Annotated in this window: 57 protein-coding genes, 2 tRNA genes, 1 pseudogene and 1 riboswitch (1 of these 61 only partly in view); of the genes and pseudogenes, 22 read left to right on the top strand and 38 right to left on the bottom strand. The window is 74.5% G+C overall.

Features of this window, described 5'->3' with window-relative positions:
* Positions 1 to 577 carry the 3' end of a 3D-(3,5/4)-trihydroxycyclohexane-1,2-dione acylhydrolase (decyclizing) gene (iolD, locus tag IE217_RS10480; protein ID WP_190177506.1) on the top strand. It extends 1298 nt beyond the left edge of the window, so the window shows 577 of its 1875 coding nt (coding positions 1299-1875); the start codon falls outside the window, past its left edge; it ends in the stop codon at positions 575 to 577.
* Between the two features lie 61 nt (positions 578 to 638).
* Positions 639 to 1424 carry a GntR family transcriptional regulator gene (locus IE217_RS10475; RefSeq protein WP_308432711.1) on the top strand — a complete coding sequence of 262 codons (786 nt, stop codon included), beginning with the start codon at positions 639 to 641 and terminating at the stop codon, positions 1422 to 1424.
* A 53-nt stretch (positions 1425 to 1477) separates the two neighbouring features.
* Here IE217_RS10475 and IE217_RS10470 read toward each other — a convergent pair.
* Positions 1478 to 1551, bottom strand: a tRNA-Pro gene (locus IE217_RS10470).
* 101 nt (positions 1552 to 1652) lie between these two features.
* Between IE217_RS10470 and IE217_RS10465 the strand changes: the two genes are divergently transcribed.
* Positions 1653 to 2192 carry a DUF309 domain-containing protein gene (locus IE217_RS10465; protein ID WP_190177505.1) on the top strand — a complete coding sequence of 180 codons (540 nt, stop codon included), beginning with the start codon at positions 1653 to 1655 and terminating at the stop codon, positions 2190 to 2192.
* A gap of 70 nt (positions 2193 to 2262) precedes the next feature.
* Positions 2263 to 3036, top strand: coding sequence for a precorrin-6A synthase (deacetylating) (cobF, locus tag IE217_RS10460; protein ID WP_190177504.1), 774 nt, complete (start codon positions 2263 to 2265; stop codon positions 3034 to 3036).
* Positions 3037 to 3066: 30 nt separating this feature from the next.
* Here the strand turns inward: cobF and IE217_RS10455 are convergent, their stop codons facing one another.
* From IE217_RS10455 to IE217_RS10440, 4 genes are all read right to left on the bottom strand, one after another.
* Positions 3067 to 3813, bottom strand: a complete 747-nt coding sequence (locus IE217_RS10455) for a cobalt-precorrin-6A reductase (protein WP_190177503.1) — start codon at positions 3811 to 3813, stop codon at positions 3067 to 3069.
* 62 nt (positions 3814 to 3875) lie between these two features.
* Positions 3876 to 4763, bottom strand: coding sequence for a polysaccharide deacetylase family protein (locus IE217_RS10450; RefSeq protein ID WP_229865198.1), 888 nt, complete (start codon positions 4761 to 4763; stop codon positions 3876 to 3878).
* Entirely contained in the window at positions 4760 to 5656 is an 897-nt protein-coding gene (locus IE217_RS10445; RefSeq protein WP_190177502.1) for a DMT family transporter, read from the bottom strand. The genes IE217_RS10450 and IE217_RS10445 overlap by 4 nt, the downstream gene beginning before the upstream one ends.
* A 9-nt stretch (positions 5657 to 5665) precedes the next feature.
* Positions 5666 to 6514: an SDR family NAD(P)-dependent oxidoreductase gene (locus IE217_RS10440; protein WP_190177501.1), complete on the bottom strand. Its 849-nt coding sequence runs from the start codon at positions 6512 to 6514 to the stop codon at positions 5666 to 5668.
* A gap of 296 nt (positions 6515 to 6810) precedes the next feature.
* Between IE217_RS10440 and IE217_RS10435 the strand changes: the two genes are divergently transcribed.
* Complete coding sequence (locus IE217_RS10435; protein ID WP_190177844.1) at positions 6811 to 7866, top strand: MGDG synthase family glycosyltransferase; 1056 nt, start codon at positions 6811 to 6813, stop codon at positions 7864 to 7866.
* A 16-nt stretch (positions 7867 to 7882) separates the two neighbouring features.
* Here IE217_RS10435 and IE217_RS10430 read toward each other — a convergent pair whose 3' ends face one another.
* The 6 genes from IE217_RS10430 to IE217_RS10405 form a co-directional block, all read right to left on the bottom strand.
* Positions 7883 to 8335 carry an RpiB/LacA/LacB family sugar-phosphate isomerase gene (locus IE217_RS10430; protein WP_190177500.1) on the bottom strand — a complete coding sequence of 151 codons (453 nt, stop codon included), beginning with the start codon at positions 8333 to 8335 and terminating at the stop codon, positions 7883 to 7885.
* A gap of 168 nt (positions 8336 to 8503) precedes the next feature.
* Complete coding sequence (locus IE217_RS10425; RefSeq protein ID WP_190177499.1) at positions 8504 to 9763, bottom strand: serine/threonine-protein kinase; 1260 nt, start codon at positions 9761 to 9763, stop codon at positions 8504 to 8506.
* Between the two features lie 108 nt (positions 9764 to 9871).
* Entirely contained in the window at positions 9872 to 10333 is a 462-nt protein-coding gene (locus tag IE217_RS10420; RefSeq protein WP_190177498.1) for an NlpC/P60 family protein, read from the bottom strand.
* Between the two features lie 293 nt (positions 10334 to 10626).
* Entirely contained in the window at positions 10627 to 11409 is a 783-nt protein-coding gene (locus IE217_RS10415; RefSeq protein ID WP_190177497.1) for a sulfite exporter TauE/SafE family protein, read from the bottom strand.
* A gap of 95 nt (positions 11410 to 11504) precedes the next feature.
* Entirely contained in the window at positions 11505 to 13055 is a 1551-nt protein-coding gene (locus IE217_RS10410; protein WP_190177496.1) for a long-chain-fatty-acid--CoA ligase, read from the bottom strand.
* 122 nt (positions 13056 to 13177) lie between these two features.
* Positions 13178 to 14365: a thiolase family protein gene (locus IE217_RS10405; RefSeq protein ID WP_190177495.1), complete on the bottom strand. Its 1188-nt coding sequence runs from the start codon at positions 14363 to 14365 to the stop codon at positions 13178 to 13180.
* A 120-nt stretch (positions 14366 to 14485) separates the two neighbouring features.
* Here IE217_RS10405 and IE217_RS10400 point away from each other — a divergent pair, with 120 nt between their 5' ends.
* The 7 genes from IE217_RS10400 to IE217_RS10370 all read left to right on the top strand — a co-directional run bounded on the left by IE217_RS10400 (position 14486) and on the right by IE217_RS10370 (position 18957).
* Positions 14486 to 15325, top strand: a complete 840-nt coding sequence (locus IE217_RS10400; RefSeq protein ID WP_190177494.1) for an alpha/beta fold hydrolase — start codon at positions 14486 to 14488, stop codon at positions 15323 to 15325.
* Positions 15326 to 15703: 378 nt separating this feature from the next.
* Positions 15704 to 15961, top strand: a complete 258-nt coding sequence (locus tag IE217_RS10395) for a WhiB family transcriptional regulator (RefSeq protein WP_190177493.1) — start codon at positions 15704 to 15706, stop codon at positions 15959 to 15961.
* A complete protein-coding gene (locus IE217_RS10390) occupies positions 15958 to 16440 on the top strand; it encodes a Dps family protein (RefSeq protein WP_190177492.1) in 483 nt (160 codons plus the stop codon). Before IE217_RS10395 ends, IE217_RS10390 begins: the two co-directional genes overlap by 4 nt.
* Positions 16441 to 16489: 49 nt before the next feature.
* Positions 16490 to 16843 carry a DUF3140 domain-containing protein gene (locus IE217_RS10385; protein ID WP_190177491.1) on the top strand — a complete coding sequence of 118 codons (354 nt, stop codon included), beginning with the start codon at positions 16490 to 16492 and terminating at the stop codon, positions 16841 to 16843.
* Entirely contained in the window at positions 16840 to 17493 is a 654-nt protein-coding gene (locus IE217_RS10380) for an HhH-GDP family DNA glycosylase (protein WP_190177490.1), read from the top strand. Before IE217_RS10385 ends, IE217_RS10380 begins: the two co-directional genes overlap by 4 nt.
* 205 nt (positions 17494 to 17698) lie before the next feature.
* The gene (locus IE217_RS10375; RefSeq protein ID WP_190177489.1) at positions 17699 to 18250 is read left to right on the top strand and encodes a hypothetical protein; all 552 of its coding nucleotides are present in this window, start codon (positions 17699 to 17701) and stop codon (positions 18248 to 18250) included.
* Positions 18251 to 18294: 44 nt separating this feature from the next.
* Complete coding sequence (locus tag IE217_RS10370; protein ID WP_190177488.1) at positions 18295 to 18957, top strand: DUF3566 domain-containing protein; 663 nt, start codon at positions 18295 to 18297, stop codon at positions 18955 to 18957.
* Positions 18958 to 18982: 25 nt separating this feature from the next.
* Here the strand turns inward: IE217_RS10370 and IE217_RS10365 are convergent, their stop codons facing one another.
* Positions 18983 to 19864 carry a Cof-type HAD-IIB family hydrolase gene (locus IE217_RS10365; RefSeq protein WP_190177487.1) on the bottom strand — a complete coding sequence of 294 codons (882 nt, stop codon included), beginning with the start codon at positions 19862 to 19864 and terminating at the stop codon, positions 18983 to 18985.
* Between the two features lie 208 nt (positions 19865 to 20072).
* Here IE217_RS10365 and IE217_RS10360 point away from each other — a divergent pair, with 208 nt between their 5' ends.
* From IE217_RS10360 to IE217_RS10340, 5 genes are all read left to right on the top strand, one after another.
* Positions 20073 to 20885 (top strand): SAM-dependent methyltransferase, encoded by an 813-nt coding sequence (locus IE217_RS10360; RefSeq protein ID WP_190177486.1) that lies wholly within the window; start codon positions 20073 to 20075, stop codon positions 20883 to 20885.
* A 59-nt stretch (positions 20886 to 20944) separates the two neighbouring features.
* Positions 20945 to 22345 carry a type I glutamate--ammonia ligase gene (locus tag IE217_RS10355; protein WP_190177485.1) on the top strand — a complete coding sequence of 467 codons (1401 nt, stop codon included), beginning with the start codon at positions 20945 to 20947 and terminating at the stop codon, positions 22343 to 22345.
* Positions 22345 to 23562, top strand: a complete 1218-nt coding sequence (locus tag IE217_RS10350) for an amidohydrolase family protein (RefSeq protein ID WP_190177484.1) — start codon at positions 22345 to 22347, stop codon at positions 23560 to 23562. Before IE217_RS10355 ends, IE217_RS10350 begins: the two co-directional genes overlap by 1 nt.
* Positions 23563 to 23596: 34 nt before the next feature.
* A complete protein-coding gene (locus IE217_RS10345; RefSeq protein ID WP_190177843.1) occupies positions 23597 to 24124 on the top strand; it encodes an NUDIX hydrolase family protein in 528 nt (175 codons plus the stop codon).
* 103 nt (positions 24125 to 24227) lie between these two features.
* The gene (locus IE217_RS10340) at positions 24228 to 25070 is read left to right on the top strand and encodes a COG4705 family protein (RefSeq protein WP_190177483.1); all 843 of its coding nucleotides are present in this window, start codon (positions 24228 to 24230) and stop codon (positions 25068 to 25070) included.
* On the opposite strand, the gene IE217_RS10335 is transcribed toward IE217_RS10340, so the two are convergent.
* The 18 genes from IE217_RS10335 to IE217_RS10250 all read right to left on the bottom strand — a co-directional run bounded on the left by IE217_RS10335 (position 25013) and on the right by IE217_RS10250 (position 42278).
* Positions 25013 to 26479 carry a sialate:H+ symport family MFS transporter gene (locus IE217_RS10335; RefSeq protein WP_190177482.1) on the bottom strand — a complete coding sequence of 489 codons (1467 nt, stop codon included), beginning with the start codon at positions 26477 to 26479 and terminating at the stop codon, positions 25013 to 25015. The two genes, IE217_RS10340 and IE217_RS10335, sit on opposite strands and share 58 nt — an antisense overlap.
* 60 nt (positions 26480 to 26539) lie before the next feature.
* A complete protein-coding gene (locus IE217_RS10330; protein ID WP_190177481.1) occupies positions 26540 to 27217 on the bottom strand; it encodes an N-acetylmannosamine-6-phosphate 2-epimerase in 678 nt (225 codons plus the stop codon).
* Positions 27214 to 28200: an ROK family protein gene (locus IE217_RS10325; protein ID WP_190177480.1), complete on the bottom strand. Its 987-nt coding sequence runs from the start codon at positions 28198 to 28200 to the stop codon at positions 27214 to 27216. Before IE217_RS10325 ends, IE217_RS10330 begins: the two co-directional genes overlap by 4 nt.
* Complete coding sequence (locus IE217_RS10320; protein ID WP_190177479.1) at positions 28197 to 29156, bottom strand: dihydrodipicolinate synthase family protein; 960 nt, start codon at positions 29154 to 29156, stop codon at positions 28197 to 28199. Before IE217_RS10320 ends, IE217_RS10325 begins: the two co-directional genes overlap by 4 nt.
* Before the next feature lie 396 nt (positions 29157 to 29552).
* Positions 29553 to 30338 (bottom strand): FadR/GntR family transcriptional regulator, encoded by a 786-nt coding sequence (locus tag IE217_RS10315; protein WP_229865196.1) that lies wholly within the window; start codon positions 30336 to 30338, stop codon positions 29553 to 29555.
* Positions 30339 to 30500: 162 nt separating this feature from the next.
* A tRNA-Pro gene (locus tag IE217_RS10310) sits at positions 30501 to 30574 on the bottom strand.
* A gap of 103 nt (positions 30575 to 30677) precedes the next feature.
* Positions 30678 to 32090, bottom strand: coding sequence for an MFS transporter (locus tag IE217_RS10305; protein WP_229865195.1), 1413 nt, complete (start codon positions 32088 to 32090; stop codon positions 30678 to 30680).
* 93 nt (positions 32091 to 32183) lie between these two features.
* On the bottom strand, positions 32184 to 32543 hold the full coding sequence (locus IE217_RS10300) for an MmcQ/YjbR family DNA-binding protein (RefSeq protein WP_190177478.1): 360 nt from the start codon (positions 32541 to 32543) through the stop codon (positions 32184 to 32186).
* Positions 32544 to 32573: 30 nt separating this feature from the next.
* Positions 32574 to 33155, bottom strand: a complete 582-nt coding sequence (locus IE217_RS10295) for a GNAT family N-acetyltransferase (RefSeq protein ID WP_190177477.1) — start codon at positions 33153 to 33155, stop codon at positions 32574 to 32576.
* Positions 33156 to 33297: 142 nt separating this feature from the next.
* Entirely contained in the window at positions 33298 to 34200 is a 903-nt protein-coding gene (locus IE217_RS10290) for a LysR family transcriptional regulator (protein WP_190177476.1), read from the bottom strand.
* A gap of 65 nt (positions 34201 to 34265) precedes the next feature.
* Positions 34266 to 35459, bottom strand: a complete 1194-nt coding sequence (locus tag IE217_RS10285; RefSeq protein WP_190177475.1) for a glycine C-acetyltransferase — start codon at positions 35457 to 35459, stop codon at positions 34266 to 34268.
* 44 nt (positions 35460 to 35503) lie between these two features.
* On the bottom strand, positions 35504 to 36532 hold the full coding sequence (gene tdh / locus IE217_RS10280) for an L-threonine 3-dehydrogenase (protein ID WP_190177474.1): 1029 nt from the start codon (positions 36530 to 36532) through the stop codon (positions 35504 to 35506).
* Between the two features lie 230 nt (positions 36533 to 36762).
* The gene (locus IE217_RS10275) at positions 36763 to 37350 is read right to left on the bottom strand and encodes a GAF domain-containing protein (protein WP_190177473.1); all 588 of its coding nucleotides are present in this window, start codon (positions 37348 to 37350) and stop codon (positions 36763 to 36765) included.
* Between the two features lie 88 nt (positions 37351 to 37438).
* On the bottom strand, positions 37439 to 38068 hold the full coding sequence (locus IE217_RS10270; protein ID WP_190177472.1) for a GTP-binding protein: 630 nt from the start codon (positions 38066 to 38068) through the stop codon (positions 37439 to 37441).
* Positions 38046 to 38423, bottom strand: a complete 378-nt coding sequence (locus tag IE217_RS10265) for a DUF742 domain-containing protein (protein ID WP_189704528.1) — start codon at positions 38421 to 38423, stop codon at positions 38046 to 38048. Before IE217_RS10265 ends, IE217_RS10270 begins: the two co-directional genes overlap by 23 nt.
* Complete coding sequence (locus tag IE217_RS10260; protein WP_190177471.1) at positions 38420 to 38854, bottom strand: roadblock/LC7 domain-containing protein; 435 nt, start codon at positions 38852 to 38854, stop codon at positions 38420 to 38422. Before IE217_RS10260 ends, IE217_RS10265 begins: the two co-directional genes overlap by 4 nt.
* A gap of 87 nt (positions 38855 to 38941) precedes the next feature.
* A complete protein-coding gene (locus IE217_RS10255; protein ID WP_229865192.1) occupies positions 38942 to 40957 on the bottom strand; it encodes a sensor histidine kinase in 2016 nt (671 codons plus the stop codon).
* A 445-nt stretch (positions 40958 to 41402) separates the two neighbouring features.
* Positions 41403 to 42278, bottom strand: a complete 876-nt coding sequence (locus IE217_RS10250) for a universal stress protein (protein ID WP_190177470.1) — start codon at positions 42276 to 42278, stop codon at positions 41403 to 41405.
* A gap of 471 nt (positions 42279 to 42749) precedes the next feature.
* Between IE217_RS10250 and IE217_RS10245 the strand changes: the two genes are divergently transcribed.
* Positions 42750 to 42971 carry a hypothetical protein gene (locus IE217_RS10245; protein ID WP_189704531.1) on the top strand — a complete coding sequence of 74 codons (222 nt, stop codon included), beginning with the start codon at positions 42750 to 42752 and terminating at the stop codon, positions 42969 to 42971.
* A 24-nt stretch (positions 42972 to 42995) separates the two neighbouring features.
* Here the strand turns inward: IE217_RS10245 and IE217_RS10240 are convergent, their stop codons facing one another.
* Positions 42996 to 44177: an MBL fold metallo-hydrolase gene (locus IE217_RS10240; RefSeq protein WP_190177469.1), complete on the bottom strand. Its 1182-nt coding sequence runs from the start codon at positions 44175 to 44177 to the stop codon at positions 42996 to 42998.
* A gap of 135 nt (positions 44178 to 44312) precedes the next feature.
* Here IE217_RS10240 and IE217_RS10235 point away from each other — a divergent pair, with 135 nt between their 5' ends.
* From IE217_RS10235 to IE217_RS10225, 3 genes are all read left to right on the top strand, one after another.
* A complete protein-coding gene (locus IE217_RS10235) occupies positions 44313 to 44897 on the top strand; it encodes a carboxymuconolactone decarboxylase family protein (RefSeq protein ID WP_190177468.1) in 585 nt (194 codons plus the stop codon).
* A 96-nt stretch (positions 44898 to 44993) separates the two neighbouring features.
* Entirely contained in the window at positions 44994 to 46199 is a 1206-nt protein-coding gene (locus tag IE217_RS10230) for a Glu/Leu/Phe/Val dehydrogenase dimerization domain-containing protein (RefSeq protein ID WP_190177467.1), read from the top strand.
* Between the two features lie 77 nt (positions 46200 to 46276).
* On the top strand, positions 46277 to 46900 hold the full coding sequence (locus IE217_RS10225) for a TetR/AcrR family transcriptional regulator (protein WP_190177466.1): 624 nt from the start codon (positions 46277 to 46279) through the stop codon (positions 46898 to 46900).
* Between the two features lie 580 nt (positions 46901 to 47480).
* Here IE217_RS10225 and IE217_RS10220 read toward each other — a convergent pair.
* Both IE217_RS10220 and IE217_RS10215 read right to left on the bottom strand, forming a co-directional pair.
* Positions 47481 to 48266 carry an SGNH/GDSL hydrolase family protein gene (locus tag IE217_RS10220; protein ID WP_190177840.1) on the bottom strand — a complete coding sequence of 262 codons (786 nt, stop codon included), beginning with the start codon at positions 48264 to 48266 and terminating at the stop codon, positions 47481 to 47483.
* Between the two features lie 162 nt (positions 48267 to 48428).
* On the bottom strand, positions 48429 to 49331 hold the full coding sequence (locus IE217_RS10215) for a M23 family metallopeptidase (protein WP_190177465.1): 903 nt from the start codon (positions 49329 to 49331) through the stop codon (positions 48429 to 48431).
* Positions 49332 to 49335: 4 nt separating this feature from the next.
* Positions 49336 to 49489: riboswitch (cyclic di-AMP (ydaO/yuaA leader) on the bottom strand.
* A gap of 432 nt (positions 49490 to 49921) precedes the next feature.
* On the opposite strand from IE217_RS10215, the gene IE217_RS10210 reads away from it, so the two are divergent.
* Positions 49922 to 50719, top strand: a complete 798-nt coding sequence (locus IE217_RS10210; protein WP_190177464.1) for a tyrosine-protein phosphatase — start codon at positions 49922 to 49924, stop codon at positions 50717 to 50719.
* 27 nt (positions 50720 to 50746) lie between these two features.
* On the opposite strand, the gene IE217_RS10205 is transcribed toward IE217_RS10210, so the two are convergent.
* The 5 genes and pseudogenes from IE217_RS10205 to IE217_RS10185 form a co-directional block, all read right to left on the bottom strand.
* Positions 50747 to 50866, bottom strand: coding sequence for a DUF6126 family protein (locus tag IE217_RS10205; RefSeq protein ID WP_190177463.1), 120 nt, complete (start codon positions 50864 to 50866; stop codon positions 50747 to 50749).
* Positions 50863 to 51486 carry a helix-turn-helix domain-containing protein gene (locus tag IE217_RS10200; RefSeq protein ID WP_190177462.1) on the bottom strand — a complete coding sequence of 208 codons (624 nt, stop codon included), beginning with the start codon at positions 51484 to 51486 and terminating at the stop codon, positions 50863 to 50865. Before IE217_RS10200 ends, IE217_RS10205 begins: the two co-directional genes overlap by 4 nt.
* A gap of 108 nt (positions 51487 to 51594) precedes the next feature.
* The gene (locus tag IE217_RS10195) at positions 51595 to 52977 is read right to left on the bottom strand and encodes an aspartate aminotransferase family protein (protein WP_190177461.1); all 1383 of its coding nucleotides are present in this window, start codon (positions 52975 to 52977) and stop codon (positions 51595 to 51597) included.
* The gene (gene dxs, locus IE217_RS10190) at positions 52974 to 54938 is read right to left on the bottom strand and encodes a 1-deoxy-D-xylulose-5-phosphate synthase (protein ID WP_190177460.1); all 1965 of its coding nucleotides are present in this window, start codon (positions 54936 to 54938) and stop codon (positions 52974 to 52976) included. Before dxs ends, IE217_RS10195 begins: the two co-directional genes overlap by 4 nt.
* Positions 54939 to 54968: 30 nt before the next feature.
* Positions 54969 to 55104, bottom strand: a pseudogene (locus IE217_RS10185) (flavodoxin-dependent (E)-4-hydroxy-3-methylbut-2-enyl-diphosphate synthase); the annotation flags it as partial.

Genomic DNA, 55104 nt, shown 5'->3' with positions numbered 1-55104 from the left:
CCGCTCCCGGCGCCAGTACCACCTGGAGTACGGCTACTCGTGCATGGGCTACGAGATCCCGGCCGCCATCGGCGTGCAGCAGGCGGCGCCCGGGACGGTGGTGTGGTCCCTGGTCGGCGACGGCACGTACCTGATGATGCCGACGGAGATCGTCACGGCCGTCCAGGAGGGCCTGCCGGTCAACCTGGTCCTGGTCCAGAACCACGGGTACGCCTCCATCGGCGGGCTGTCGGAGTCGGTCGGCGCCGAGCGGTTCGGCACCGCCTACCGCCACCGCGCCGCCGACGGCACCTTCACCGGCGCCCCGCTCCCCGTCGACCTCGCCGCGAACGCGGGCAGCCTCGGCATGGAGGTGCTGCGTGCCAAGACAGTGGGCGAATTGCGCGAGGCGCTCGCCGCGGCCCGCGCCTCCACCCGCCCGACCTGCGTCTACGTCGAAACGGACCCGGCGTCCACCGCTCCCCCGGCCGAGGCATGGTGGGACGTGCCGGTCGCGGGGACGGCCTCCCGCGAGGCCGCGGTGAACGCACGCGCCGAGTACGACCGCCGGGTCACGACCCGCCGCCGTCACCTGTGAAGTCCCCCGCAGCTCATGCTTTCTGACCGACCATCACGCACGTGACCGAAGGGGGTGACCCGTGACGGTGACCGGTGACCGATCCCGTGCCGGGACAGGCTGTGCGCTCGACACCCTGGACTTCATGCTGGACCGCAGCAGTCCGGTGCCGCTCTACCACCAGCTGTCCCAGCAACTGGAGGCGGCGATCGAACGCGGGCGCCTGGCCCCGGGCGACCTGCTGGGCAACGAGATCGACCTGTCGGTGCGCCTGGGCCTGTCCCGCCCCACGGTCCGTCAGGCCATCCAGGCCCTCGTCGACAAGGGGCTCCTGGTCAGACGGCGCGGGGTGGGCACCCAGGTGGTGCACAGCCAGGTCAAGCGCCCCCTGGAACTGAGCAGCCTCTACGACGACCTGGAGGCGGCGGGCCAGGGACCGGGCACCCGGGTGCTGCGCAACGAACACGTCCCCGCCCCCGCCGACGTCGCGGCCGCGCTCTCGGTCGCGGAGGGCGCCGAGGTCGTACTGCTGGAACGGCTGCGGTTCACCCACGGCCGGCCGGTGGCGTTCCTGTGCAACTACCTGCCGGCGGGGCTCGTCGAGACCGGGACCGCCCGGCTGGAGACGACGGGGCTGTACCGGATGATGCGCGCGGCCGGCATCACCCTGCACAGCGCCCGGCAGACCATCGGCGCCCGCCGCGCCACCGCCGAGGAGGCCGCCCGCCTCGACGAGGAGGAGGGCGCCGCCCTGCTCACCATGCAGCGCACGGCCTACGACGACACCGGCCGCGCCGTCGAGTACGGCACCCACGTCTACCGCGCCTCGCGCTACGCCTTCGACTTCCGTCTGCTGGTGCGCCCCTGAGCACACGCGAAAGGGTCCCCGCGGGCTCTCGCCCGCGGGGACCCTTCGCACCGTCGGGACGACAGGATTTGAACCTGCGACCCCTTGACCCCCAGTCAAGTGCGCTACCAAGCTGCGCCACGTCCCGGTGCGCTCACGTGCGGTGACCCGCGTGATCGCGCGAACGCCACTTTACCGCACGCCGGGGCCGTGCCGAAGTGGGCACGTGGGCGGGGGGACAATCGGCGTATGAGCAGCACATCGTCACAGCGCCCGGACCGCTCGCGGGACCGGGACGGCGAGGGCCGGGCGCGCAACGCCCGGCCGCGGGACGGGCTCGGGCGGCCCCTGCCCCACGGGGCCCAGGGCGTGCCCCGGCAGCCCGAGGGGGTGGTGCGCACACCTGCCGAGACGGTCGAGGAGGCGCAGGCCCTGCTGGACGCGGGACGGCCGTTCCACGCGCACGAGGTCTTCGAGGACGCCTGGAAGTCGGGCCCGCGGGCGGAGCGCGGTCTGTGGCGGGGGCTGGCCCAGCTGGCGGTGGGGCTCACCCACGCCGCCCGCGGCAACGTCACCGGCGGCGCCCGGCTGCTGCGGCGGGGCGCCGGCGCGGTGGAGGAGTGGTCGGCGCTGACCGGGCAGGGCGGTCCCCACGGTCTGGATCTCGCCCGGGTCGTCGCGTGGGCGCGGGAGCTCGCGGACGCGGTGGAGGACGGCTCGGCCGGGATCGTGGACGCGGCCGGGCGGGCGCCCCGGTTGCGGGGCGAGGGGCTTTCGGCCCACGGGTGACCTGCGGGTGGTGGCGGTGGGTGCGGCACCGGTGCACGCGGTGTCAGTGCCGTACGGCAGACTCGGAGGCGTGCGAAAGATTCATGTCATCGGTATCGGGGCGGGCGACCCCGAGCAGCTCACCCTCCAGGCGGTCGGGGCGCTGCGCGGCACGGACGTGTTCTTCGTCCTGGACAAGGGCGAGGTGAAGTCGGACCTCGTCCGGTTGCGCCGGGACATCCTGGACGCCCACGTGCCGGAGGGGACGTACCGCGTGGTGGAGGCGCGCGACCCGGAGCGGGACCGGTCCGCGGGCGGCGCGGCCTACTCCCCCGCCGTCGGCGACTGGCGCAGCGCCCGCGCGGACGTCTACGAGCGGCTGATAGCCGAGGAGCTCGGCGAGGACGAGAGCGGCGCGTTCCTGGTGTGGGGCGACCCGGCGCTGTACGACAGCACGCTGGGCATCCTGGAGGAGGTGCTGGCGCGGGGTGCGGTGGACTTCACGTACGACGTCGTGCCCGGCATCAGCAGTGTCTCCGCCCTGGTGGCCAGGCACCGTACGGGACTCAACCGGGTCGGCCGCCCCGTGCAGATCACCACGGGCCGGCGGCTCGCCGAGGGCTTCCCCGAGGGGGTCGACGACGTGGTGGTCATGCTGGACGCCCACCAGACCTTCCGGCGGTACGCCGGCGAGGACATCGACATCTACTGGGGCGCCTACATAGGTACCCCGGACGAGATCCTCGCCTCGGGCCCCCTCGCCGAGACCGCCCCCCGCATCGAGCGCCTGCGCGCCGAGGCCCGCGAACGCAAGGGCTGGATCATGGACACGTACCTGCTGCGCCGCAGGCCCAGGGAGCAGTAGGCGCGGGCCGCCGGGGGGGGGAGGGCGCCGTCAGGCGGGCGGCAGGCGGAGGCGTTCCAGCGCGGCCGGCGCGTCCGGGGCGGTCGTCACCCCGTCCGGCAGCGGGGGGCGCCGTACGACGACGACGGGCAGGCCGAGTTCCCTGGCGGCCGTGAGTTTGGCCGCGGTCGCCTCGCCGCCGCTGTCCTTGGTGACCAGGACGTCGATGCGGTGGGCGCGCAGCAGCTCCGTCTCGCCGGGCACGGTGAACGGGCCGCGGGCCAGCAGTATCCGCGTGTCGGGCGGCATGGGCGGCTCGGGCGGCTCCACCGAGCGTACGAGGAAGTGCAGGCCGGTCAGCGGGGCGAAGGCGGCCAGGCCCAGCCGTCCGGTGGTCAGGAACACCCGGCTGCCCAGGCCCGGCAGCAGCCGCGCGGCCTCGTCCAGGGAACCGGCCGGGTGCCAGCGGTCGGCGGGGCCCGGACGCCAGCCGGGCCGGCGCAGGACCACGACGGGAACGCCCGTCTCAGCGGCGGCCTCGGCCGCGTTGCGTGTGATCGCCTCGGCGAAGGGGTGGGTGGCGTCGACGACCGCGTCCACGCGGTGCTCGCGCAGCCACGCGGCGAGCCCCTGCGCGCCGCCGAAGCCGCCGGTGCGCACCTCCCCGGCCTGCGGGCCGGGCCGGGACACGCGTCCCGCGAGCGAGGTCGTCACCCGCAGGCCGGGGCGCGCGGCGAGCAGGGCGGCCAGTTCGCGTGCCTCGGTGGTGCCGCCGAGGACCAGGACGTGCGTGGGCATGGCCCGAGCGTACGGGGCGCGCCCGCCGGGCCGGACGGCGCCGTACGCCCGCGCGGACCGCGTCACGTGGGGAGCGTGCCGTGCTCCGCGAGCGGGCCCACCTCCCAGCCGGCGTCCCGGCAGGCGGTGACCAGGCCGGGCAGCGCGCCGAGGGCCGCCTGCCAGCAGCCCGGGGACGCGGCGTGGTCGGTGTCGTGCAGGAGGACGGTGCCGCCGCCGCGCAGGTTCGCGCCGACGGTGGCCCGCACGGAGCCGGGCGTGGCCCGCGCCGTCCAGTCCCTGCCCCACGCGGTCCACAGCACGGGGCGCAGTCCGGTGCGCCGGGCGGCGGCCCAGCGGCCCCCGGTGAGGATGCCGTAGGGCGGCCGGTACCACTGGGGCCGCCGGCCCGTGGTGTCGTGCAGGACGCGGGCCGCCCGCGCGGTCTCCGCCAGGTCCCGGCCCGGCGCGGGCAGCCAGGGGCGGCTGTGGGTCCAGCCGTGCACGGCGAGTTCGTGGCCGCGCTCGGCGATGTGCCGGGCGAGCGCGGGGTGGCGGGCGACGTTCTCGCCGAGGACGAAGAAGGTGGCCCGTACGGCGAGTTCGTCGAGCGCGGTCAGGAAGTGCGGGGTGCTGTCGGGGTCGGGGCCGTCGTCGAAGGTGAGCGCGATGTGGTCCGGGCGGCCGATGCCGGCCAGGCCCGGCAGGAAGGCGGTGCGCAGGCGCGGCAGCCAGGTGGCGGCCGGGACGATGTGCGCGGCCGCGACGGCGGCGAGCGCGGCGGCCGGCACGAGGGCCGCCGCCGCGGGCCGTGCGGCGCCGGTGAGCGGTGTCCGGCCGGATCCGCGGCCCGCCCGGCCGCGCGAGCCGCGGCCGGGCGTCTCCGCACTCCTCGTCCCGATGCCCGCCCGGCCGCCCGGACCCCGGCCCGTCGTCTCCCCGCTCCTCGTCCCGATCGTCGCCAACCTCATGTGGTCTCCGCCTCCGCATGCGCCGTCGTCCGGTACGTCACCACCGCAGGCGCCGGTTCGGCGTCCCACTGGCCCGACACCGCGGGCGCGCGGGCGAGCCCGAAGGTGCCCGCGGCGATCAGCGCCACGCCGGCCGCCTCGGGCAGCATCCGCACGCCCAGCGCGATGTGTTCCCCGAAGAGCGCCCAGCCGAGCGCCACGCCGGTCAGGGCGTCACCGAGGGTGAGCGCGGGCTGGGAGGCGACGAGGGTGCCCGCGCGGAAGGCGCACTGGAGCAGCGCGAAGGCGGTCAGGCCCGTGACGGCGGTGGCGTAGGGCGTCCAGTCGCCGGCCAGTGCGGCGGCGCCGCCCCTGGGGAGGCGGCCGGTGACCTCCTTGACGAGGGCGGCCGTGGCCGCGAAGAGCACGGCGGAGGCCAGACCGAGCACGGCCGCGCGGGGCGCCCCGCGCACCAGCCGGGAGAGGCCGGTGAGGAGGAGCACCAGGCACAGGACGGCCGTGCCGGCCGGGATCCAGCGGGACCCGTCGGCCGTGGCGCGTCCGGCCGAGGGCGCCGCGGCGCCGAGGAACAGGGCGAGTCCGGCGGCCAGGGCCAGGAAGGAGAGCCAGGTGGCGCGGTCGGGGCGCCGGTGGAAGACCGCGCATCCGATCGCCGGCATGAACAGCAGTTCGCTCGCCAGCACCGGCTGGACGACCGAGAGCCCTCCGACGGCCAGCGCCGCCGCCTGGAGCACGGCGGAACACGCCAGCAGTCCCGCCCCGCCGAACCAGAACACCCGCCGCCCGGCCCGTGGCACCCCGGCGGGCTCGGTGGCCGCGCGGCGCATCAGGACCGAGGCGGCGGCGTTGGAGGCGGCGGCGAGCAGGGCCAGTACGACGGTGGCCGCGTTCACCGCGCCGCCTCAGCCGAAGCGTGCGGCCAGACGGCGGTAGAGGCCGGGGGCGGCGCCCCGGACCCGGCCGGGCACGCGGGTCCAGCCGGGGACGTACACCTCGTCGCGGCCCTTGGCCACCGCCTCCCACACGGCGTCGGCGACCCGTCCGGCCGGTACGGGCTTCGGCCGCGAGCGCCGGTAGGGCACTCCGCGCCGGTCGAAGAAGGGCGTGTCCACCACACCGGGCACCACATGGCTGATCCCGACCCCCGTCCCCCTCAGTTCGTAGCGCACCGCGTCCGCGAAGGCGCCCAGCGCCGCCTTCGCGGCGGAGTACACCGCCTCGTCCCGCACGCCCACCGTGCCGGCCAGGGAGCCGATGATGACCACCCGGCCCCCGCCCTGCCGGACCATGTGCGGCAGCAGCTGCCGCACCAGGTGCACGGTGGCGAGCACGTTCACGTCGAACACCTCGTCGATCGCGGAGCCCGGCATGGAGCTGAACGCCCCGGCCCAGCCGATGCCCGCGCCCGCCACCAGCAGGTCCACCCGGCCCACGCTCTCCAGCGCGAACTCGGCCAGCCGCCGCTCGGCGCCCGGCCCGCACAGGTCCGCCGGGTAGGCGACCGCGGAGGTGCCGCGGGCGACCTCCTCCAGCCGGGTGCGGTCGCGGCCGTTGAGGACCATCCGCCAGCCGCCCTCCGCCGCCAGCCGCCGCGCCACGGCGGCGCCGATGCCGGACGAGGCGCCGGTCACCAGCGCTCCTCCGCCCGCCGCGCCCGCCGGGCCGCCCGCGGGCCGGTGCAGGACACCCGGCGTGGCCGCCTCCGTGGGCGTGCCGGAGCCGGACCGTACGCGGGAGGGGGCATGGGACATCGGGCGCACCTCTGTGTCGGAGGGACCGGGGACCGCCGCTGCGGCCCCGGCGGTCGGGGACGGCCTCGAGGCTGCTAAAGTATCCCGGGGGCCGTCCCCGAAACGTGGGCGGGCGGTGCGAGGTGTCCGCCCGTTTGACTGCGCTGGGTGAGGGTTACTCACTTCCAGTGTCGTCCGAAAACCTCGTACCGCCACCGCTGCCCGCCGCCCGGGGCCCCGTGCCGGAGTCCGCGGACGCCCGTCCGGGTGAGGCCCGCGCGCGGGGGGCCGAGCGGCTGCTCGTCGTGAGCGCGAGCATGGGGTCGGGTCACGACACCGTGGCCGACGAGCTGGTCCGCCGGGCCCGCGCCCAGGGCAGGCGGGCCGACGCCGTCGACGTGCTCGCCCTGCTGCCGTACGGTCTGGGCGCGGCACTGCGCGGCTTCTACCGGACCGCCGTCCGCGAGGCGCCCTGGATCTACGCCGGCATCTACGACTTCTTCCTGCGTCCCGGAGCCAGCCCGCGGCCCAGTGGGACCCCGCTCGCGCGGCTGGCGAGCGGCCGCCTGCTGGACGTGGTGCGCCGCGCGCGCGCCGACGTGGTGGTGCCGGTGTTCCATCTGGCGGCCCAGCTCACCGGGCATCTGCGGGAGCGCGGGGTGCTCCGGGTGCCCAGTGTGGTGGTCGTCGTGGACTTCGCCGCGCACCGGCAGTGGCTGCATCCGGGCAACGACCTTCACCTGTGCGTCACGGACCAGGTGGCCGCCGAGGTGCGCCGGGGCACGGGCCGTCCGGCGGAGGCCACGGGCCCCGTGGTGGCGCCGGGCTTCTTCACCGGCGGACCTGGGGCCGGGGAGTGGCGGCGCCGGATCGAACGGCACGGCGGCGGCCGCCCGGCCGTGCTGCTGTCGGCGGGCGCCTGGGGGGCGGGGGCCGGACTGGCCGCCACGGCGCGGCTCCTGGCCGGCAACGGCTTCGCGCCGGTCGTGCTGTGCGGGCGCAACGAGCGGCTGCGGCGGGCGCTGTCCGGGCTCCCGGGGGTCCTCACCCCTGGCTGGGTGACCGACATGCCCGGGCTGCTGCACGCCTGCGACGCGCTGGTGGACAACGCGGCCGGGCAGACCGCCGTCCAGGCGCTGGCCGCGGGGGTTCCGGTCGTGGGGTACAGGCCGCTGCCCGGGCACGGGGCGGAGGGCGTGGGCCGCATGGCGGCGCTCGGCGTCTGTGAACAGGCCTCAGGCGAGGCGGCGCTGCTGCGGTCGCTGATCCGCCTCACCGCGCCGGGCGAGGCCCGCGAGCGGCGCGTCGCGGCCGGCCGCGCACTGTTCCGGGAGGACGCCCTGACCAGGATCGTGGGCGCGGGCGCGGGCTAGCCTCGTCCGTCCCGGGCTAGCCTCGTCCGTCGCGGTCGAGCCGTTCGACGTGGGCCACGTTGTCCCGGTCCTCGGGGTCCTCGCTGGGCTCGGCGGCGAACCAGGCGTCGAGGATCTCCCTCAGCAGCGGCTGGGAGGTCAGGCGCAGACTGAGGGCGAGCACGTTGGCGTCGTTCCAGCGGCGGGCGCCGTCCGCCGTGCCGGCGTCGGCGCACAGGGCCGCGCGGACGCCCGGCACCTTGTTGGCGGCGATCGACGCGCCCGTTCCGGTCCAGCAGCAGACGACGGCCTGCTCGGCCCGCCCCTCGGCGACATCCCGCGCCGCGGCCTCGGAGCACACCGCCCACTGTGGGTCGGCCCCGGCCCGCAACGCCCCGTGGAGCACCACCTCATGTCCCCGCTCCCGCAACTCCCCGACGAGTGCCCGGGCCACGGGTTCATCCATGTCGGACGAGACGGAAATCCGCATGCCGGCAGCGTAGTACGCGACGGGACCGGGGGACGCCCTGGGCGCGGGCCCGGTCCGGGCGGCCTCGGGGCGGCCGGGCGGCCGTCATCGGCGATCAGACCGTCACCCGGTGCAGAGGGTGCCGGAGCGTCGGAGCCCGGACTCGGCCGACCTGTCTGGCCAGTACGCCTAGAACAGCGCCATGCCCAGGAGCAGGGCCGAGAGGAACAGGACGGTGCCGGCGACCACGGCGGTGGTGCGGGAGTGGCGGCGCAGGGAGCTGCGCAGGCCGGGACGGCGGGCGGGGACGCGGTGCACGGTGGTGTTCCAGCCGGTGCCCAGGCCGGACGCCGGGGCGCCGCCCGTCGGGGCGGGGTGCGCTGGTGCCGAGCCGGGCAGCCCGGGGGCCGGCCGCACCGTGGCGGGCGGCTGGTTCCCGGTGCCGGGCTGCTCGGGGCCGCGGCGGCGGGTGCCGGTCGCGGTGTCCGGCGCGCTCCGGCGCGCGGGGGCGGGCCCGGTGGCACGGCGGCGGGTGCCCGTGGGTTGGGCGGGGCGGCGGCGGGTGCCGCCGGGCGCCGGCTGCTGCGGGCCGCGGTGGCGGGCCGCGGCCGGCTGCTCCAGGGGCAGCGGTTCGGGGGCGCCGCGCCAGGCGCCGCTCCCGAACCAGTCGGCCACCTGGCGGGCGGTGGGCCGCTCCCCGGGCTGTTTGGCGAGCATGCTCAGCAGGTACGCCTCGAAGGCGGGCGGCAGCGTGGCGCCCCGCCTGCTCGGCGGCACGGGCGGCGCGTCGACGTGCTGGTACAGCAGCGCGGTCGCGGTGTCGGCCTCGAACGGCGGGCGTCCGACGGCGAGTTCGTACAGTACGCAGCCCAGCGAGTACAGGTCGGAGGCCGAGGACGCGGGGGTGCCGATGGCGCGCTCGGGCGCCAGGTACAGGCCGGTGCCCACGATCTGCCCGGTCGTGGTCAGCCCGGCGGAGGGGTCGTCCACGAAGCGCGCGATGCCGAAGTCGCCGATGCGGACGGTGCCGTCGCGGTCGCCGAGCAGGTTGCCGGGCTTGATGTCGCGGTGCACGATGCCCTGCGCGTGCGCGGCGGCGAGGCCCTCCGCGGCCTGCTGGGCGACCTGGGCCAGGCGCTCGGGCGTGAGCGGGCCGCCGGTGGACAGTTCCCCGGCGAGGCTGTCGCCCTCCACCAGTTCCATGACGAGGAACCAGCGGTCCTGCCAGGTGCCGAAGTCCAGGGTGCCCACCACGTGCGGGTGGTGCAGCCGCGCCGAGGTCTGCGCCTCCAGCCTGAAGCGTGCCTCGGCGGAGGCGTCCGCCCCGTCGTTCAGCAGCAGTTTGACCGCGACCGGCCGGCCGAGCACCTCGTCGAGGCCCCGCCAGACCTCGCCCATCCCGCCCCGCCCGATGACCGCGTGCAGCCGGTACCGATCCGCCACCAGCACCTGTAGCCCGCCCTCGCTCCCCGGAAAGTCCCACCCTCACGTCCGCCGCCCGGAGCGGGGCACGGCAGGGGCCGGGCAGCGCGTTCGGGTTGCGGCAACCGGCCCATCTTAACGATCACTTGACCCGCCGAAGACCTCCACCGATTCCGTACGGATCACCCGTTTGAAGCCGATCAGCACCCGGTAGCGCTCCCGCGCGGCGAACTCCGCGAGGCCCCACACGGCGGGCCGGCCCACCTCCGCGCACAGGTGCAGCACCTGGTCCGCACCGGCCCAGACGCCGACATGGGCGCCGTAGGGGTCTTTCGTGGGCCCGAACAGGAGCAGGTCCAGCGACCGGGGCCGCGCCACCGGGACCGTGGCGCGGGTGTCGGCCCACAGGTCGCTGGAGCGCAGCGGCGGCGCGGCCAGGCCGAAGTGGCGCAGCACCGCGTAGGCGTACAGCTGGCAGTTGGCGCCGGCGGCGAGGTCCGGCCGGGCGGCGACGGCGGGCGATCCCGGGTAGCGGGAGCCGGCGTGGGCGACGGTCCGGAGGGTGGGCGGGAGGTGGTCGAGGAGGGTGGCCCGCATGCTGAATCCCTCCGGGTGAAATGCGACGAGTCGGTCTTCGTACAAATATGTAGAACTGATCATGTATGTCATCGTCGGCCTACCTGCTGATCCACTCCGGAAAGGGAGGACGACCGTGGACCCTCTGACGTGGCTGCTCATCCCGTTGGCGGCGGTATTCATGGCGAGCGCCTGGAGCTGCTGCACGGGACGCCGGCGACGCGCCGACGACTGGGCGCACGTGCAGCGCTACGACCGTCAGCGGGCCGCCCTGGCCCGCGCCACCACCTCCTGGGCCCCCGCACCCCGAGGGTCTACCGCAGGAGGAGCTGGACACCGCCCACGACCGTCGCCGCGATCACCAGCCGCTCGAAGAGCCGCTGGTTGATCCGGTGCACGGCCCACTTCCCGATCAGCGCCCCGGGCACGACGAACACCACGAGCGCCGCGTCCAGCAGCAGGGAGCGCCCGTCGATGAGGCCGAGGCCCGCGCTGAAGGGCACCTTGGAGACGTTGACGACGAGGAAGAAGAAGGCGGACGTGCCGAGGAAGCCGAGTTTGCGGAAGCCCGCCGAGAGCAGGTACAGGGACATCACCGGTCCGCCCGCGTTGGCGACCATCGTGGTGAAGCCGCCGAGCACGCCGTAGGAGCGGGCCTTGAGGCGGCCGGAGCGGGTGGTGACGGCGTCCGGTCCCGGCTCCCCGCCGCCGCGGTCGGCGGTGCGGCGCCGCCACATCGTCACCCCCGCCATCAGCAGCAGGATCGCGCCGATCGAGATCCGTACGACCGTGTCGTCGGCCCACACCAGGAAGAGGGTGCCGACGACGACTCCCGCGGCGACGGCGGGGAACAGCCGCCACAGGGTGGGCCAGTGGGCGTGCCGCCGGTAGGTGAGGACGGCCAGGACGTCCCCGGCGATCAGGACCGGCAGCAGCACCCCGGTGGAGGCGCGGGCGGGCAGCACGGCCGCGAAGACGGCGAGGCTGACCGTGTTGGCGCCGCTGACCGCGGTCTTGGAGAAGCCGACGAGCAGGGCCGCGCAGGCGAGAGCCGCGAACCCCCAGCCGGATATGTGCCAGAGCGTCATCGTGTTCATGCGGCCACCGATCCTATGTCCGGACAACCGCGTGCCGTAAGGACCGTCTCGCCTGGTGACCCCTGCCCGCGCGCCCCCCGGCCGGGGCGCCCCCGCTAGCTCGTCTCCGTCTCCTGGCTCGTCTCCGTCTCCGGGCTCGTCTTCCCGTACCGCGCCCGCAGTTCGCGCTTGAGGACCTTCATGCTCGGTCCCAGGGGCAGCGCGTCGGTGAACTCCACCCGGCGCGGGTACTTGTACCGGCCCAGGTGTTCCTTGGACCACTCGGTCAGGGCGGCCGCGTCGGGGGTGGCGCCGGGCGCGGGGACGACGACGGCGCACACCTCCTCGCCGTGCAGTTCGTCGGGCAGGCCGATGACGGCGGCCTGGGCGACGGACGGGTGGCGCAGCAGCACCTCCTCGACCTCGCGCGGGTAGACGTTGTAGCCGCCGCGGATGACGACGTCCTTCTTGCGGTCGACGATCCTGAGGAAGCCCTCGTCGTCCTTGGTGCCGAGGTCGCCGGTGCGGAACCAGCCGTCGACGAGCGCCTCGGCGGTGGCCTCGGGCCGGCCGAGGTAGCCGGAGAACACGTTGTGGCCGCGCACGACGACCTCGCCCAGTTCGCCGGGCGGCAGGAGTTCGACGCGGTCCTCGGCCTCCGCGCGGGCGATCTCCACGTCGACGCCCCACAGCGGGTGGCCGATGGTGCCGGGCTTCGTGCCGAACCAGGGCTGGTTCACGGTCGCCGTGGGCGAGGTCTCCGACAGCCCGTACCCCTCGAAGACCCGCGCCCCGAACGCGGCCTCGAACCGCTCCAGTACGGCGACGGGCAGCGAGGCGCCGCCGGAGACGCACAGCCGCAGCCGGGGCAGTGCGTCCGCTCCGGCCGCCGCGGCCGCGAGGGCGACGAACATGGTCGGCACGCCGTGGAAGGTGTTCACGCCCTCCTTCACCATCAGCTCGATCGCCCGTGCCGCGTCGAAGCGGGGCAGCAGCACGAGGGTGGCGCCGGCCCGCCAGGTGGAGTTCATCGAGACCGTCTGCCCGAACGCGTGGAAGAGGGGCAGCGCGCCGAGGGCCACGTCGTCGGGGCGGATGTCGTTGGCGTCGAAGGCGTTGACCGTCGCGTTCATCACCAGGTTGAAGTGGCTGAGCACCGCGCCCTTGGGCACGCCGGTGGTGCCGCTGGTGTAGAAGACGACGGCGGGGTCGTCGGCGGCCCGGGTGACGTAGGAGCGCAGGGGCTCGGCGTCCGCCGCCAGCCTCTCCAGCTCGGCGCCCAGCGTGACCAGTTCGACGCCCACCGCGCGGGCGGCCGCCCCGCCCGTCTCCGCCTGCGCCGGGTGGCACAGCAGCAGCGTGGCGCCGCTGTCCCGCAGGACGTGCTCGACCTCCCGCGCGGACAGCAACAGGTGGACGGGGACCACGACTCCCCCGGCCGCCGCGACGGCGTAGTACGCCTGCGGGAACTCCGCGGTGTTGGGCGCCATCAGCGCGACCCGGTCCCCCGGCCGCACGCCGAGGGCGGCCAGCGCCCCGGCCTGCGCGCGGGCGCGCTGCCACACCTGCGCGAAGGTCAGCCTGAGGTCGCCCTCGACCAGCGCGGTCCGGTCGGGGCGGCGCCGGGCGTTCTCGGCGAGGATCGCGGCGACGGAGAGGGTTGCCATGGAGGGGGTGCTCCGTTTCGTTGCGGCTCTTGCTTGCCGGCCTCCTCGCGGGAAGCCGCTGTTGCTGACTCCCTCGCGGGAGGCCCCCGTCGGTGCGCGCGGCACACGCGCGCGGCTCGCGGCTAGGGCCGCTCCACCAGCACCGCGCTGCCCTGTCCGACGCCGACGCACATGGTGGCGAGGCCCCGGGCGGCGCCCGTACGGCGCATGCGGTGCAGCAGGGTGGTCAGGATGCGGGCGCCGGAGCAGCCCAGCGGGTGACCGAGGGCGATGGCGCCGCCGCTCGGGTTGACCAGGTCCTCGTCGATGCCGAGCTGGTCGACGCAGGCGAGGGCCTGGGCGGCGAACGCCTCGTTGAACTCGGCCTCCTCCACGTCCCCGATGCTCCAGCCGGCGCGGGCCAGCGCCTTGCGGGTCGCGGGGACCGGACCGATGCCCATGACGTCGGGATGGACGCCCGCGGAGGCGCCGGCGACATACCGGCCGAGGGATTCGAGGCCCAGCTCGTTCAGGGCCTCCTCGCTGACCAGGAGGAGACCGGCGGCGCCGTCGTTCATCGGGGAGGCGTTGCCCGCCGTGACCGTGCCACCGGCGCGGAACACCGGCTTGAGCCGGGCGAGTTTGTCGTAGGAGGTGTCCTCGCGGACGCACTCGTCGCGGTCGACGACCACGCCGTCGGGACGCTCCACGGGCAGCAGTTCGTGGTGGAAGTGGCCCAGCTTGCGCGCCTCGGCGGCCCGTTGGTGGCTGCGCAGCGCGAACTCGTCCTGGCGCTCGCGCGGGACGCCGTACCGGGCGGCGACCTCCTCGGCCGTCTCCCCCATGGACAGCAGGCCGTGCAGGTCCTTCATGGCCGGGTTGACCAGGCGCCAGCCGAGCCGGGTGTCGTGGGTCTCGATGCGGTGCGGCAGCGCCTCGTCGGGACGGGGCAGGACGAAGGGCGCGCGGCTCATCGACTCCGAGCCGCCCGCGAGGACGATGTCCGCCTCTCCGGCGGCGATGGTGCGCGCGGCGGTGGTGACGGCCTCGAGGCCGGAGGCGCACAGCCGGTTGACCGTGGCGCCCGGGACCGACTCGGGGAGCCCGGCGAGCAGGGCCGCCATCCGGGCGACGTTGCGGTTGTCCTCGCCGGCCTGGTTGGCCGCGCCCCAGTAGACGTCGTCGATGCGGGCCGGGTCGAGTCCGGGCACCTCGGCGACCAGGGCGCGGATCACGGCCGCGGCGAGGTCGTCGGGACGTACGCCGGACAGGGCGCCGCGCAGCTTGCCGATCGGGGTGCGGCGGGCGGCCGCGAAGTGGACGGGGCGCACGGAGGACTCCTCAGCATCCATTAATTAGCACTGCTAGTTTTTGACTATAGACCTCCGCGCGGCCCCCTGGGAAGATCCCCCAGGAGGCCGTCGAGGCCGCGCCGACGAGCTGGAGGAGCCATGCCCGAGTCCCGCGAGCACCCGGACGCCGTTCCGGCCGAGTCCCGCGAGCACACCCTGACCGGAGCGCGGGGCGCCCTCTTCGTCCGGGAGTGGCCGCATCCCCGGCCCCGGTACACCGCCCTCGTGGCGCACGGCTACGGCGAGCACTCCGGCCGCTACGCCGGGGTGGCCGGCGCGCTCGTGGCGCACGGGGCCTCCGTCTTCGCGCCCGACCACGCGGGGCACGGCAGGTCGGCGGGCGAGCGCGTGGTGGTCGAGGACTTCGAGGACGTGGTCGCCGACGTGCACCTCGTGGCCGGCCTGGCCCGCGCCGCGCACCCCGGCCTGCCCCTGGTCCTGATCGGCCACTCCATGGGCGGCCTGATCGCCGCCCGCTACGCCCAGCGGCACCGCGAGGAGCTGTCCGCGCTCGCCCTGTCCGGTCCGGTCATCGGCGCGTGGGAGCTGCCCGGCCGGCTGCTGGCGCTCGACGAGATTCCCGACACGCCGATCAGCCCGGCCGCGCTGTCCCGGGACCCGGCGGTCGGCGCGGCGTACGCGGCCGACCCGCTGGTGTGGCACGGCCCGATGAAGCGGCCAACGGTGGAGGCGTTCGCCCGGATGCTCCGGACCGTCGACGAGGGCGGCGACGTCGGCTCGCTGCCCGTGCTGTGGCTGCACGGCGACGACGACCGGCTGGTCCCGCTCCCCGGCAGCCGCGTCGGCGTGGAGCGGCTCGGCGGCGCCCTCACCGAGCGGGTCCACGCGGGCGCCCGGCACGAGGTGTTCCACGAGACGGACAGGGCGGAGACACTCGCGCAGCTCACCGCCTTCCTGGACGGCGCGCTGGGACGCTGAACCGCCGCCCGCCCCGGCGACCGGCGTCCCGGGCCCTGAGCCCCGACCGCCCAGACGACCCGCGGCCCGGGCAGCGCCCCGCCCGCCCCGGCGACCGGCCTCCCGGGGCACCACCCCCGACCGCCCGGACAACCGGGCGTCCCGGGCCCTGAGCCCTGACCGCCCGGACGACCCGCGGCCCCCGGCACTCCCCCGCCCGCCCCGGCGACCGTCCCGGGACACCGCGCCCCGCCCGCCCCGGCGACCGGCGGCCCGTGGCACCGACCCCCGCCCGCCCGGACGACCGGCGTCCCCAGGGGGGGCCTGAGCCCCGTCCCGCCCCGGCGGCGTGCCCCGGCGGGGCGTTTGCCGTGGTCCGCGCAGGGCACCCGCGCCCCCATGGAGTGGTTGCGCAGTGCTGCCTGCGTGGGTGAGGACCCCGAACTGTTCTTTCCCGTGGGCACACGCGGACCGGCGCTGCGGGACACCGCGGCCGCCAAACGCGTCTGTGCCCGGTGCCCGGTGATCACCCAGTGCCTGTCCTTCGCGCTCAGCAGCGGACAGACCTCGGGTGTGTGGGGCGGGACCGGCGAGGAGGAGCGCCTCGCACTGCTCCGGACCGCCAGAGACGATGTTGCAAGGAGAAGCACCGTATGACTGTCGTCAAGAGCACGATCCCCGACTCCGCCCGTCAGGTCGCCGGGGAGGCGCTGCAGAACACCCTCGTGGATCTCCTCGGGCTCTCCCTCATCGGGAAGCAGGCCCACTGGAACATCGTGGGACCCCGGTTCCGTTCCATCCACCTCCAGCTGGACGAGGTCGTGGCGGCGGCCCGCACGTTCGCCGACACGGTCGCCGAGCGGTCCTCGGCGCTCGGCCTGCCGCCGGACGGCCGCCCGGAGACCATCGCCTCGGCCTTCACGCTGCCCGGCCCCAAGGACGGCTGGGTGCGTGACACGGAGGCCGTCGAGGTGCTGGTCGAGGCCCTGGAGTCCGCCGTGGCCCGGCTGCGCGAGCGCATCGACGCCACCGAGAAGGCCGACCCGGTGACCCAGGACCTGCTCATCGCCATCACCGCGGAACTGGAGAAGCAGCGCTGGATGTTCGCCGCCGAGAACGTCTCCCACGACGACTGACCGGCGCGGCGCCGCCCGCTTCCCGCATGACGAACGAAAGGGGCACCCGATGACCGACGCCCTCGAACTCGACGCCCTGTGGGAGGACTTCCACCGCGTCGTGAACATGACCTCGGCCGAGCTGGCGGCCTGGCTGAGGGTCCGGGACGCCGACGAGAACGCCGAGCCGCTCCCCCAGGAGGCCGGCACGCCCACCGGGCAGCACGTGCTCGCCATCCTGCAGAAGCGCCGCACCGACCTGACCGACGACGACCTGCGCGTGATGCGCAGGGTCGTCGAGACGGTCGACTCCCAGGCGGATCTGGAGAACGAGCCCGAGACCGAGTCGGGCGACGCCGAGGACACCCGCAGGCGTCACCGGCTCATGACCCTCGGCCACGATCCCCTCAAACCGGCCCCGTGAGCCGTGACCGGGACGCGAAGGTCCTGAACGAGCTGGTCCGGGCGCACGGGGAGACGTTCGCGCACGAGGCCGGCATCACCCTGCGGAACACCCCGCAGCCGCTGTACCGGCTGCTGGTGCTCGCCGTGCTGCTCAGCGCCCGCATCCGCGGTTCGGTGGCCGTCGCGTCCGCCCGCGCGCTGTCCGAGGCGGGCCTGCGCGATCCGCGCCGCATGGCAGGCGCGGACTGGCGGGCCCGCGTGGACGCGCTGGGGCGCGGCGGCTACCGGCGCTACGACGAGCGCACGGCGACCCAGCTCGGGGACGGCGCCGAGCTGGTCCTCGAGCGCTGGGGCGGCGATCTGCGCCGGCTGCGCGCGGAGGGCGACGGGAGCGTCCCCGCGCTGCGGGCGCTGCTCCAGGAGGTGCCGGGGCTCGGCCCGGCCGGCGCGGACATCTTCCTGCGCGAGGTCCAGGCCGTGTGGCCCGAGGTGGCGCCGTACCTGGACGCCAAGACCCTCTCCGGCGCCGGGCGCCTCGGTCTGCCCGAGGACGCCGGCCGGCTCGCGGGCCTGGCCGGCGACACCGACCCCGCCGCCCTGGCGGCCGCGCTGGTGCGCGCGGCCCTGGACAAGCACGTGGCTCAGGAGTGCCTGGCCCACGCGGCTTGAGCCACCACGCCACGGACGCCGCCCCGCCCTGCCGTCGCGCTTGGGCCGCCGTACGGCCGTCACCCGGACGGCCGTACGGGTCACCCGGCAGGCGTGCGGGGGAACAGGGGCACGCTTAGCGTCGGAATCGCACACCAGTTGCGGTACCGCCGGGCGGCCGTACGCCGTCCCCGGGTGCCCCTTCGGCGTGGGAGGCCGGTCAGCCATGAGACTCACCGCACGTCGGCGCGGCCACGGCCGCCATCGCGGGGGGCCGCGGCTCACCGACCGCTGGCGGGAGGCGGCACAGACCCGCCTGGCCCCGGTGCAGCGCTCGCTGCTGATCACCTGGGCCTCCTTCGGCGTGACCTTCGGCACCGTACGGGTGATCACGCACGGCATCCGGGGCGGCTGGCTGCCCTGGGGCAACGTGTCCGCGGGCGGCGAGCACCTGCACCACTACGACTTCGGCATCGCCCTGCTCGCCGGCCTCGGCCTGGTCGCGGTCCGCGGTGACGAGAAGGCCGTCGGGCACCCGGCCGTGGCGGCCGCGTACGGCTGCGGCACCGCGCTGATCTGCGACGAGTTCGCGCTGCTGCTTGACCTCCAGGACGTGTACTGGGCCAAGGAGGGCCGGCTGAGCGTCGACGTCAGCCTCGGCGTGCTCTCGGTGCTCGGCGCGTACCTGACGGCGAAGCCGTTCTGGCACGAGATCGGCCGCATCACCCGGCGCCATGTCCTCGCCTCGGCCGGCCACGACGCCCGCCCCGCCGCCTGACTCCCCGCCGCCCCGAGTCGCCCCCGCACCACGAGGAGACAGGCATGAGCCCAGCCCGGCGTCCCCGCCCCGCCCCTGCCGCGGAACTCCCCGGCGGCACCGACGCCGGCGAGTTCACGGCCGTCGCCGACCCGCCCGGCCCGGACCGCGGACCGGAACTCCCCGGGGAACCACCGCCGCCGCGAGGCCCTGTGCGGGTGCACATATCCGGCGCCGACCCCTGGTCGGTGCCCAGAGCGTGCTCGCTGGCCCTGCTCGGGTTCGGGGTGTGCGTGGGCGCGACCCTGGGAGTGGTCTGGATCGTCCTGAAGGTGACGGGCCAGGAACCCTGGGTCCCGGCCGGCTGGGCCCTGCTCGTCGCCGTGGCCGTGGTGGCGGTCGAAGTGGTCCTGGGCACGGCGCTCGCGACGCTGGTCGCCGTGCTCTACAACCTGACCTCGGCCCACGCGGGCGGCCTGCGCATGACGCTGAGCGACGACGCCCCAAAGGCGGCCGCCGGCCCGCTGCCGTCACCGCTGCCGGACGTCGCCCGCGTCCTCGGCCGCGTCCGGGCCCGCCTCGGATTCCCGCCCCCCGGGAGCGGGGCGCGCCATGTCGAGTTCGCCGACCGCTGCGGCCGGGCCCGGCGCCGGTTGCGGGAGCACGCCGCGCGGCGGCTCACCGGGTTCCGCACGGCCCTGCGCGCACGGCGCGACCGCCAGGAGTGACGTCCGGACCGCCTGCGGACGGCGCTCAGTCCGCGATGCCGGCCACCGGCAGACGCAGCAGCCGGGCGACCGTGCGCAGGACGCCGTTGTCGTTGTTGGACGGCGCCAGATGACGGGCCCGGCGGACGACCTCGGGGTGGGCGTTGGCCATGGCGAACGACCACTCGGCCGCGTCCAGCATCTCCAGGTCGTTGAGGTAGTCGCCGAACACCATCGTCTGGGCCGGGGTGATCCCGAGCTCGCGCTGGAGGCCGCGCAGCGCGGCGCCCTTGTTGGCGGTGCGGTTCATCACGTCGACCCAGTGCTCGCCGGACACGACGACCTGGTGGTCCGCGGCAAAGCCGGACAGCGCCGGGGCCGTGGTCCGCTCGGCGGAGCCGAAGTCGAAGAGGGCGACCTTGACGACCTCGTCCTCGACGGCCGTGAGGTCCGTGACGCTCCGGTGCCGCACGTAGTACTTGCGCACCTCGGCCAGGAAGGCCTCGTCGGTCCGCTCGACGTACGCCGACCGCTTCCCGCACACCACGGCGCCCACGTCCACGCCCCGCGCCACGAGGTCGCGCACCGCGTGCACGATGCGGGCGGCGACGCCCGCACCCAGCGGGTCGGAGCTCAGCTCCACACCGTCCCGTACGACGTAGGTGCCGTTCTCCGCGATGAAGACCATGCCGTCGTCGGCGCCGGCGAACTGCTCGGCCAGCGTGGCGTACTGGCGGCCGCTGGCCGGGCTGAAAAGGATCCCCCGACGGCGCATTTCGGCCAGGGCGGCCCACAGCCCGTCCGGGATCCGCTTGGCGTCGTCGAGGAGCGTGCCGTCCATGTCGGTGACGATCAGCCGTATGTCGGCAGGGCCGTCCGGGAGCGCGGCGGCGGTGGGCAGGGGCGAGGTCGAGGCAGTGCTGGGCATGTCCTTTTTCCGTGCTGGGAGCGGCCCCAGGGAAACACGCCCGGCTCCTCACGGGCAAACACGCCCTGGCCGAAAAGCGCGGGTCCGCAGCCGGCGGCTCGGCCGATTCCGGAGACAACGTGATCACCGGGCGGCACAATGGCGTCGACGGCCGCACGGAGCACGGAGAACGGGCGGCAGGCGAACGAGACGAACGTGGAGCGCAGACGTGAGCGAGAGCCGCACCCCGCCTGGCGGGTCGCCGAGGCTGAACACCGGTGTGGCGCACAACGCGCGGGTGTGGAACTACTGGGTCGGCGGCAAGGACAACTACGAGGTCGACCAGCAGGTCGGCGAGCACGTCGCCGGCATGTTCCCGGTGATCCGGGACGTCGCCCGCGCGGACCGCGAGTTCCTCGGCCGGGCCGTGCGCCACCTGACGGCCGAGCGGGGCGTGCGCCAGTTCCTCGACGTCGGCACCGGGCTGCCCACGGTCGACAACACCCACGAGATAGCGCAGCGCATCGCCCCCGAGTCGCGCATCGTCTACGTCGACAACGACCCGATCGTCCTCGTCCACGCCCGCACCCTGCTCACCAGCACCCGCGAGGGCGTCACCGACTACATCGACGCCGACGTGCACGACCCGGACGCCATCGTCGAACGCGCGGCGGCCACGCTGGACTTCACCCGTCCGATCGCGGTGATGATGCTGGGCATCCTGAACTTCGTGCTGGACACCGGCGAGGCCCGCGACATCGTGCGGCGCGTCATGGCCGCGGTGCCCTCGGGCAGCTTCCTGGTCCTGACGCACCCCACCTTCGACGCCGACCTCGGCGGCGAGGGCAACGTCGCGGCCATGGAGTTCTGGAACGCCAACGCCACCCCGCCGATCACCGCCCGCAGCCGCGCCGAGGTCGCCGCGTTCCTCGACGGTCTGGAACTGGTGGAGCCGGGTCTGGTGCCGTGCTCGCAGTGGCGCGCCGGGGGCGACCTGCCCGCCGCCGTACCGCAGTTCGGCGCGGTCGCCGTGAAACCCTGACGCCAGGCCCGCGCGCCGGGCGCCCGAGCGCGCGCCCGCCCGAGTTCCGAGGAGGCCGTATGACCACCCTCGCCGACCCCGTGCCCGGCGGGCGTCCCGGAGACGTGGAGCGGGCCACCGCGCTCGCCGCGGAGCTCGCCGAGCGCGGTGTGCACGGCGTCGTCCTGGCCTACGTGGACACCGCGGGCGTGGGCCGGGTCAAGACGGTCCCGGCCGCGAAGCTGCCGGCGGCCGCGGCCTGGGGCGTGGGCATGTCCCCGGTCTTCGACACCTTCCTGGCCGACGACTCGATCGTCACCACCGACGTCCTCGGCTCCCCCGACGGCGACCTGCGGCTCTACCCGGACCTCGACCAGCTGGCCGTCCTCTCCGCCCAGCCCGGCTGGGCCTGGGCGCCGGTGGACCGCATCACGCAGGAGGGCGAGCCGCACCCGGGGTGCTCCCGCACCTTCCTGCGCCGGATCGTCGCGGACGCCGGGCGACGCGGGCTGACGTTCCGGGCGGCCATCGAGACCGAGTGGGTCTTCGGCCTGGGGAGCGCCCCGGAGGGCGAGTTCGTGCCCGCGCTGTCCGGGCCGGCCTACGGGGCCGTACGGCAGGTGGAGCTGAGCGACTGCACGGCCGACCTGCTGGCGGCGCTCGCCGCGCAGGGCGTGGACGTGGAACAGCTCCATCCCGAGTACGCGGCCGGGCAGTTCGAGGTGTCGGTCGGCGCCCTGGACCCGGTGGCGGCGGCCGACCGGAACGTCCTGGTGCGGCAGACCGTGCGGGCGGTGGCGCGCCGGCACGGGCTGCGGGTCTCCTTCTCCCCCGCCGTGCGGGCGCGGGGCGTGGGCAACGGCGGCCACGTGCACCTGTCCGTCTGGCGCGACGGGACCAACCTGCACTCCGGCGGCGACCGCCGCTACGGCATGACGGCCGAGGCCGAGTCGTTCGCCGCGGGACTGCTCGCGCGGCTGCCCGCCCTGACCGCGGTCACCGCGCCCAGCCCGGCCAGCCATCTGCGGCTCAGACCGTCACAGTGGGCGGGCGTGTTCACCGCCTGGGGCCGCGAGACCCGCGAGGCGGCCGTACGGATCGTCACCGGCACCCACGGCATCGGCGACCGGGCCGCCAACCTGGAGGTCAAGCCGGTCGACCTCGCCGCGAACCCGTATCTGGCGCTCGGCTGCCTGATCGCCGCGGGCCTGGACGGCATGGACGGCTCGGCGGTCCTGCCCGAGGAGACCACCGGGGACCCGGCCCGGCTCGGTGAGAACGAGGCGGCGGCGCGGGGGGTGCGGCGGCTGCCCACGTCACTCGCGGAGTCCGTCGCCGCGTTCCGCGCGGACGAGGTGCTGCGCGGCGCGCTGGGGCCGGTGCTCGCCGACGCGGTGACGGCGGTGCGCGAGGGCGAGATCGCCGCCGTGGAGGGCCTGGACGACGAGCGGGTCGCGGCGGCCTACCGCTGGACGTACTGATGGCCCGCGCATCCGGCGCCGGGCCGGTCCGGGAGGCGCTCGCCGCGCTGCCGCTGGTGGACCACCACTGCCACGGGGTGGTCACCGCCGAGCTGGACCGGCCGGGTCTGGAGTCGCTGCTCACCGAGGGCGAGGCCTGGCCCGGCAGCGGCGTGTCCGCCTTCGACAGCCCCGTGGGCGTGGCCGTCCGCCGCCACTGCGCGCCCGTGCTGGACCTGCCCCGCCACGCTCCCGCCGACGCCTACGTGGCCAGGCGCGCCGAGCTGGGCGCCGCGGAGGTCAACCGGCGGTTCCTGGCCGCCTCCGGCACACACGTGTTCTGTGTCGACACCGGCTACGCGCCCCAGCCCCTGACCTCCCCGGCGGAGCTGGCGGCCGCGGCGGGCGGTGACGCGGTGGCGTACGAGGTCGTACGGCTGGAGGGCGTCGCGGAGGCCGTCGCGGCGCGCGGTGTGGAGCCCGGCGAGTACGGCGCGGTGATCACCGAGGCGGCGCTGGCAGCCGTACGGCGGCCGGGCGTCGTGGCGGTGAAGTCGGTGGCCGCCTACCGCACCGGCTTCGCCCTCGACCCCGCACGCCCGTCCGCGGCGGAGGTGACCCGGGCGGCGGCCGCCTGGCTGGGGCGCGGGGGCTCGCGCCTGGACGACCCCGTACTCGTACGGCACCTGCTGTGGACGGCCGTCGACCTCGGGCTGCCGCTGCAACTGCACACCGGGTTCGGCGACGCCGACCTGCGCCTGCACCGGGCGGACCCCGCGCTCCTGACCGACTGGCTGCGGCTGACGGCGGGCACGATCCCGGTCATGCTGCTGCACTGCTGGCCCTACCAGCGCCAGGCGGCCTATCTGGCGGCCGTGTTCGAGCGGGTGTACCTCGACGTGGGCCTCGCCCTGCACCACGTGGGCCCCGCACGAGCCGGCGCGGTGCTCGCCGAGGCCCTGGAGATCACCCCGTTCCGCAAACTGCTGCACAGCTCCGACGCCTACGGGGTGGCCGAGTTCCACCACCTGGGCGCGGTGGCCTTCCGCCAGGGCCTGGCCGCTCTGCTCGGGGAACGGGTCGACGCCGACGAGCTGAGCGCCGACGACGCCCTGCGGATCGCCCACTGGACGGCACGCGACAATGCGCGGCGGGTCTACGGTCTCGACGGCCCCACGGACCCGCCCGGCCTCCCCGGCCCGCCGGACCCGACAGACTCTCCCGATCTCCCCCACTGAACGCCACTGAAAGTATGATCAAGCAATGTCTGACATGACCGAAACCATGCCCGGCTGGCTGAGCAGCGACGAACTGGAGTCGGCGCGCGCCCGCATGCCGATCCTGTACGTCGAGGCGGTGCCCGTGCGCGTCGACGACAGCGGCGAAGTGACCAGCATCGGCCTGCTCCTGCGCATCGGACCGGACGGAACGGTCAGCCGGACCCTGGTCTCCGGCCGCGTGCTCCACCACGAGCGGGTGCGCGACGCCCTGCTGCGCCACCTGGAGAAGGACCTCGGCCCGGTGGCGCTGCCCCGTGTGCCGGCCTCCCTCCAGCCGTTCACCGTCGCCGAGTACTTCCCGACGGCCGGCATCACGCCGTACCACGACCCGCGGCAGCACGCCGTGTCCCTCGCCTACGTCGTCCCGGTGACCGGCGACTGCCGGCCCCGGCAGGACGCCCTGGACCTGGTGTGGTTCAGCCCCCAGGAGGCGGCCTCCGAGGCGGTGCGGAGCGAGATGCCCGGCGGACACGGGGTCCTGCTCAGGCAGGCGCTCGCCCACGTGGGTCTCGTGAGCTGACAGGGGCCACGGGAGCCTCTAGGGCAACACCTGCACCAGAGCTCCCAAAACCCTGTTAAAAGGGGCTGGGAGAAGATCGTCCGATCATGCGATCGTGCGCTGCATGAGCCCAGAGCACGTCCTCGACGACCGCCGCGACGATCACCCCCAAGGCCTGCCGCCGCACCGGACCGCCACCCGTGCCCGGGTCCGCGCGATGGCGAACAAGGTGCCGGAGGTGACCGTCTGGTTCTGGGTGATCAAGGTGCTGACCACCGGCATGGGCGAGACCGCCTCGGACTACCTGGCCCGTCTGCTCGGCCCGGTCCCGGCGGTGGCCCTCGGTGGCCTCGCCCTTGTCGCCGCGCTGGTCGTGCAGCTCGCCGTGCGCCGGTACGTGGCCTGGATCTACTGGACGGCCATCGTCATGGTGAGCGTGTTCGGCACCATGGCCGCCGACGTCCTGCACGTGGGCCTCGGCGTCCCCTACACCGTCTCCACGCCCGCCTTCATGATCGCCCTGGGCCTCGTCTTCGCCCTCTGGTACGCCGTCGAGCGCACCCTGTCCATCCACAGCGTGCACACCCGCCGCCGGGAGGCGTTCTACTGGGCGGCCGTGCTGGCCACCTTCGCGCTCGGCACCGCGGCGGGCGACCTGACCGCGACGGCGGGGTTCGGCTACCTCGGCTCGGTCGTCCTGTTCGGTGTGGCCATCTGCGTGCCCGCCCTCGCCCACCGCGGCGGCATGCTGGGCGCCGTGGCCGCCTTCTGGACGGCGTACGTCATCACGCGGCCGCTCGGCGCCTCGATCGCCGACTGGATGGCGCTGCCGGCCGCCCGGGGCGGGCTCGACCTGGGCCTCGGCCCGGTCACCCTCGCCTGGACGGCCGCCATCCTCGCCCTCGTCGGCTATCTGGCGGTCTCCCGCGCGGACGTGACGCCGCGCCCGGGCTCCGTCACGAGGTGATCGGCCGCCGCGTCCGGGTCGAGGAGCCGGCCCAGCCGGGCGGGCACGTCGAGTCCGACGAGGAGCACCACGATCATCGTCCCGGCGAAGGTCAGGACGGCCAGCGCCCGCCCCAGGTCCATGCCGGAGGCGAGGTGGGCGCCGAGGACCGGGGCCACCGCGCCGCCCAGGGCGCCCACGTTGTAGGTGAAGCCCAGGGCGGCGGCGCGGGTGTGGGTCGGGAAGTGGCCGCCGATGTAGCGGGGCAGCAGGCCGGAGATGCCGAAGCTGGTGGCCTGGAGCACGAACAGCAGCACGCCGAGCAGCGGCAGGCTGTCGCGGACCGCGAAGACCGGGAAGACGAAGAGCAGTGAGGCCAGCAGCGTTCCGGCGTACGCCTTCCTGGTGCCGAACCGGTCGCCCGCGAACCCGGCGAGCCAGCACCCGGCCATCGTGCCGAAGCCCGCGTAGAACAGGGCGTCGGTGACCTGTCCGGGGTCGTAGCCCAGGTCGGTCTTCAGGTAGGTGGGGAGCAGGGCCTGGATGGGCCAGGAGTACAGGAACGCGAAGAAGATCGTCACGATCATCGACACGTACAGCGGCCAGCCGCGGCGGCCGCCGAGCTGCACGGCGAAGGCGATCAGGCAGGCTCCGGCCACGACCGACAGCACCGGCACGAGTCCGTCGCCGAGCGGGGTGAAGACCGCGAAGAGCGAGACGGTGGCCGCGACCGCCAGCACCAGGTTGAGGGCCGCCGCGGCCGGGGTGGCGAACAGCGGGCGGAACGGGTTGGGCCGCCGGTCCCCTGCCGCGACCGAGGCCTGCCAGTCGGCGGCCTCGGGCAGCGCGCGGCGCATCCACAGCGCGACGGCCACCGGGATCAGCCCGAGGTAGAACATCCACCGCCAGCCGAGGGCCGGCACGACCCACTTGTAGACCTCGGCGGCCAGGACCGTGCCCGCGGAGTAGCCGGAGATCAGGAAGCCGCTGGCCCGGTTGCGCATGTGCACGGGCCAGCTCTCCATGACGTAGGTGGCGCTGGCCGAGTACTCCCCGGCCATGCCCATGCCGATGGCGAGCCGGGCGGCGAACAGGCTGGTGTAGTCCCAGGCGAATCCGCAGGCGAAGCTGCCCAGGGAGTACAGCAGGATGCTGACCACCATCGACAGTTTCCGGCCGAAGCGGTCGCCGAGGGCGCCGAGCAGGGCGCCCCCGAGCCACCGGGTGATGAAGGCGGCCGAGACGAGACTGGCCGCCTGGACCGTGTCGAGGTGGAAGTCGGCGCTGATCTCGGTCAGCACCAGCGTGATCAGCACGAAGTCGAAGCCGTCCAGGAGGTAACCGATCCAGGCGGCGAAGAAGGACTTCCACTGGCTTCGGCCGACCTGGCGGTACCAGGGCGTCTGCGGTGGCGCGGTGGTGTGGTGCACGGTGACTCCAGGATGCCGGACGCACTCGCCGTCGAGTGCTCTCGGGTGGGGGTGCCGCGCCTACGGGCGGGCGAGGTGTGTCACGAAGCGGTGGGTGAGCGCGGTGGGGGCGGTGATCGCGGTGCCGACGACCACGCTGTGGGCGCCGAGGGCGAGCGCGGCGGCGGCCTCCTCGGGGGTGCTGATACGGCCCTCGGCCACGACCGGGGTGCCGCTCTCGCGGGCGAGGGCGGCCACCAGGTCCAGGTCGGGGCCGCTCTGCCGCGGGGAGCCGGGCACGTATCCCGACAGGGTGGAGGAGACGAGGTCGGCGCCCTGCCGGGCGGCCGTGAGGCCCTCGTCGAGGGTGGAGACGTCGGCCATGACCAGGGCGCCGGCGGCGTGCACGGCCGCCACGAGGTCGGCGAAGGAGCTGCCGTCGGGGCGGGGCCGCGCCGTCGCGTCGGCGGCGACGACGTGCGCGCCGGCCTCGGCCACGGCGAGGGCGTGGGGCACGGTCGGGGTGATGTAGACGCCGGTGTCGCCGTCCTTCCACAGCCCGATCACGGGCAGGTCGACGGCGGCGGCGACGGCGGCCACCACCTCGGGCTCGTTGACGCGGACGCCCGCGGCCCCGCCGGCGGCGGCCGACCGGGCGAGCCGGACCAGGGTCGCGGTGTCCCGCATCGGGTCCCCGGGCGGTGCCTGGCAGGAGACGATCAGCCGCCCTCGTACGGCGTCGACTGCGGACGGGTTCATGCGGGTCCTCCGGGAGTGTGCGGTGGGACGGCTCGGCCCGTGTGCCGGGCGGGCGTGCCGTGCAGGGGCTCGGTGCGGGTGAGCAGGGCGGCTCCTCGTACGGCGGCGTCGGCGCCCAGGCGCGGCGGTACCGGGCGCAGGTGCCGCAGGGGGGCCATCAGCTCGGCGGTGAAGGCGTCGGTCAGCGCCGACCAGTACAGGTCGCCGATGTGGGGCACGCCGCCGCCCACGACGACGCGGTGCGGGCCGAGCGCGTTGGCCAGGCCGCCCGTCGCGCGTCCGGTGGCGCGGGCCCCGGTGGTGATCGCCCGGCGGGCGTCGGCGTCGCCCGCGCCGGCGCGTTCGGCGACCTCCTGGAGCCGTGCGGCCGGCCGTCCGCTCAGCCGCTCGTACAGCGCGGTGATCGCGGGGCCCGAGGCGATCGCCTCCAGGTGGCCGCGGCGGCCGCAGGTGCAGGGCAGGTCCGCGGCCTCGGGGCTCGGCACGTGGCCGAGGTGACCGGCGATGCCCGCGCTGCCGTGCAGCATCCGGCCGTCCACCGCGACCGCCCCGCCGACTCCGGTGCCCACGGCGACGTAGAGGAGGGAGGCGTCCGGGTGCGGGAGGGCGGCGAGTTCGGTCGCGGCGGTGGCGCGTACGTCGTTGTCGCAGGCGACCGGGAGACCGGTGCGCTCGTGCAGCCCGGCCGCCAGGGCGGTGCCGGCCCAGCCGGTGATCGCGTCGGTGGCGCTGGTGACGACACCGCCGCGCGGGTCGACCACGCCCGCGGCGGCGACGCCGATCGCCCGGGCGCCGTCGTCCACCTCGCGGGCCGCGCCGGCCAGCGCGTCGAGCACGGCCCGCGCCCCCGCCCGCGCGGGTGTCGGGCGGGTGTGCCGGCGCAGCACGGTGCCGTCCGGCCCGACCAGGGCGGCAGCGATCTTGGTGCCGCCGAGGTCGAGCCCGATGACCGGCCCGGCGCCGGGATCCGGGGCGGCGGTCATCGCACGGGGGTGAGTCCGGCCGCGCGCAGGCGGGCGTCCACCTCGGCCACGGCCGCCGCGCCCAGCTGGATCTGCGGGAACGCGGTGTCGCCGCAGGCGATGACGCCCAGCAGGCGCAGCGCCGCCTTGAACGCGCCGAGCGCGGACGAACTCCGCCCCATGTCGGTCTCGGGGCCCGCGTCCACCAGGTCGAACAGGGCGGCGAGCCGTTCCTGCTCCTTGGCGGCCAGCGGCCAGTCGCCGGAGCGGGCGGCGTCGTAGAGGCGGACGTAGCCCGCGGGGTCGACGTTGCCGAGGCCGGGGACCACACCGTCCGCGCCGGCGAGCAGGGCCGCGTCGACGGTCAGTTCGGAGCCGGTGAGGACGGAGAAGCCCGGAACCGGTCCCGAGGCGCGGCCCTCGCGGCCGCCCAGCGCGAGGAGCAGCCGGCGCAGGGAACCCTCGTCCCCGCTGCTGTCCTTGACCCCGGCCAGGGTGCCGTCGGCCGCGAGGTCCAGCACGAGTTCGGGCGACAGCTTGCTGTGCACGGACACCGGCAGGTCGTAGGCGAACAGGGGCAGGTCCACCCGCTCGCGGATCCGGCGGAAGTGCCCGGCGATCTCCCGGGGGTGGGTGCGGGTGTAGAAGGGCGCGGTGACCACCAGGGCGTCCGCGCCGAGCTGCGCCGCCTCGCGGGCGTGGTCCAGGACGCGGGCCGTGGTGGTGTCGATGACGCCCGCGAGGACCGGCACGCGTCCGTCGGCCGTGTTCACCACCGTCTCCAGGGCGACGCCCCGCTGCTCGTCGCTGAGGTAGGCGACCTCGCTGGTCGATCCGAGGGCGAATAGCCCGTGGACGCCCCCGGCGATCAGGTGCTCGACCAGCCGGGACAGGGAGGCCGTGTCGACTTCGCCGGCTTCGTCGAGGGGGGTGCAGACGGGCGGTACGACGCCGCGCAGGGGCGTGGGCAAGGGCATGGGGTTCTACTCCGTGACACTGACACGTAAGACGTCTGACGTCCGAACCTTACGCATGGCCGACGGGGGGTGGTCAAGAGTGGGCTGAGTCACACACCAGCAGACCGACGAGCACCTCACCGGCCCGGACATGGAGCACGCAGGGACCTCAACGCCGCGCTCCGCTTTCTCCTTCGGGAGTCCCGGTCGACGGTGTACGGCCACCTCACCAGGACCGCTCCCCGGCAGCCGAAGAAGATCAGAGCCACGAAAGCCCGACCGCCACCTTGCTGCTGGTGTGTGAGGCGGGACTCCGGGCCGTGACTCGTGGCTCGCCGCCGGTTGGGCTGACGGGAGCGTCGGGGTGCCGGGGGCGCCGGAGTGCCGGGGTGCCGGGGTGCCGAGCCGGCGTCCCGGTCAGGTGCTCGGTGTGTCCGTGCCGGCGGGCTGCGCCGTCTCCATCGTGGCCCGGGCTTCGGTCAGCCTGCGGCGTACGGGGGCGTAGTGGTCGCGGAGGGCGCGCACGAAGCCCTCGGTGTCGCCCGCTCTGGCCGCCCGCACGATGGCGCGGTGGTCGGCGATCGTGCCCGCCTCGTCCTCCGCGGAGATGCCCTCGAGGTGCGGCGCGACGATGGCGTAGACGTCCCAGAAGGCCAGGGAGAGCTGGGCGACGAGCTTGTTGTCCAGCCGTCGCACCAGCCGCTCGTGGAAGGAGCGGTCGCAGGCGGCGAAACCGTCGCCGTCGTGGGCGCCGCGCTGGTCCATCTCGTCGACGAGGGTGTCGAGCGCGTCGAGGTCCTCGGGGGCCAGCGTGGCCAGGATGCGCTCGGCGAGGCCGCGTTCGATCAGCTCGCGGACCTCGACCAGTTCGGAAAGGATCCGGAAGTCGTCCTTGGGTTCGAGGAGCCCCCGGAACGCCAGTCCCTCGACGAGCGCGGAGAGGCTGAGCCGGCCCACGTACGTCCCGTGGCCGCGCCGCACTTCCACGATGTCGAGTACGGCGAGGGTCTTGACCGCCTCGCGGATGCTGGACCGGCTGGCGCCCAGGGCCGTGCACAGCTCGGCCTCGGACGGCAGCGGGTCGCCGGGCTTGAGGCGGTTGTCGAGGATGTAGCTCTTGATCGCCTCGGCGACCTCCTGGCGCAGCGACGGCCGGGCCGCCGTCCGGAACTCCTGCGGACGCGGCGGACGCGACACGTTCACCTGATGCCTCCCTCTCCTCGTTCCTCGTGCGGCCTGCCCAGGCTACCAAGATGAGACATCAGACGTCTGATGTGAACGTTTCGCCGGTTGCCGGAAAACGAACAAAGGCCGTACAGGTTGCCCTGATACGACCTCTGACACGCTGACCCGCGTCCTCGCAAGTCGGGACGACAGGATTTGAACCTGCGACCCCTTGACCCCCAGTCAAGTGCGCTACCAAGCTGCGCCACGTCCCGTTGCCCGTCTGACCTGGGCTTTCCCCTGGCCGAACGCGCAGGAAAACCATACCGCACTCGGATCGGTCCTCGCGCACGCCTTTCGCTCCACGAGACCGTGGCGTCAGCGTCCCGCCGGGCGCACCCGCCCGCGCGCCGCACCGGTACCGGCACCGTCGCCGGGGGCGAGGGTGTGCGCGTCGGCGCGTATCAGGTCGCGTATCGCGGGGACGGCGAGCAGCGCGGCCGGGACGACCAGGCTCATCGCCCCGGCCACCAGCAGGACGTGCCCGGCGCCGAGGAACGCGGCGGCGGGCCCGGCGAGGGCCTGCCCCACGGGCATCATGGCGAGGGAGCCCGCCACGTCGTAGGCGTGTATGCGGTTGAGGACGTCCGGCGGGACCTGCGTCTGGACGCTGGTCGCCCACATCACGCCCCAGAACGACATCCCGGCCCCGGCGACCGCGGCGACCGCCGCCATGACGGGCACGCCGAGGCCGGCGCCGACCGCCGCAGGGAATCCGGCGAAGGCGAACAGGGCCACCGCGCCGGCGCGCAGCATCCGGCGGGGGCGCAGCCGCAGCGCGAGGAAGCCGCCGACGACGGTGCCGGCGCCGAGCGCGGAGTTGACCAGGCCGTAGGCGCGCGGGCCGTGCTGCTGGACCACCTCGGTGGCCACCAGCGGGACGGTCGGTCCCCAGACCGCGATCATGTAGAGGCACCAGACGGCTATGACGCCCCACAGCCATATCCTCGCCCTGAACTCCCGCCAGCCCTCGACCAGATCCGCCTTGAAGGTGCCCGTACGGTGCTCGTGCGGACCTGTGCCGAACGTGCCCGGCACGCCCAGCGCGTCGGGTCTGCCGCGTCCGCCCGGTGCGAGCCCGGGCAGGCGGAGCAGCAGCAGGCACAGGGCGCTGACCGCGTACGTGGCCGCGTGGGCGGCGAACACCGAGCCGGGCGAGGCGAAGCCGACCAGCAGGCCGGCCACGGCGGGCCCGGCGAGCTGGGCGGCGGACTCGGCGATGCGTATGGCGCCGTTGGCCGCCTGGATGTCGGAGGCGAGCCGGGGCACCGTACTGGCCACGCCCGGCTGGAACACCGCACCGGCCACGCCGTTGACGAAGCCGATGGCGCAGATCTCCCAGAGCACCACATGCCCGGAGTAGAAGAGGGCGGCCGCGAGGGACTGGGTGCCCAGCCGCACCAGGTCGGCGCCGATCATCAGCCTGCGGGTGCTGAACCGGTCGGCGATCACCCCGCCGAAGACCACCAGTCCCGCGAAGGCGGCGGCCGTGGAGGCCATGGCGAGGCCGACCGCGCCCGCGCCGTACCCGTGCTCGAGCAGGCCCGCGGCGAGGGCGACGGGCAGCATGGTGTCGCCGAGCCGGGCGACGGCCCGGGCCACGAAGAAGAGCGCGAAGTCCCGCGACCACACCGTCCGCCGGCCGGCGCGGTCCACGGCCGCCCGCGCGACCCTGTCCTGCTCCCCCGCCGCCTCCTCTGGCGACGACTGCGACGACGTCCCGCCGCTCATCCCCGGCACCCCCTGTCTGGCCCTCCCCGGCCCACGCCTGCCCCGACCCGCCTTCGGATCATGCCACGGCGCACCGACAACGCCACCGGCCTTTCAGCGCCCTGTGGACAGACCCAGCCCGGGATGGGCCTCCAGCAGCCGGGACGGAGCCGCCTGCCGCCAGGAGTCGGCGAGGATGTCGCGCAGCTCGCCCTCGTCCTCCAGCGCGTCCAGGCGCACCCGGATCCACGCGAACTGGGCCTCGTGGCCCGCGATCCAGAACTTCTCCGGCTCGGCGAGGACCAGTTCGTCGCGCTCCTCCTTGGGGCAGCGCACGGCGACGGAGGACTCGTCCTCCGGCAGGGTGGCGAACATCTTCCCCCCGACCCGGAACGTGGGCATGCTCCAGGCGATCTTCTCCGCCGTGTCCGGCAGGGACAGGGCGATACGGCGTACGTCTTCGGCATCCGGCATGTCACGCACGCTAGTGCGTGCCACTGACAGTCAGCCGCCGCGGACGTCCGCCCCGATCTGCTTGTAGTACAGGGTGGTCGGCCGCAGGACTCCGCCCGGGTCGGCCGCATAGTCGGGGATCGCGCCGACGCGGGTCCAGCCCGCCGAGTCGTACAGGCGCTCGGCCGGGCTCCCGGTCTCCGTGTCCAGGTGCAGCAGGGTGACTCCGGCCTCGGCCGCCGCGCGCTCGGCGGTGGTCAGCAGACGCCGGCCGAGGCCCGCGCCGCGGGCGGTGCGGTGCACCATCAACTTGACCAGTTCGGCGCGGTGGCGGCTGTTGGGCTTGTCGGGGAAGGCGAGGCTCACCGTGCCGACCGTGCGGCCGTCGCCGTCGTGTGCCGTCCACACGGCGAGCCGTCCCTCGGCCACGCCGGTCACCCTCTCCCTCCACCAGCGCGCGGCCTCGGCGTGGCCGAGGGGTGCGAGGAAGCCCACGGAGGCGCCGTCGGCCACGGTGTCGGTGAGCAGCCGGGCCAACTCCTCGACGCGGGCGGCCAGTCGTGGCGCGTCGAGCCGGGTCACGTACGCCGTCACGGCCGCGCCACCGCCGGCGGCCGACTGCCCTGATCTCATGCCCGGGAAGGTACCTCAGCCCCGGAACACGCGTGTTACCAGCCGCTCACAACGGCCGCCACGGTTCACGGCCCACGGGCCACGTCTCAGCGCCCAGGGCCCGTGGCCCATCGACCCATGTCTCACAGCCCACGGCCCACGCCTACGATCGCGCCGCCTCGCCCAGCGCCTCCAGGACCGGGCGGATCAGCGGGTGATCCTCGGCGCCCCGGCGCACGGCGGCGAAGACCCGGCGCGTGGGGGCCTCCCCGTCGACGGGGCGCACGACCACGCCGGTGAGGTCCATGCCGCGCAGCGCGGAGCGCGGTACGAGCGCCACGCCGACGTCGGCGGAGGCCAGGGCCACGACGGCGCGGAAGTCGTCGGAGGAGTGCTCCAGACGGGGCTGGAACCCGGCGCCCTCGCAAGCCAGGACGACCACCTCGTGGCAGGGGTTGCCGGGGTAGGGGCCGATCCAGGGATCCTTGGCGAGTTCGGCGAGCGGGACCTCGGGAGCGCCGGCCAGGCGGTGGGCGACCGGCACCACCGCGTCGAAGGGCTCGGCGTAGAGCGGTACGTGGGTCAGGCGCGGGTCGTCGGCCGGGGGCGCCCCGCGGTACTCGACGGCGACGGCCACGTCGACCTGCCGGTCCAGCACCATCGGCAGGCTGGCGTCGCCCTCGGCGTCCTGCACGCGGATGCGGATGCCGGGCGCGTACGCGGCGAGGCGGGCGACCGCGGGCGCGACGACCTCGGCGATGCCGGTGGCGAAGGCGGCCACCGTCACCGTGCCGGCCTCGCCGGAGCCGTACGCGGCGAGCTCGGCCTCGGCCCGCTCCAGCTGGGCGAGCACGACGTGGGTGTGGCTCAGCAGGATCTCGCCGGCCGGGGTCAGCCGTACGCCCTTGGCGCCGCGCTCGACCAGCCGGTGGCCGGTCTCCTGCTCCAGTGCGGCGAGCTGCTGCGAGACGGCCGAGGGCGTGAGGTAGAGCGCGGCGGCAGCCGCCGTCACCGTACGGTGGTCGGCCACCGCCCGGAGGATGTGCAGCCGCCGCGCCTCGATCATGCGAACGATTATCGCAAGCCCCGCGGCCCGCGGAACACGCGGACCGCACTGACCACGCGGCCCGCTCAGTCCCCCAGTTCGGCGCGGGCCGCGACGAAGGCGTCCACGGCCCGGTTCACGTCGTCGGTGGAGTGGGCGGCGGACAGCTGGACGCGGATGCGGGCCTGGCCCTGCGGGACGACCGGGTAGGAGAAGCCGATCACGTACACGCCGCGCTCCAGCAGCAGTTCGGCCATCCGGCCGGCCTTCGCCGCGTCGCCGATCATCACCGGGGCGATCGCGTGATCGCCGGGCAGGACGTCGAAGCCCTCCGCGGTCATCCGGGAGCGGAACAGCGCCGTGTTCTCGGCGAGCCGGACCCGCAGGTCGTCGGCCGACTCCAGCAGGTCGAGCACCTTCAGGGAGGCCGCGGCGATCACGGGCGCGAGGGTGTTGGAGAACAGGTACGGCCGGGAGCGCTGGCGCAGCAGCGCGACGATCTCGGCGCGGGCCGCGACGTAGCCGCCGGAGGCGCCGCCGAGCGCCTTGCCGAGGGTGCCGGTGATGATGTCGACGCGGTCCATGACGCCGTGCAGCTCGGGGGTGCCACGGCCGCCGGGGCCGACGAAGCCGACGGCGTGCGAGTCGTCGACCATGACCATGGCGCCGTACCGGTCGGCGAGGTCGCAGATCTCGTCGAGCGGGGCGACGTAGCCGTCCATGGAGAAGACGCCGTCGGTGACGACCAGCTTGCGGCGGGCGTCGCCGGCGGCCTTGAGCTGTGCCTCCAGGTCGGCCATGTCGCGGTTGGCGTAGCGCAGGCGGCGGGCCTTGGACAGGCGGATGCCGTCGATGATGGAGGCGTGGTTGAGGGCGTCGGAGATGACGGCGTCCTCGGGGCCGAGCAGGGTCTCGAAGACACCGCCGTTGGCGTCGAAGCAGGAGGAGTACAGGATCGTGTCCTCCTGGCCGAGGAAGGCCGCCAGGCGGGCCTCCAGCTCCTTGTGCACCTCCTGGGTGCCGCAGATGAAGCGCACGGAGGCCATGCCGTAGCCCCAGCGGTCCAGGGCCTCGTGGGCGGCGGCGATCACCTCGGGGTGGTCGGCGAGGCCGAGGTAGTTGTTGGCGCAGAAGTTGAGGACCTCGCCGGGGCGGCCGCCCGCGGTGACCTTCACGGTCGCGGACTGCGGGGTGCCGATGACCCGCTCGGGCTTGTGCAGGCCGGCGGCGCGGATCTCGTCGAGGGTGGCGCGCAGGTCGTCGCGCACGGAGTCGAACATGAGGGGCTCCTTGAAGGTGCTGGCTCAGGAGGAGGGCGGGGTCGTCAGGCGGTCCAGTCGAGGATGACCTTGCCGCCCCTGCCGCTCGCGGCGTCGGCGAAGGCCGCCTCGAAGTCCGCGTAGCCGTACCGGCCGGTGATCACCGGGGAGAGGTCGAGGCCGCCCTCCAGGAGCACCGACATGGCGTACCACGTCTCGAACATCTCCCGGCCGTAGATGCCCTTGATGGTGATCATCGAGGTGACGATCCGGGCCCAGTCGACCGGGAACTCCTCGGAGGGCAGCCCGAGCATGGCGATGCGGCCACCGTGCGTCATGTTGGCGATCATGTCGCGCATGGCCTCGGGGCGGCCGGACATCTCCAGGCCGATGTCGAAGCCCTCGCGCAGTCCGAGCGCCCGCTGGCCTTCGGCGATGCCGGTGCCGGAGACGTTGAGCGCGAGGCTCACGCCGATCTTGCGGGCCAGTTCCAGGCGCTCCTCGCTGACGTCGGTGACGACGACGTTGCGCGCGCCGGCGTGCCGGGCGACGGCCGCCGCCATCAGGCCGATCGGCCCGGCGCCGGTGATCAGCACGTCCTCGCCGACGAGCGGGAAGGACAGCGCGGTGTGCACGGCGTTGCCGAACGGGTCGAAGATCGCGGCGACGTCGAGGTCGACGGGGACGCGGTGCACCCAGACGTTCGAGGCGGGCAGCGCCACGTACTCGGCGAAGGCGCCGTCGCGGCCCACACCGAGACCGACCGTGGCCCGGCACAGGTGCCGCCGCCCGGCCAGGCAGTTGCGGCACTTGCCGCAGACCAGGTGGCCCTCGCCGCTGACCCGGTCGCCCTGCTTGATCTCGGTGACGTCGCGGCCGGTGGCGACGACCTCGCCGACGAACTCGTGGCCCACCACGAGCGGGGTGCGGATGGCCTGCCGCGCCCAGCCGTCCCAGGCCCGGATGTGCAGGTCGGTGCCGCAGATGCCGGTCCGCAGGACCTTGATCAGTACGTCACCGGGTCCGACGGCGGGCTCGGGCACGTCCGCGAGCCACAGCCCCGGCTCCGCCTTCTCCTTGACCAGCGCCTTCAACGCTACGGCTCCTGTGCTTTCGGCCCCGGTTCCGGGCACGCCGAAGGGGCCCGCGTCCGGGGAGAGGAGTGGAATCGCACAGAAATCTGCCGTACGGCGGCCCGCTGGTCCATCGAGGATTTCTTAAGCGCGGCCACAGCTTTCCTTCACGCCCTCGCGTGTCCCTCCGGCCATGGCGTTTGCCTCCCCCTACGCCTTCCCTTCACGCCCTCGCGCCGGGCTCCGGCGGCTCACCCCCGCCGCTCCAGGCGGGGTACGAGCTCGGCGGCGGCCGCCTTGATGGTGGTCAGCCCCTCCCGGCCCCACGGCCGCGGCTCGACGTCGACCACGCACACCGTGCCCAGCACCGTCTGCGTACTGTCGATGAGCGGCGCGCCGAGGTAGGAGCGGATGCCGAACTCGTCGACCACCGGATTGCCCGCGAACCGCGGATAGTCGCAGACGTCCTCCAGGACCAGCGCCTTGCGCCTGACCACCACGTGGGGACAGAAGCCGTGGTCGCGCGCGAGACGGCGGCCGACCTCGCGCCGCGTCCCGTCCGGGTCGTCGCCGTCGGCAGGCCCGGCGGTGTCGACGCTCAGCACATCGCGCCGGGGCCGGTGCAGACCGGCGAAGAACTGCCCCTGCTCGTCGAGGAAGTTGACCATCGCGTACGGCGCCGAGGTCAGGTGCGCGAGGTGGTCGGCGAAGGCGTCCAGGTCGGGGTCGGGGCGCTCCCCCAGGCCCAGTCTGCGCAGCCGCAGAGTGCGGGCGGGGGCGTCGTTGTCCTCGGGGGTGAGCAGCAGGCGACCGGCCGGGCGCGGCGGGTCGTAGCTCATGGCCGGGCTCCGGCGCTGTGCGCGTGTGTCATGGCGGGGCTCCGTGGGGAGTGCGGGGTCGGGGACAGGGTGGCGGTGGGGGCCGCGGTCACCAGGGTGCGCCGTGGCCGGGCGCGGAGGCGGCGGCGGGCGCCTGGGCGAGCAGATGGCGTACGAGGGTCAGCAGGGTCTGGACGCCCGAACTGGAGATGCGGGCGTCGCAGTTGACCACGGGGACGGCCGCGTCGAGGTCCAGGGCGGCGCGCACCTCGTCGGGCTCGTAGCGGTAGGCGCCGTCGAACTCGTTGACGGCGATGACGAAGGTGAGGCCGCGCTGCTCGAAGAAGTCGACGGCCGCGAAGCACTCCTCCAGGCGGCGGGTGTCGGCGAGGATCACGGCCCCGAGGGCGCCCTCGGACAGTTCGTCCCACATGAACCAGAACCGCTCCTGGCCGGGCGTGCCGAACAGGTAGAGCACGTGCCGGGGGTCGAGGGTGATGCGGCCGAAGTCCATCGCCACGGTCGTCTCGGCCTTGTTCTCGATGCCGTCGAGTTTGTCCGTGGCCTCGCTGACCGTGGTGAGCAGTTCCTCCGTGCTGAGCGGCGCGATCTCGCTCACCGCGCCGACGAAGGTGGTCTTGCCCACGCCGAACCCTCCCGCGACCAGGATCTTCAGGGCGGTGGGGAAGGGGTCCGGTCCCGGGCCGCCGTCCCGGTCAGAGCTGTCGTCGTAGTCCATCGAGCACTGCCTCCAGAAGGGCCCGGTCGGTGGGTTGGTGGTGGTACGCGGGGGGCTTGGTGGTCAGTGCGCCGCAGTCGACGAGGTCGGAGAGCAGCACCTTGGTCACCGCGGCCGGCAGTCTCAGCTGGGCGGCGACCTCGGCGACCGGGACGGGGGCGAGGCACAGGTCGAGGGCCTGGCCGTGCTCGGGGCCGAGGTAGCCGAGCGGTGTCACTCCGGTGGCCATCACCTGTGACATGAGGTCGAGGGCGACGCTGGGCCGGGTGCGGCCGTTACTGACCGTGAAGGGGCGCACCAGCCGTCCGGCCGCGTCGTCCAGCCAGGGCCCGTCGCCGGCCGCCGCCGCGCTCAAGGCCGCAGCGCCGGGGGTTCGGCGGTGTGCTGGCGGGGCGCGGTCGTGAGGTAGGGCCGCACGCTCTTGACCAGCATCGCCATCTCGTAGCCCAGGACCGCCGCGTCGGCCTCGCGGCCGGCGAGCACGGCGAGGCAGGTGCCGGAACCGGCGGTGGTGACGAACAGCAGCGTCGAGTCGAGTTCGACGACGACCTGGCGCACGTCGCCGCCGTCGCCGAAGCGGATCCCGGCGCTGCGGCCGAGGGAGTACAGGCCGGAGGCCAGGGCTGCCATGTGGTCGGCGCTGTCGTGGTCGAGGCCGTGGACGGACTTCACCAGGCCGTCGCACGACAGCAGGACCGCGCTGGTGGTGTGCGGGACACGCTGCACGAGGCCGCTCATCAGCCAGTCGAGGTCGGACACTTGGCCGGTCGGCGCATCGCTCGCCATGGTGGATCGACTCCTTGGAGTACGTACGAAGGTCTGCGGGGCCCTGGGGGCGGGGCGGTCAGGGGGCGGGGGCGGGCGGCGGTCCGGTCATCCGGCCGGCGCGCCCGAGTCGTGCGGACCGGGAGCCCCGGGTGGCACCGGGGCGTGCGCGGGTTCGTCCGGGGGGCCGGGCGGCGCGTCCGGGGCGGCGGGCCCGTCGGGCGCGGGCCGGCCCTCGGCGAGCCCGACGCCGCGCTGGAAGGCGGCCATCAGGCCGGGGTCGTGGCCGGCGGCGTGCTCGCCGTCCTGGCGCGGCGCCGGTCCGCCGCGCAGTTGCGGCACGATGTGCTGCTGGGCGCGGCGGCGGGGCAGTTGGGGCCTGCCCATGGTGCCGCGGACCGCCGCGGAGCGCGGGGCCGGCGGGGCGCCGTTGTTCGCCTCCACCGCGGAACGGTCCTCGGGCCGGATCCCGGGCACCGCGTCGGCGGGATTCGCCCGCCGCTCCCGGTCCCCGCGCCGGGGCAGCGGCGCCCCGGCCGGGGGCGCCCCCGGAGACACCCCGGCACCCTCCTGACCGGCAGGACCGGGGCGTACGCCCGTGTCCTGACCGGCGGGACCGGGGCGTACGCCGATGTCCGGTGCGGCCGGTGGGAGGTGTACGTCGGTGTCCCGCACGGCCGGTGCGAGGTGTGCGTCGGTGTCCCGCCCGGGCGGTCCCGGGCGTACGTCCGTGCCGGGCGCGGCGGCTCTGAGGTGGGCGTCGGCGTCCTGCCGGTCGGCCGGGAGCCGCGGGAGGAGTGGGGGGTGCGGCGCACGCGGGACGCCGCCGTCGGCCCCCGGCTCGCCGGCCTGAACTCCCGCTCCCGCGGCGGGAGTGGCCTGAGCAGCGGTCGCGGCTTGCCCGTTCAGGGCGCCCGGCGTCGAGCCCAGCAGGGCCTGGGGCACGACGAGTACGGCCTGGACGCCGCCGTAGATGTTGGTCTGGAGGCGGACGGTGATGCCGTGGCGCTTGGCCAGTTGGGAGACGACGAACAGGCCGATGCGGCCGTCCGCGAGCAGGCTGGCCACGTTGACCTGGTCGGGGTCGGCCAGCAGGGCGTTCATCCTGGCCTGTTCGCCGACCGGCATGCCGAGGCCCCGGTCCTCGACCTCCACGGCGAGCCCGGAGGTGACCAGGCCCGCCCGCAGCAGGACTTGGGTGTGCGGGGCGGAGAACACGGTGGCGTTCTCCACGAGTTCGGCCAGCAGGTGGATGACGTCGGCGACGGCGTGCCCGCGCAGCCGGCCGTCGATCGGCGGTACGAGCTTGACCCGCGAGTACTGCTCGACCTCGGCGATGGCCGAGCGCAGCACCTCGGTCATCGAGACGGGGTTGCTCCACTGCCGGCGGGAGACGGCGCCGCCGAGGACGGCGAGGTTCTCGGCGTGGCGGCGGATCCGGGTGGCGAGGTGGTCGACGTGGAAGAGGCCCTTGAGCAGGTCGGGGTCCTCGATCTCGTTCTCCAGCTCGTCGAGGATGGAGATCTCGCGGTGCACCAGGGACTGCAGGCGCCGGGCGAGGTTGACGAAGACCTCGAGCTTCTGTTCGCTGCCGGCGTGGCTGGAGAGCTGGGAGGCCTGCACGACCGAGGCGACCGCGCCGTCGTGGGCGCGTGCCAGGTCGGCGGCGAGCAGCTCGAAGTCGTCGGCGTCCCGCGCGGGGCCGCCGCGCGGCTTGCGCGGGGCCGGGGGCTCGCCGTGGCGCAGGGCGTCGAGGAGCGCGCGCAGGTCGGCCTCGCGGCGGGCGGTGCTGCGGCGCAGCGCGCCGATCCGCTCGTGCACGGACCGCGCGGCGCGGCCGGCGGCGACGGCGGCGATCACGATGCCGGCCAGCGCCACGCAGGACGCGCCGGCCAGCACGGCCCACAGGACGACGCCGGTGCGGGCGCCGGTGGAGCGCACGGTGAAGAGCACGGCGGCGCCGGCGCTGAGGGCGACGGCGGTCGGCGGGAGCACCGCCAGGCGCATGAGCTGAGGCCGTAAGTGGGTCTCGGGCAGCGAGGGGACGGTGCGGGCGACCGGCCGCCCGTGCCGGCCGCCCTCTCGGCGGTCGGTGCGGGCGGCCGGTGCACGGAGGTGAGACATCTGTTCCTCGTACTGTCCTCGTACTGGTCCGTCGGGCCTGTGTGCTCACGCGGGGCGTGAACGGGCATGGGTCATCGCTGTGCCGGCCGACGGGGGCGGTTCGGGACTGCGGCTCCATGTCGCCCGGCGGCCACTCACAGTAGTCACCAACGCATCATGTGCGGCGGGCAGTTGACAAATTCACCCGCTCGGCGTCCCGCTCTGGTATGAGGGTTCGTACGGCAGACCGAGTGTCGCCGACGACGATGCAAGTAGAACCGAAAGGGACCGGTCACAGCCGCTCGGAAGCGGTCGGAAGCGGAAGCCGCGGAGTGGGGTGGGGCCGCGCCGCACCGCGGCCCCGGTGCCCTCACGTGGCCGCCGCGAGGCGTCCGCCGGCCTTCCCTGCGCCCACCGCCGGCGTCACCCGCCGTACACGCCGCACACACCGCACAGGCCACCCGGGCTAAGCGTGCGGGACCACGGCGACCGGGCAGGAGACGTGGTGCAGGACCGCACGGGTGACGGGGCCGGTGTGGTCACCGGCCGGGCCCCCGGTGCGGCGGCCCACCACGGCCAGGCCGGCCCCCTCGGCGGCGCGGACCAGTTCCGCGGCGGGCCGCCCGGAGAGCACCGCCTCGGACACGGGCACCTGCGGGTACTTGCCGCGCCAGGGCAGCAGGAGTTCCGCCAGGGCCTGTGCCCCGCCCTCGGCCGCGTCCTGGCCGTCGGCCACGTGCACGGCCCGCAGGTCGGTGAGGCGCCGTCGGGCCGCGTCGAACGCGAACTCGATCAGTTCGTCGCAGGGACGGCCGAGGTCGAGACCGACGACGACGGACCGGAAGGGGATCTCGGGAATCTCGTCCGGGGACACGCCGTCCACCGCGGGCAGGTGTTCGGCGGCGGCGCTCTGCCCGGCCCGCACCAGCACCACCGGTCGCAGGGAGCGGGACACGACGCGCTGGGACACGGAGCCCGTCACGAAGCCGGCCACGCCCCCCAGACCGAGTGAGCCCAGCACCAGCAGCCGCGCGTCGGGCGCCGCGCCGAGCAGCGCGGAGACGGCGGAGCCGGACACCAGGTCCGCGTCGACGGTGAGCGCGGGATGGGCGGCGCGGACGCTGTCCACCGCCTCCCGCAGGATCTCCTCGGCCCAGTCCCGTTCGGTGGTGCCCAGCGGCACGTCCGGTTCCGGACGGGGGCGGAAGTGCCAGGCGTGCACGAGCGCCAGCCCGGCACCCCGGCGCAGTGCCTCCTGGGCCGCCCAGTGCGCGGCCGCGAGGCTCTCGGGGGAGCCGTCCACTCCCGCGACGACATCTGTCCGCGTGGGGTGTGTCTGCATGGCGTACGCCTTTCGGTGTGCGAGCCGCCGGGGCCGTGCCGGCCCTTCCACTGTCCGTCACGTCCGTCGCGCTGTCATCGCCAGCGTGCGCCGCCCCGTAGCGCCCGTACAGGGCCGCAAGGGCCCCGACCGTGCCCTTCCGGTTCCTCCAACTTCCCTCCGCCGGCCCCGCTTTGACGCGGCCGGCGGGGGCCGGGCGCAGCCGTTCGGCCCTGGCGGGGGTGCCGACCGGTCCCTGGCGGACCGCGGCATACGGGCGTTCGCTGGAGGTGTCGGAGGAGGTTGCCATGAAGACCACGACTTCGGTCGCACGCCGGTTCGCGCGGCGGCGCCCAAGGACGGCAGGCCCGTGACCGCCGACACGGTGCCGCTGACCCTGCGGCGCCGACATCGGCCGGCGCCGGACGTCGGCCGAGGGGACGCGTTCACGCGTCCCGGTTCACCTGGCGGGGCTCGTGAGAGAAGGCAGCCATGATTCCCCTGTTGCTGATCGGTGCGACCGTGCTGGGCGCCTGCCTGGTGTTCGGCTACAGCTCGTTCGTCGTCGGCTTCGTCCTCATGGGGGCGGGCGTGCTCGGTCTGATCGCCTTCATGGCGACGCCGGGCGCGGTCCTGCGGCCCAATGAGCGGGAGGTGGTCGAGGAGCGCCACTACCTCGGCAAGGGCGACGACCACCGCGAGTACCGACGGTGAGCCCGGCGGCGGTGAGCCCGGCGGTCAGTCCTCCCCGACCAGGTCGAGGCCGCGCGTCGTCTTCAGGCCGAGCTCCGGGACCGGCCACGCGCGCGTGAGGGGCGGGGAGACGTCCCGCCACCACGGGTGGGCGGGCAGCTCGCCCGCGGGCTCGAAGGGCAGGCCCGGGACGGGCAGGGCAACCGCCTGGCCGACCGCCTCGGCCGAGGCCAGCGTCCACTCCCCCGGCTCGGCCCAGGGGTGGAAGGCGAGGTTGAACGTCCCCCAGTGGATCGGGAGCAGCACCCCGCCCGGTCCACCGCCCTGGAGGTCGAGGTGGGCGCGCACACCCTCCTCGGGGGTCATGTGGATGTCCGGCCAGTACTCGGAATAGGCGCCGAGCTGGATCATCGTCGCGTCGAAGGGGCCGTGGCCGGCGCCGATGTCCTCGAAGCCGTCGAAGTAGCCCGTGTCGCCGCTGTGGTAGACGCGGTGCCGCTCACCCTCGACGACCCAGGAGGCCCACAGTGTGTGCTGGGTGTTGCGCAGGCCCCGGCCGCAGAAGTGGCGGGCCGGGGTCGCGGTGAGGGTGAGGCCGCCGACCTCGGTCGACTCGTGCCAGTCCAGTTCGCGCAGGCGGCCGGCGGACACGCCCCAGTGCTCCAGGTGGGCGCCGACGCCCAGGGGGACGGCGAACACGGTGTCGGTGCCGGCCAGCGCCTTGATGCTGGGCATGTCCAGGTGGTCGTAGTGGTCGTGGGAGATGACGACGACGTCGACCGGGCCGAGCGCGGCCAGCGGCAGCGGGACCGGGTGCAGCCGCCGTGGGCCGGCGAAGGGGAAGGGCGAGCAGCGCTCGCCCCACACGGGGTCGAACAGGACCCGTCGCCCGTCGATCTCCGCGAGGACGCTGGAGTGGCCCATCCAGGTCAGCCGCAGACCGGTGGCCGGGGGCCTGGCCAGGTCCGCGAACGTGGTCGCGTGCACCGGCACGGGGTCGCGCGGGGCGCGGCGGGGGCGCTGCTCCTTGTCGAAGTAGAGCTTGGCGAAGTCCCGTATCGAGCCGGAGGGCCGGGTCCGTGCGACGCCCCCGGGGTTCTGGAAGACACCGTCCTTGAAGTGGGGCGAACGGCGGATGCGCGCCATCCGCTCCCCGGAGGGGTCCGCGCCGAAGGCCGCGGGCCGCAGCGCGCGGAGCCCGGGGATCGGGAGACGGGAGCCGGCCACGGTACCTCCAGGGGAAGTCGGTCAGGCTTTCCATTATGGAGGGCCCCTGTGACAGTCCGATGTCACAAGGGCGCGGTCGCGTCCGTCGTACCGGTGAGATCCGTGTGTCCGACGTACGAGCAGGAGGTGGCCACCATGGCCCGCGTCTCTCTCACCCCGCCCCGTACCCGTTTCCTCCGCCTGGTGGAGTGGTACAGCAAGCGCACCTACGGCAAGGTCCTCGACCCGGCCAGGGCGCTCGCCCACCAGCCGCGCGTGCTCTGGAGCGACCTGCGCTTCGAGCAGTCGGTGGCGAAGTGGAACCGGCTCGACCCCGACCTGAAGGCGCTCGCCGAGATGGCGACGGCGGCCGCGATCGGCTGCTCGTGGTGCATGGACTTCGGCTACTGGGTGAGCCGGGAGCGGGGCATGGAGCCGCGCAAGGTGCAGGACGTGCCCGTGTGGCGGGACAGCGACGCGTACACGCCGCTGGAGCGGGACGTGATGGCGTACGCCGAGGCCATGACGGCGACGCCGCCGGCCGTGGACGACGGACTCGTCGCCGGGCTGCGGGACCGGCTCGGCGAGCCGGCGCTGGTGGAGCTGACGGCGATGGTGGCGGTGGAGAACCTGCGCTCGCGCATCAACTCCGCGCTGGGGCTGACCAGTCAGGGGTTCAAGGACCGGTGCGAGGTGCCGGGCGCCGCGCCGGCGCCGGACGCGGCTTCCGTGCGGGAGTGACCGGCCGGCGTTGACAGCGGGGCGGACCCGTCCGGACACTGACTGCCTGCTTCACTGACTGTCCGTTCAGTATCCGCCCCGCTCGAGGAGCCCCGCGTGCCCGCCCCCCTGATGTCCCTCACCTGGACCGACCACGTCACCGGGCGTCAGGGCTTCCTCGTCGTGGACCGGCTGGTGCGCGGGGTGGCCAGCGGCGGTCTGCGCATGCGGCCCGGCTGCACGCTTCAGGAGGTCGCCGGGCTCGCCCGCGGCATGACCGTGAAGGAGGCCCTGCACTACGACCCGCGCCTGCGCTACGTCCCGCTGGGCGGGGCCAAGGGCGGCATCGACTGCGATCCGCGCGACCCGGGGGCGTACGGGGTGCTGGTGCGCTACCTGCGGGCGATGCGGCCGTACGTCGAGAGCTGCTGGACCACCGGGGAGGACCTGGGGCTCAGCCAGGACCTGGTGGACCGGGCCGCCGCCGAGGCGGGGCTCGTGTCGTCCATCCAGGCCGTCTACCCGCTCCTCGACGACGAGGCCGCCGCCCGGCGACGGCTCGCGGACGCGTTCGCCGTCGAGGTGGACGGGATCGGACTGGACGAACTGGCGGGTGGGTGCGGGGTGGCCGAGTCGGTGCTGACGGTCCTGGACCGGGCCGGGGTGCCCCGCGCGGGCACCCGGGTCGCCGTGCAGGGGCTGGGCACCATGGGCGGGGCGACGGCCCGGTTCCTCGCGCGCGCGGGCCTGGTGGTCGTGGCCGTCGCCGACATCAAGGGCACGATCGTGAACCCGGCCGGGCTGGACGTGGACGCGCTGCTCGCGGCCCGCGACTCCCACGGCACCGTCGACCGCGCGGTGCTGCGCTCCGGGGACCGCGAACTGCCTGGCGATGCCTGGCTGTCCGCGGACGCGGAGGTGCTGGTGCCGGCCGCCGTGTCGTACGCGATCGACACCGCCAACCAGCGGCGGATCACCGCCCGCTGGATCGTGGAGGCGGCCAACATGCCCGTACTGCCCGGGGCGGAGGGACTGCTGGCCGCGCGCGGGGTGACCGTGCTGCCGGACGTCGTCGTCAACTCCGCGACCAACGCCTGGTGGTGGTGGACGCTGTTCGGGGACGTGGGGCCCGACGCGCGGGAGGCGTTCGCGCACATACGGCGCTCGATGCGGGCCCTGGTCGAGCAGGTGCTGGCCCGCGCGGAGGCCGACGGCAGGAGTCCCCGGGCCGCCGCGCACGCCCTGGCCGCCGACCGGCTGCCGGTGATCGCGGAACGCTTCGGCTGGTACCGCGACGGGGAGCGGCCGGCCCCGGTCGCCTGAGCGGCCCGCCCGCGCGGGGTGCCGCCCGCGGCCGACTCCCGCCTTGTCCCCGCGCCGGGAGCGATTAGGGTGATCGCGTGGCGAGAGTGCGGTTGAGCGTGGCGGAGCGGCGGGAGGAGTTGCTGCGGGCGGCCATCGAGCAGATCGAGGCGCGGGGTGTGGCAGCCGTGCGGATCGCCGATGTGGCCTCGGCGCTCGGGGTGAGCAACGCGCTGGTGCTCTACCACTTCTCCACCAAGGAGAAGCTGGTCGCGGCCGCGTTCACCCATGCCGCCGAGGGCGACCTCGCCCGGCTGCGCAAGCTGCTCGGTCGCCGTACGACGGCCCTGCGCCGGCTGCGGTCGGCGGTGCGCTGGTACGCGCCGACCGGTACGGCCAAGGGCTGGCGGCTGTGGATCGAGGGCTGGGCGGCTGCGCTGCGCGAGCCCGCGCTGCGGGAGGTCGCGCGGGGGCTCGACCGGCAGTGGAAGGCCGCCATCACCGAGGTGCTCGCGGAGGGCGTGGCCGCGGGCGAGTTCCGCTGCGCGGACCCGGCCGGCACGGCCCTGCGCCTGACGGCACTCCTGGACGGCCTCGCCGTCCAGATGACCGCCTACGAGGGCGCGGTCTCCCGCGCCCGCGCCCAGCAATGGGTCGACGAGGCCCTGGCCCGCGAACTGAACGTGCATCCGGCACAACTGACACCGGCAAACGCCCACTGAGCCCCACGGCCGAGGGCCGGGCCCGCGCGGGACGCGTCCCACACCCACGGAGCCGCACCTCGCGCCCCCGCATCTCGCGCGGGCAGCGCGGACGCGCCTCACGGCTCGCGCCCCCACGCGGGAACGCACCCGCCGTCCGGCGTGGACGCTCGCCAGGGGCCGCCCAAGAGCGCCCGACGGTCCTCACGCCCGCACCCTTGCGGGGCACGACGCACTACGAGCGCGGCACCGCGCGAGTACGCGCTTCGTCCCGCGCGGGACACTCCAGCGCTCAGCGCGGGACGCGCCCGAAGGCCGGGCGGGCACCCTCAACGGCCCGCACGGGACGCCTCGTAGGGCCCGCGCGGGCGTACTCCACGGCCCGCACGGGACCCGGACCGCACCCCCGGCGCACCCGGGACCCGGACCGCACCCCCGGCACGGTCGGCGCGGGCGCGCCTCACGCCTCGCACGAGAACACAGTTCGCGCCCCCGCACGGAAACGTGCTTCGTCCCCGCGCGGCAGCGCGGCCGGCATCCCGCGCGGGGTGCGTCCCCGGTCCCGCGTGGGAACGCGCACCGCGCCCCGCGGAGCGGCGGGTCAGGCCACTGACCCGATGCGTGTGCGGATGTCGTCCGGGGACAGGGTGCCCTTGGCTGTCACGTGGTCGCCCGAGGACTCGCCGCGGAGCCTGCGGCCGATCCAGAGGACCAGGAACTCCCGCGCCCAGTGGACGTCGTCGCGGCGGATCTCCAGGGTGCCGCGGGGCGGCAGCGGCGGCCAGGGCTGCTCCGGGTCGGCCGGGACCTCCAGCCCGAGGATCTGCCCGGCGCGCAGCGCCACGCGCGTGTGGCCCTCGGGTGACAGGTGCAGCCGGTCGTGGTCCCAGGCGCGGCGGTCCTGCACCGTCCTGAGCGACCACAGGTCGAGCACCGGGCAGCCGTAGCGGTCGGCGATGGCCCGCACATGCCCGTTGTAGGTGGCGATCTTGCCGCGCAGGTGCTTGAGCACGGGCACGCCCCGGGTGTCGAAGCCGGTCGTCACCATGACGGTGCCCGCGACGGCGGCGAGGCGGGCCACCGCCTTCTCGAAACGCTCGGCCACGTCGTCCGGGTCGGTGCCCGGCCGGATGATGTCGTTGCCGCCCGCACAGAAGGAGACCAGGTCCGGGGCGAGTTCGACGGCCCGCGGGACCTGGTCCGCCACGATCTGGTCGAGGAGCTTTCCGCGTACGGCGAGGTTGGTGTACCGGAAGTCGCCCTCGGGCCGCCGGTCGGCGAGCAGGACGGCGAACCGGTCGGCCCAGCCGACGAACGCCCCGTCGGGCCCGGGGTCGCCCACGCCCTCGGTGAAGCTGTCCCCCACCGCCACGTACGACCCGATCACTGATCTGCTGTCACTCTTCGAATCGTCTGCCACGTCGGCCCATGATTCACCTTTCAATGTGGCTTACGCGACCGTAGGAAGGGCTTGACGGGCGGTGAGATAAGCCACTTCAATTCCCGCCCCGACCTGGGAATACGCCGGTACGCCAGGTGGGGCGGGGGCTCAGACGGCGACGCCGTGCGAGCGGAGGTAGGCGACCGGGTCCACGTCCGAGCCGTAGTCGGGCGAGGTGCGGATCTCGAAGTGCAGGTGCGGTCCGGTCACGTTGCCGGTCGCGCCGGAGAGGCCGACTCGCTGACCCTCCGTCACGCTCTGCCCGGCCGAGACGGAGAGGGCGGAGAGGTGGCCGTACTGGGCGTAGTGGCCGTCGGCGAGCCGGATGACGACCTGGTTGCCGTAGGCGCCGCCCCAGCCCGCGGAGACGACGGTGCCGGCGCCGACGGCCTTGACCGGGGTGCCGGTGGGCACGACGAAGTCGACACCCGTGTGGTAGCCGCTGGACCACATGGAGCCGGCCACGTGGTAGCCGGTGCCGATGGCGGCGCCGCTGACCGGGAGGGTGAAGCCGGTGGAGGTGCTCGCGGCGGAGCGGGGTGCCTCGGCCGGCTTCGCGGCGGAACCCGCGGCGGCGGGGCGTGCGGCGTCCGTGTGCCCGGGCGCGGCGGAGGACTTGGGGGCCGTCGTGGCGCCGGTCGCGGCGGCCGCGCCGTCGAGCCGCAGCTTGAGGCCCGGGTGGATCAGCGAGGGGTCGTCGCCGACCGCCTGCCGGTTGTCGGCGTACAGCCGGTGCCAGCCGCCGCGGACGTGCTGCGCGCCGGCGATCTTCGAGAGGCAGTCGCCGGGGCGGACGGTGTAGGTGCGTACGCCCTCGCCGGCGGCCGCGCCCTTCCCGGACGCCGGCGTGGCCCGGACGGCGCTCTGCGGGGCCGGCTTCGCCGGGGCGGCGTGGGCGCCGGCGGCCGACACGAGCGGCAGGGCGAGGGCGGCGCCGCCGGTTCCGGCGGCGGCGATCGTGCGGGTCAGGCGCTGGGCCTTGGGACGGCGGTGCTTACCCTTCGCGGGCATGGCGGATTCCTCTCCGGCGCCTGCGAGGTGAGCTGTCGGGTTCGGGCTGGAGCTGCCCGGCCGCGTTCGCCGCGGCTTCACCCCTGGCCTGTTCCGGGGGCCGGAACAGGCGGTGTTGCCTGTGGGTCCCCCGCTCCTGCCGTGAGCGGGTGAGTGTGCGGGCACCGGGCGGCGGCAGGATTAGGCGTCCGCCCGGATCGGTTGGGAACGTAGGCGACGAGGACGCGCGCGGACAAGCAGACGGTTCCGGCGGGGGCCGCCCTTCCTTGATCCGTTCCCGGAATTCACGGTTACCGTCGGTGAATTGGGCCGGGCTTCCACCCGTCAATTCCCTGGACAACGGCCGTGATTACGTGGGCATGACGGGCGACGGACGGTCACCGGTATGACACTGCTCACGCTCCGCTCACCGGAATGCTTGAATACGCTTCATTACCTTTCATTGCTCCGCATTTGCTGGCGAGTTACCGGTAAAGCTGCAATACGGGCAGAAGACCCATACAACTCGTTGCCTCAGCAACCCATGCCGTATCGTCGGAGCGACCCCCGCCGACGAGCCGCGAAGGCGGGGCAGACAGGGAGGAGTTCCCGTGACGCAGCAGGTCCCGTCGACCGAGCCGGAGCTGGCCGGAGTGCGCAACTTCCGTGATGTGGGCGGGCTGCCGACCGTGGACGGACGGCGGGTGCGGCACGGCGTGCTCTTCCGCAGCGGCCACCTCGCGCACGCGACCGCCGAGGACTCCGCCTTCCTCGCCTCTCTCGGCCTGCACACGATCTTCGACTTCCGCAACGCGGCCGACCGCAAGCTGGAGGGCCCGGACGTCGAACTGCCGGGCGTGCGGAACGTGAACCTGCCTTTGAGCGACCCGGCGGACGGCGCCGAGTTCTGGAAGATGGTCCGCGACGGCGACCTGGACCAGCTGCGCGCGATCCTCGCCGACGGCAAGGGCGCGGACCGGATGATCGCCTCCTACCGCATGATCATCAAGGAGCGCACCGCCGAGCACTCGCGGGTGCTCCACGCGATCGCCGAGGACAGCGTCCCGGCCCTGATGCACTGCGCCGCGGGCAAGGACCGCGCCGGCCTGTCGATCGCGGTCACGCTGCTCGCGGTCGGCGTGGAGCGCGAGGCGATCACCGCCGACTACCTGGAGTCCAACGCCCGGCACCGCCGCTACAAGGTGCGGCGCAGCGGCAGTTCCGCCTCGGCCTACTCCCCCGAGGTCATGGAGCTGCTCAGTCCCCTGTTCGACGCGCGCGCCGAGTATCTGGCGGCGGCCCTGGAGACCATCGAGGACACCTGGGGCGGCGTCGACGCCTACCTGGAGCGGGGGCTGCGGCTCGCGCCCGAGACCCGGGAGCGGCTGCGCGACCGGCTGCTGGACTGAACCGCACCGGCCCGGAGCCGGGGCCTCCTACTTCGCGCCCACCGAGAACAGCAGCCATATGAACCCGGCGAAGAGGTGCCCGACGGCGATGTAGATGATGAGCCGGATCCACAGGGCGCGCGGAAACTTCTCTTCCATGTCGGTCATGGTGTTTCTCCGATGTGGGGGCCCAGGCACAGCGTGGCCGTCGGGCTCTGCAGCAGGGTGTGGACGAAGAGCAGCTCGAGCCCGTCCGGATCCTCGGCGGCGATGCGGTGCGGGGTCAGCGAGTCGAAGTGCGCGCTGTCCCCCGGGGCGAGCAGGTGCACGGTGTCCCCGAGGCGCAGCCGCAGCCGCCCCTTGAGGACGTACAGCCACTCCTCGCCGGGGTGCACCCGTACGATGTCGCCCTGGGAGCCGTACGGGACGCGGACCCGCAGGGCCTGCATGCCGCGTCCGGACGCGCCCGCCTGCCAGTACGTCCAGCCCCCGGCGTAGGTGGGTTCCATGCCGGAGGAGCGCACGACCGCGTCCCGGCCGGCCACCGACTCGCCGAGGAGTTCGGAGACCGTCGTACCGTAGACACGGGCGAGCGAGAGCAGCATCGGCAGCGACGGCTGGCGCTGCCCCGTCTCCAGACGGGAGAGGTGGGCGGGCGACAGCCCTGCGGAGCGGGCCGCGGCCTCCAGGGTGAGGGAGGCGCGGCGGCGCAGGGCGCGCAGCTGCGGCGCGACGGCGGGCAGGGCCTCGGCCGGGCCCGCCGAGGGCTCGGACTCGGGAGAGCTCATGGCTCCATTGAACCGCAGGCTTGCCTCCGGGGCAAATTTCTTGCCTGAGAGGCAAAGCACCGACCGCAGAACCCTTGGCCCGGCCCTACGCTCCCACGGCCCGGCCTCTCACCGGTTCGCCACGGCCTGCTTCACCAGTGTCTTGCCGAAGTCCCACATCAGCCCGCCGCCGTGCGCGTCGTCCATCACGGCGGTGAAGGCCTCCACGAACCGGTCGACCTCCGCCTCCCCGATCACCAGCGGCGGGATCAGCTTGATCACCTCCAGGTGGTCGCCGGAGACCTGGGTGAGGATCCGGTGCCGCTGGAGCAGCGGCACGACCACCATCTGCGCGAACAGGCCCTTGCGCGCGGCCTGGAGCATGGTCCAGCGGCCGCGCAGCTTCAGCGACCTGGGCCGGCCGAACTCGATGCCGATCATCAGGCCCCGGCCGCGCACGTCGGCGAGCAGTTCGTACGTGTCCACGAGGGCCGCCAGCCGGGACTTCAGCAGCTCGCCGGTGGCCCGCGCGTTCGCGACGATCTGCTCGTTCTCCATGACCGACAGCACGGCGAGGCCCGCCGCCATGGCCTGGGCGTTGGAGCCGAAGCTCGCCGAGTGGACCAGCACACGGTCGATCGAGGAGTAGACCTTCTTGAAGATCCAGTCCTTGCCGAGGGTCGCGCCCACCGGCACATAGCCGCCCGAGAGCGCCTTGGCGACGCAGACCAGGTCCGGCTCGACGCCGTCCTCGTGCTGGTAGGCGTAGAAGTCGCCGGTGCGGCCGAGGCCGGTCTGCACCTCGTCGGCGATGAGCAGGGCCTTGTGCTTGTGCAGCAGCTCCTGGGCGGCGCGCAGAAAGCCGGGCGGGGCCTCGTGCACGCCCTTGCCCTGGATCGGCTCGACGATCAGGGCGGCCACGTCGCCCTTCCTCAGCTCGCGGGCGAGTGCGTCGAGGTCGCCGAGCGGGATCGCGGTGTCGGGCAGCAGCGGGGCGAAACCGTCCCGGAATCCCTCCTCGCCGTTCACCGACAGCGAGCCGGTGGTCAGCCCGTGGAAGGAGTGCTCGCAGTACAGGATCCGCGGCTTCCCGGTGGCGCGGCGGGCGAACTTCAGGGCGGTCTCGACGGCCTCGGTGCCGCTGTTGCCGAAGAACACCCGGTCCAGGTGCGGGCTGTGGGTGAGCAGCCGCTCCGCGAGCAGGCCGGGCAGCGGCGGGCAGTCGAAGCGGGTCAGGTCGGCGAGCGAGGCGTCCAGGACGTCGTGCAGCGCCTTGCGGACGACGGGGTGGTGGCGGCCGAGGCCCATCACCCCGAATCCGGCGAGCATGTCCAGGTAGTCGTTGCCCTCCGCGTCCCAGAAGTACGCGCCCTCGGCGCGCTCGTAGACCTTGTCGAAGCCGATGGTGTGCAGCATGCGCGGCAGCTGGTGGTTGAGGTGCCTGGCGTGCAGCTGGTAGCGCTCGGCTCCGCGCTCGGCCAGGAGAGCGCCGAGGTCGAACTGGGTGGTCATTCGGTCTTCTCCTTGACTGCCATGACGGCTCCCGCCGCCCCGGCGCTTCCGCGCGCCGCGTCCGCCGCTGCCCGTACCGCGCCCGCCGCCTGCTCCCGGACGGCGAGGCTCGCGCCGATGCGGCCCGCCACCTCGACCGGGGTGAGCCCGATGTCGGCGAGCACCTCATTGCGCTTGGCGTGCGCGAGGAACTGTTCCGGGATGCCGAACCGCCGCACCGGTACGTCCACTTCGGCGTCGCCGAGCGCCAGTGCGACGGCCGAACCGACCCCGGCCGCGCGGCTGTTGTCCTCCACGACGGCGACCAGCCGGTGCGCGGCGGCCAGTTCGGGCAGCGCCGGGTCGACGGGCTTGACCCAGCGCGGGTCCACGACCGTGCAGCCGATGCCGCGCGCCTGGAGCAGCTCGGCGGCCTGGAGGCACACCGGCGCCATCACGCCGACGGCGACCAGCAGCACCTCGGGCCGCTCCGCCCGGTGCAGCACGTCCATGCCGCCCACCCGGCCGACCGCCGGGATCTCGGGACCGACCGACTCCTTGGGGAAGCGGACCAGGGTCGGCGCGTCGTCGACGGCGACGGCCTCGCGCAGCTGCGCCCGCAGCTGTTCGGCGTCGCGCGGGGCGGCGATCCTCAGGCCCGGCACCACCTGGAGCACGGACATGTCCCACATGCCGTTGTGGGAGGGCCCGTCGACGCCCGTGACGCCGGCCCGGTCCAGTACGAAGGTGACCCCGCAGCGGTGCAGCGCCACGTCCATGAGCAGCTGGTCGAAGGCGCGGTTGAGGAAGGTGGCGTAGACGGCGACGACCGGGTGGAGTCCGCCGGTGGCCAGGCCCGCCGCGGACACGGCGGCGTGCTGCTCGGCGATGCCCACGTCCCACACCCGGTCCGGGAAGCGTTCGGCGAACTTGCCGAGCCCCACCGGGTGCAGCATGGCGGCCGTGATCGCCACGACGTCCTCGCGCTCCTCGCCGATCCGCACGATCTCGTCGCCGAACACCGAGGTCCACGACGGGCCGCTGGAGGGAGTCAGCGGGGCGCAGGTGAGCGGGTCCATCACGCCCACGGTGTGGAAGTGGTCCTCCTCGTGGGCGAGGGCGGGCTCGTAGCCGCGGCCCTTCTCGGTGAGGCAGTGCACGAGGACGGGCCCGTGGAAGCGTTTCGCGCGGCGCAGCGCGGACTCGACGGCGCGCATGTCGTGCCCGTCGATCGGGCCGAGGTACTTCAGCCCCAGGTCCTCGAACATGCCCTGCGGCGCGAAGGCGTCCTTGAAGCCCTTCTTGGCGCCGTGCAGCGACTCGTAGAGCGTGTTGCCGACCACCGGGGTGCGCTGGAGCACGTCCTTGCCCCAGGCCAGGAACTTCTCGTAGCCGTCGGTGGTGCGCAGGGTGGCCAGGTGGTTGGCGAGGCCGCCGATCGTCGGCGCGTAGGAGCGCTCGTTGTCGTTCACGACGATGATCAGTGGCCGGTCGCGGGCGGCCGCGATGTTGTTCAGCGCCTCCCAGGCCATGCCGCCGGTGAGCGCCCCGTCCCCGATGACGGCGACGACATGGCCCTTCTCCCCCTGCACCTGGCGCGCCTTGGCGAGCCCGTCGGCCCAGCCCAGCGCGGTCGAGGCGTGGCTGTTCTCGATGACGTCGTGCTCGGACTCCTCGCGCGAGGGATAGCCGGACAGACCACCCTTGCCGCGCAGCTTGGAGAAGTCCTGACGTCCCGTCAGCATCTTGTGCACGTAGCTCTGGTGACCGGTGTCCCACAGGATCCGGTCGACCGGCGACTCGAAGACCCGGTGCAGCGCGATGGTCAGTTCCACCACGCCCAGGTTGGGCCCGAGGTGACCGCCGGTCCTGGCGACGGCGTGCACCAGGAAGTCACGTATCTCGTCGGACAGTTCACCGAGTTCCGCCTCGGACAGCGCCTTCAGGTCGCGTGGTCCACGGATGCTCTCCAGAATGGTCACGCTGAGCCCCCTCTCGGTCCGTGCTCTGCATCAACCCACTGTCACCGTCGGTGTCCCCGTGACGTCGGGGGCGCCGGCCGCGGCACCGTCCTGCTCCATCTCCCCGGCGAGCTTCATGGCCTCCTCGATCAGGGTCTCCACGATCTTCGACTCCGGGACGGTCTTG

The sequence above is a fragment of the Streptomyces naganishii JCM 4654 genome (assembly GCF_014650575.1).
Taxonomy (GTDB): Bacteria; Actinomycetota; Actinomycetes; order Streptomycetales; family Streptomycetaceae; genus Streptomyces; species Streptomyces naganishii.
This window is presented reverse-complemented; position numbering and strand designations above follow the sequence as displayed.

Excerpts from the sequence above, each read along its gene's own strand:
- IE217_RS10465 (WP_190177505.1), top strand. The coding sequence starts at position 1,653 with ATGAGCAGCACATCGTCACAGCGCCCGGACCGCTCGCGGGACCGGGAC.
- IE217_RS10455 (WP_190177503.1), bottom strand. The coding sequence starts at position 3,813 with ATGCCCACGCACGTCCTGGTCCTCGGCGGCACCACCGAGGCACGCGAA.
- IE217_RS10450 (WP_229865198.1), bottom strand. The coding sequence starts at position 4,763 with ATGAGGTTGGCGACGATCGGGACGAGGAGCGGGGAGACGACGGGCCGG.
- IE217_RS10440 (WP_190177501.1), bottom strand. The coding sequence starts at position 6,514 with ATGTCCCATGCCCCCTCCCGCGTACGGTCCGGCTCCGGCACGCCCACG.
- IE217_RS10435 (WP_190177844.1), top strand. The coding sequence starts at position 6,811 with ATGGGGTCGGGTCACGACACCGTGGCCGACGAGCTGGTCCGCCGGGCC.
- IE217_RS10430 (WP_190177500.1), bottom strand. The coding sequence starts at position 8,335 with ATGCGGATTTCCGTCTCGTCCGACATGGATGAACCCGTGGCCCGGGCA.
- IE217_RS10420 (WP_190177498.1), bottom strand. The coding sequence starts at position 10,333 with ATGCGGGCCACCCTCCTCGACCACCTCCCGCCCACCCTCCGGACCGTC.
- IE217_RS10415 (WP_190177497.1), bottom strand. The coding sequence starts at position 11,409 with ATGAACACGATGACGCTCTGGCACATATCCGGCTGGGGGTTCGCGGCT.
- IE217_RS10410 (WP_190177496.1), bottom strand. The coding sequence starts at position 13,055 with ATGGCAACCCTCTCCGTCGCCGCGATCCTCGCCGAGAACGCCCGGCGC.
- IE217_RS10400 (WP_190177494.1), top strand. The coding sequence starts at position 14,486 with ATGCCCGAGTCCCGCGAGCACCCGGACGCCGTTCCGGCCGAGTCCCGC.
- IE217_RS10395 (WP_190177493.1), top strand. The coding sequence starts at position 15,704 with ATGGAGTGGTTGCGCAGTGCTGCCTGCGTGGGTGAGGACCCCGAACTG.
- IE217_RS10390 (WP_190177492.1), top strand. The coding sequence starts at position 15,958 with ATGACTGTCGTCAAGAGCACGATCCCCGACTCCGCCCGTCAGGTCGCC.
- IE217_RS10385 (WP_190177491.1), top strand. The coding sequence starts at position 16,490 with ATGACCGACGCCCTCGAACTCGACGCCCTGTGGGAGGACTTCCACCGC.
- IE217_RS10375 (WP_190177489.1), top strand. The coding sequence starts at position 17,699 with ATGAGACTCACCGCACGTCGGCGCGGCCACGGCCGCCATCGCGGGGGG.
- IE217_RS10370 (WP_190177488.1), top strand. The coding sequence starts at position 18,295 with ATGAGCCCAGCCCGGCGTCCCCGCCCCGCCCCTGCCGCGGAACTCCCC.
- IE217_RS10365 (WP_190177487.1), bottom strand. The coding sequence starts at position 19,864 with ATGCCCAGCACTGCCTCGACCTCGCCCCTGCCCACCGCCGCCGCGCTC.
- IE217_RS10355 (WP_190177485.1), top strand. The coding sequence starts at position 20,945 with ATGACCACCCTCGCCGACCCCGTGCCCGGCGGGCGTCCCGGAGACGTG.
- IE217_RS10350 (WP_190177484.1), top strand. The coding sequence starts at position 22,345 with ATGGCCCGCGCATCCGGCGCCGGGCCGGTCCGGGAGGCGCTCGCCGCG.
- IE217_RS10345 (WP_190177843.1), top strand. The coding sequence starts at position 23,597 with ATGACCGAAACCATGCCCGGCTGGCTGAGCAGCGACGAACTGGAGTCG.
- IE217_RS10340 (WP_190177483.1), top strand. The coding sequence starts at position 24,228 with ATGAGCCCAGAGCACGTCCTCGACGACCGCCGCGACGATCACCCCCAA.
- IE217_RS10330 (WP_190177481.1), bottom strand. The coding sequence starts at position 27,217 with ATGAACCCGTCCGCAGTCGACGCCGTACGAGGGCGGCTGATCGTCTCC.
- IE217_RS10325 (WP_190177480.1), bottom strand. The coding sequence starts at position 28,200 with ATGACCGCCGCCCCGGATCCCGGCGCCGGGCCGGTCATCGGGCTCGAC.
- IE217_RS10320 (WP_190177479.1), bottom strand. The coding sequence starts at position 29,156 with ATGCCCTTGCCCACGCCCCTGCGCGGCGTCGTACCGCCCGTCTGCACC.
- IE217_RS10305 (WP_229865195.1), bottom strand. The coding sequence starts at position 32,090 with ATGAGCGGCGGGACGTCGTCGCAGTCGTCGCCAGAGGAGGCGGCGGGG.
- IE217_RS10300 (WP_190177478.1), bottom strand. The coding sequence starts at position 32,543 with ATGCCGGATGCCGAAGACGTACGCCGTATCGCCCTGTCCCTGCCGGAC.
- IE217_RS10295 (WP_190177477.1), bottom strand. The coding sequence starts at position 33,155 with ATGAGATCAGGGCAGTCGGCCGCCGGCGGTGGCGCGGCCGTGACGGCG.
- IE217_RS10290 (WP_190177476.1), bottom strand. The coding sequence starts at position 34,200 with ATGATCGAGGCGCGGCGGCTGCACATCCTCCGGGCGGTGGCCGACCAC.
- IE217_RS10285 (WP_190177475.1), bottom strand. The coding sequence starts at position 35,459 with ATGTTCGACTCCGTGCGCGACGACCTGCGCGCCACCCTCGACGAGATC.
- IE217_RS10275 (WP_190177473.1), bottom strand. The coding sequence starts at position 37,350 with ATGAGCTACGACCCGCCGCGCCCGGCCGGTCGCCTGCTGCTCACCCCC.
- IE217_RS10270 (WP_190177472.1), bottom strand. The coding sequence starts at position 38,068 with ATGGACTACGACGACAGCTCTGACCGGGACGGCGGCCCGGGACCGGAC.
- IE217_RS10260 (WP_190177471.1), bottom strand. The coding sequence starts at position 38,854 with ATGGCGAGCGATGCGCCGACCGGCCAAGTGTCCGACCTCGACTGGCTG.
- IE217_RS10255 (WP_229865192.1), bottom strand. The coding sequence starts at position 40,957 with ATGTCTCACCTCCGTGCACCGGCCGCCCGCACCGACCGCCGAGAGGGC.
- IE217_RS10250 (WP_190177470.1), bottom strand. The coding sequence starts at position 42,278 with ATGCAGACACACCCCACGCGGACAGATGTCGTCGCGGGAGTGGACGGC.
- IE217_RS10245 (WP_189704531.1), top strand. The coding sequence starts at position 42,750 with ATGATTCCCCTGTTGCTGATCGGTGCGACCGTGCTGGGCGCCTGCCTG.
- IE217_RS10235 (WP_190177468.1), top strand. The coding sequence starts at position 44,313 with ATGGCCCGCGTCTCTCTCACCCCGCCCCGTACCCGTTTCCTCCGCCTG.
- IE217_RS10215 (WP_190177465.1), bottom strand. The coding sequence starts at position 49,331 with ATGCCCGCGAAGGGTAAGCACCGCCGTCCCAAGGCCCAGCGCCTGACC.
- IE217_RS10205 (WP_190177463.1), bottom strand. The coding sequence starts at position 50,866 with ATGACCGACATGGAAGAGAAGTTTCCGCGCGCCCTGTGGATCCGGCTC.
- IE217_RS10200 (WP_190177462.1), bottom strand. The coding sequence starts at position 51,486 with ATGAGCTCTCCCGAGTCCGAGCCCTCGGCGGGCCCGGCCGAGGCCCTG.
- IE217_RS10195 (WP_190177461.1), bottom strand. The coding sequence starts at position 52,977 with ATGACCACCCAGTTCGACCTCGGCGCTCTCCTGGCCGAGCGCGGAGCC.